Raw genomic sequence first — 56,953 nt, forward strand, 5'->3', positions numbered from 1 at the left:
CTGATGTTGCAACGATGCAGGCACCTTGCAGAAGGTGCCTGTTTTTGTGTCTGGCGCCAGCGGAGTGATCGTGGATCTGCGGCGCATGCCGCACTGCCTGCGCTGCATGCTGATATCGGTTTGCTTCGGTGGTATCGAAGTGGCGCGCAAGCAAGTGATGCCTCCCGCCAATGTCGGCGCGCTACAGAAACACTTCCTGCCTGCGCACACGCGCACGCGCACGCGAAGACGTGCCGGCAATCGCATCCACGGTGGCCTGGGGTTACAGCGGTTCCAGATACGGTGCCATCACCTCTGCAACCCAGTCCATGAACGCACCTACGCGTTGCGGCAGGTGGCGACGCTGCGCGTAGAGCAAGGTGACCGGCATCGGTTCCGGCGCAATGGCGGCCAGCAGCTCGATCAAGGCGCCGCTGTCCAGGTGTGGGCGCAACGGGCTGGCCGGCGCCTGGATGATGCCCAGGCCCGCCAATGCCGCGGCGAGATAGGCATCGCCGTTGTTGACCGTCACCGGGCCCCGCATCGGCAGTAGCTGGTAGGCCGGTCCATCGCGGTACTCGAAGCCGGACGATCGCTGGCCCAGCGTCGGCACGTAGTGCACCAGGTCGTGGTGAGCCAGATCGTCCAGGCGCTGCGGCATGCCCCGTCGTGCGAGGTAGTCGGCACTGGCGCAGTTGATGATGCGAAACACGCCGAGCGGTCGTGCGACCAGGTTGGTGTCTTCGAGCGTGCCCACGCGCAACACGCAATCGAAGCCTTCGCGCACCACATCGACGCGGCGGTCGGTGCCGCTGATTTCCACCTCCAGCTGCGGGTGCTGCGCCAGGAACGTGGGTAGCGCGGGAATCACGAAATTGCGCGCGATGCCGGAGGACATGTCCACCCGCAAGCGTCCGCGCAGCTGGCTGCGTTCGCGCTGAAACATGCTCTGCAACTCGTCCATGTCGTCGAGCAGATCGCGGCTGCGCTGGTAGAACGTGGTGCCGTCGCCGGTAAGTTGCACGCGACGCGTCGTGCGATGCAAAAGCTGCGTCCCAAGCGAGGCTTCGAGCCGCTGCACGGCGGTAGAAACGCTGGCTTTGGGCAGGCCCAGCGTTTCGGCAGCGCGGGTGAAACTGCCGAGCTCGGCGACGCGCAGGAAGGCGCGCAGCGACTCCAGGGTATCCATCGATTGGTCGACGTTCTTGAACGGTGCAATCAGGTTGGACCGATTTATGTGGCGCGGCAAGCGCAATAGTCTTGGCGCGGTCAGACAGCGTCACGCCCGCCCCGCGGTCATGCACCGCCTGTGGTGATCGCCCCAAATCGCCTCTCAACACGCAACGGAGTCCATCCATGTCGATCACCGCACCGATCACTCTGATCACCGGCGGCAGCCGCGGCCTGGGCCGCAATGCCGCGCTTGCGCTCGCTGCAGACGGCAGCGATATCGTGCTGACCTACCGTAGCCAGGCAGATGAGGCCGCTGCGGTGGTCGCCGAGATCCACAAGTTCGGCCGCCGCGCGCAGGCACTGCCGCTGGATGTTGCCGACGCCGAGTCGTTCGCGGCATTCGCTGAGCAGTTGAAGCAGGTGCTGGCCGGTTGGGATCGCACGCAGTTCGATGCGCTGGTCAACAACGCGGGTACCGGGCTGCACGCGGCCATCGCCGACACCACGCCGGCGCAGTTCGACGCCCTGGTCAATATCCATCTCAAGGGGCCGTATTTCCTGACCCAGGCGTTGCTGCCGTTGATCGCCGACGGCGGACGCATCCTCAACGTGTCCAGCGGCCTAGCACGTTTCGCGCTGCCCGGTGCCTCGGCTTACGCGATGATGAAAGGCGGGGTGGAGGTGTTCACGCGCTATCTGGCCAAGGAACTGGGCGCGCGTGGCATTCGTGCCAATACGCTGGCGCCGGGTGCGATCGAGACAGACTTCAACGGCGGCAGCGTGCGCGATAACGCACAGGTCAATGCGATGGTGTCGTCGGTCACGGCGCTGGGGCGCCCAGGGCTGCCGGACGATATCGGGCCGGTGGTCGCTGCGTTACTCGCGCCGGGAACCGGTTGGATCAATGCGCAACGCATCGAGGTATCGGGCGGCATGTTGATCTGAATGCACAGGCCTGCGCATCACGCGCAGGCCTGTGTCTGCATCACCGCCTGGTGCATCACTGCAGGGTCTGGTCGCCATGCAATACGGGATAGGGATTCAAGACCTCTCCCTTCCACCATTGTTTTTCCGGCCCCAGGCGGTGGATCTCGAAGTGCAGATGCGGTGCGGCAGGATCGGCATTGCCGGTGCTGCCGACGTAGCCGATGACCTGGCCACGCTTGATTGCCTGCTTTTCTGCCAGGCCGTCGGCATACCGTTCCAGGTGCGCGTAGTAGTAGCAATACGTGCCGTTTGGATCGAACTGGTAGACGGTCAGGCCACCGCGCTCGCTGTTGAACAGTTTCTCGACCGTGCCGTCTGCAACTGCAATGACCGGTGTGCCGGTCGGAGCAAGAATGTCGATGGCATCGTGCACGCGGCCTTCGCTGCGTGCGTCGGTAAAGGTGTCCTGCAGCTGGCCGCTGCCGATGCCTTGCACCGGAATCAGCAGGCCGCTGCCTGAATTCGCAGCTTCAGGAGCGGCTGCAGACGCAGGCGCGGCTGGCGTGTCTGCAGCGGGCACCATCTCGGTGGATGGCGACGATGCGGCAACGGCTGGAGCGGCAACAGCTGGAGCCGCAGAAGACGTTGCCATTGCCGCCTCTGCCGCGTCGGGCTGCGCTGTCACCGCGGGTGCAGCTGTGGACGCCGGCGCCACCGCCGCCTGTGGTGCCTCGCGTTCCAGCCACCAATAGCCGGCTGCACCGAGCAAGACACCGACCACCAGCATCATCAGCAGTTTCATGCTTACTCCTGCATCACCACCGGCATGGAGGGGCCAACCACGCTGGCCAGATTGACCACGTCCCAGTTGGTCAGGCGCACGCAGCCATGCGATTCGGTCTTGCCGACATGGCCGGGTTCCGGCGTGCCGTGCAGGCCGTAATGCGGCTTGGACAGATCGATCCACACGCGTCCGACCGGATTGTTCGGGCCGGAGGGCAGGGTGGCCTTTTGATCACCCTTCTTCGCGTCCCAGAACAGCTTGGGGTTGTACTTGAACACCGGGTCGCGCGCCACGCCCAACACCTTCCAGCGGCCGATCGGCAGCGGGTCGTGCTTGCTGCCGGAGGACACCGGGAACTGCGCATACACCTTGCCGTCGGCATCGAACAGGCGCAGCGTCGACTCGGACTTGTCGACCACCAGCTTGGCCGGCTTGGCCAATGGCGGGACGCCGTCGATGTTCGGCACCTGGATCACGCCACCGGCCTTGCTCAAATCCACGCCGGGGTTGAGCTGGCGCAGCAGTTCCGGAGCGGCATGGAAACGCTCGCCCAGCGCCTCGTCCACCGAGGTGTAGCCCAGCGACGTCAGTTTGGCCTGTTCGGCCGGCCCTTTTGGAATCGGCAGGAACGGCCCGGCCACATCGGCATCGGTGAGCGTGTACTGCACCAACGCCGGCGTGGTGTCGGCCTGCAAGGCCTGCCAGGTGGCGTCATCGAGCTCACCGGTGACCTTGATCTTGTGCGCTGCCTGAAATCCGGACACCGCACGCTTCTGGTTGGAACCACGCTCGCCGTCGATCTGCCCCGGCGAGAAATGCGCGCGATCCAGCAGCACCTGTGCATGCAGATCCGAACGCGGGCCGGTCGGCACGACCGTCGCAGCGGAAGCTGCTGCAGGTGTAGGCGCAGGTGCCGCGGCAGGCTGCGGCGCTTGCGCCAGTGCGGACAGGGAGGTGCCCAGAGCAAGGGCGAGCAAGCAGGCGCGAGCGTAGATGCGTGGTGGCATGAGCAGGTCCGGAAGAGGCATGCGCGCACCTTGCCCGAGCCGCCTGCGTGGTCTGCGTGAAATGGCTGCACCGGGACTGACTAGGCGCGCAGTCGCGATGCGGGTCAGAAGTGGATACCTGCTATCTCGCCTCCGCACAGCTGCCATAGATGCCGCTGCCTGCCGCTTCTACCCGAGCGGCAGAGAGAGTTGTGCACCACGCCGCAATCGATCGCCTGCATGTCAGTCAGACGATCGATACGGAGTGGTGCAGACCCGGTCCCTGCAGCTGCAGACATTGCGCCGCAGCTGTGCAGGGCTGCCGTCAGTAGGTGTAGCCCAAGGTCAGCATGTACACCCGTCCGGTCTGTACATAGGCGCCGTCGGCGCCAGGGTCGTAGGCCATGTAGCGCTTTGACTTGCCCTGGGTTTCGTAGAACGTGGCGGCATTGAGCAGGTTCTTGGCCGACACACCGATATCGACGTGGTGCGGCAGATGATAGGTCGCGGTGAAGTCCAGTGACTTGACCGGTTGCAGGTAATAGTTGAGCCGGTCGCTGGTCAGCCCCAGCAATTGCAGGCCGGTGTAGTTGTAGCTCAGGTCGGCGCGCAGGTGCGTATCGTCGTAGAACAGATCCAGGTTGTAGATGCGCTCGGGTGCGCGTGGCAGCCAGGTCTTTTCTGGTTGGTCGCTGCGTCTGCTGTCTGCTTCGCTGTGCTGCAGCGTGAGGTTGGCGGTGACGCCGACGTTGCTCCACAGGCCCGGCAACTCCTGCAAGCGTTTGCTCGCTGCCAGCTCCAGTCCATAGAGCTTGGCGGTGCCGCCGTTCTGCGGCATGGTCACCGGCACGCCGTTTTCGAAGGTGGTGCCGGTCGGTACCAGCCCGCCCAGTGTGTTGTCGTTGCTGGTCGCCGATTGCGAGGTGTAGATGAAGCCGGTGATGCGCTTGTAATAGGTCGATGCGCTGAGCACGCCGCCGCTTTGGTCGTAGAACTCGGAGGAGAGATCGGCGTTGTCGGCCTTGCTCGGCTGCAGATCGGGATTGGGCCTGGAGATGCCGACCACTTTCTGGGTATCGTCGATGGTGTACACCGTCTCGCCGGAGATCAGGCCGAACGCCGGCCGGCTGAAACTGCGCCGCAACGAAGCCCGATACACGGTGAGATCATCCGGCCGATAGTTGATGCTGATGCCCGGCAGCACTTGTCCATAGGTGCTTCCGGTGCCGACGAAGCTGCCGGTGCTGCCATCGCCGCTGGATTGCCAGGATTCGGCCGCATAGCGTGTCAACTCGTAGCGCACGCCGGGCAGTACGCTCACTGAGCCGACATGCAGCGCGGCCATTGCATAACCGGAATAGATCGCCTCGGTGCTGGAGGTGGTGTTGGCGTTGTAGTCGTTGGCGGTATAGACGCCTGCGCCGTTGGGATCGTTGACGTATTTGTAGGGCAGCGCCTGCGCAAGCATCCAGTTGCGGTCCAGCAGTTTGAACGGTCCGGCGTAGCGGCCGTCGAAGGCGTTATAGGTGACGCGGCCCGGGATCGCGCTCAGTGGCGGCCCACCTGCAGTGGGGAACGCGTAATTGGGTCCGCCAAAATAAGGCCCGTTGGTGACGAAGTTGCCGTCCTTGTGGAAGAACGGGTGATCGTAGGCGCCACGGTCGGAGTGGTCGGCAGACAGGCCGAGCTTGACGCTGTCCAGCACGTCGCCGTCGACCTGGTAGGTGATATCGGTGTGTGCGTTGATGCGGTTGTCGTGACTGCCGGCGTCGTGCCCCTGCACCTTCCACAGCAACGACGAATCCAGGTTGTAGAAGAAGTCCTGCAGGCCCGGCGTGCTTGGCGCGATGCTGGGATAGCGGGGGTTGCTGAGGTCGAAGGCGAAGCTGCCGGGCGTAAAGCCATACAGGCTTGCCGACACGTAGTCCGGGCGGCTGCGGGTGCCGCGACCGACCGAGCTGCCGTAGTCGAAGCGCAGGCGGCCCAGCGTGGTCTGGCCTCCCAATTGCAGCGTCGCCAGTTTCTCGTCGATATCGTGCGTGTTGAAATAGCCGCCACGCACGGCGGTGGGTTGGTTGCGATAGGTTTCCAGGCGTGCGCTGGACTGGTCCTGTTGCCCGGTGACGCCGTAGCTGCCGTAGATGGCACGCGCGTACAGCGCGCTGTTGTCGCCTTGCCAATCCAGCGAGAGGTTGCCGCCGTAGCGTTCGATCTGGCTGGTATAGAGGCTGTACTTGTAGCGGGTGCTGATCAACGGCCCGACATCACGCAGGTCGGTTGCAGTGGCGAGGGCGGGATCGGCCGGCACGTATTTGCTGTTGGGCGCCGGCGCCTGCGCCATGTTGTTGTTCTTGCCGTAATAAGCCGATGCGTAGAGGCCGAAGGCATGACCATCGCCAAACTTCCAGGCCAGCTCCTGCTGGAAGGTGCCGCCGCTGTCCTTGCCGCCCAGCTTCGAGGCCAGCGCATTGAACTGGCCCTGCGCGGTGCTCTTGGCGTAGACATCCTGTCCGAAGTCGAAGGCATTGGGCGTGCGCATGTCGATCGCGCCGCCGATCGAATCGCCGGGCATGTCGGGCGTTGGCGATTTGGACACCTGCACCGACTGGATGCCGAACGGCGCCAGCATGTTCAACGAGATGGCGCGCGTCGATGAATCGGTTTCCGGCATGCCGAAGCCGTTGAGCGTGTAGGCGTTGTAGCTGGCGTCCATGCCGCGAATGCTGACGTAGGCGTTCTCGCCGGTGGTGGCCTGGCCCAGGTGCATGTCGCTGTATGCGGACAGGCCCGGCATGTGCGACACGACATCGGCGATGCCGCCGGAGGGGATCGCATCGATCTGCTGCTTGCTCATCACGCTGTTGACGCTGCTGGACAGGCGCTGTTCGTTGAGCGATCCCGGTGCGGCGGCGTGCTTGGCCTGCACGTTGACCGAATCCAGCGTGGTGGTGCCGAGTTCCGGTGTCTCGGCAAACGCCGGCGCGGACAGTGCCAGTGCGATGGCGCAGGTCAGGCGATGGGTGGTGCGTGGGGACTGCATGCAATGGCTCGCGTGGTTGGAGAAGGTGGAGTGCCCGGCCCCCGTATCGCGGGTGCGGGTGTGCATCGCCGACGCCTTCCGTTGCGACAGGTCTGTGTGTGGTGCGGAGATTGCGACGACTTCAGTGACCCCGACTCAATGCCCGAGGTCGACGCCCTTGCAGTGCGCCTGCGCCAGCTGCGGATTGCAGCGTGCGACCGCATCGCCTTCGAAGCGCACCACGTAACCGTTGCCGGCCGGCTCATGTGCGGGGAAGTCGGTGCTGAGCAACTGCGCGCCGCTGGCCAGCATGCGGTCGCGGCGGGTGGTGTCGTGTTGCAGTGCTTCCTTCAGGTCGGCGTCGGTACGCGTGCGCACCAGGTAGCCGGCTTTCACCAATTGGGTGATCGTCTCGGCAGGGCCATCGTTGAGTTCGGTGAACGCGGCATCGTCTTGGCCAGGCACGGCATTGGTGAAGCACACGCGTCCGCGCAGCGACGGATGCCCGGGCAGGTAGCTGGCACCGGCCGTGCGTTGGTCGAGCAGGAACACCACCTTGCCGCGTGCCTCGCTCAACGACGGCCAGCCGTGCGCAAGCACTGCGGCGTTGAGCGTGGCTGCGTTGCCACGGACCTGATCGGGGCTGAGGTACTCGCCGGGTCGAAACACCAAGCGCAGTTCGGCATCCAATGCATCCATCGCCGCCGGATCGAACGGCTCCGGCTGCACGGTCGGAAACGCCAGTTGCACCGGCGCCTGCTTGGTTTCCAGCAGGATGAAGATCGGCACATGCCCGGGGTGCTGCTTCGACCACGCACGCACTTCCTGCAGGCACGCGATCAAGGGCTGGCAGGTGCTGCGCTGGTCCACGTCCTGCACGTGCATGACCTTGAAGCCGGGTTTGCTCATCACTCCGGCCGGTGCGCTGGGCGGTGCGGGCGGCAAGCCGGCCCTGGCGATCTGCGCGACGATGGCCGGGTGTGCGTAGCGACCACCGTTGGCGTCGGCGAAGACATCCAGTTCGAGTTGTCTGACGCCATCGTCCAGTTGTTGCCTCAGCGGCGGATGGCGGTAATCCAGTGCCGCGAACAGTTCCGGACTCAGTCGTTGCAGCAGCGTCGCTTCGCTGGGGGCGAAGCCGGCGTGGTAGCTGTTGTGGCTGCCGATGTATTGCAGATCGGTGAGGCGAGGCGCGGCATGCGCGGTCACGCCGGCCAGCATCAGCAGGCCAAGGAATGCAGCGCTACGTGTGTTGCTTCGCCTTGCGCGTGATGGCTTCGCTGTGCGGTCATCGCCTGGATTCACAGCCGAAACAACGAGTAAGCAGCGCATGCAGCCAGGCCGGAAAGAAGGTGGTCGCCATCATCCGGGCCAAATTTGACGCAAGGCTTTCCGCCGTATTGCCGTCGTGCGTCACAGTGCGAAAAACGCGCCATGGCATCGCTTTTCGCGACACGGGCGTTTCAGTGCACTCTGGTCTTCCGCAAGGCATACGCCAGCAGCCGTGCCTGCACGCGTTCGCCGATGCTGCGTGGCGCATCCAGTGCCATCCGTTGCAAAGCGGCGGCATCGTGTGCATCGCCGGCCTTGCCTGACAGCAGTGCGCGCCAGACCGTCACAAGCTTTGCGCTATTGCCGGCGGTTGCGCGTTTGAGCCAGCTCAGGGCGCGCAGCAGGTGTTGCTCGACCTCGCTGAAGTCGCTGCCGAGCGGGTAGTCGGGCAAGCTGCCATCGCGGCGGAACGGCGCCAGCGCCTGTTCCAGTGCCTGCGGCGTGTTGCGTTGCGCACGCGCAGGTAGTGCAGGGTCGCCACGCAGCTTGCGCGATGCCTTGGCGGTTGCCAGCAACGCGTCCTGGAAGCGTGCATCGCAGATGCCGGCCATCGCCAGCACGCAATCCTGATCGGTCTGGTGGCGCAGGTCGGCGATGCCGTACTCGGTGATGTACAGATCGCGCAGATGGCGCGGGATGGTGGTGTGCCCGTAGTTCCAGCGCACATTGCTCGCTGCGTGTGCACCGGCATCGCGCGTGGCCCGCAGCATCAACGCGCTGCGCGCCTGCGGCAGGGCATGCGCCATCGCCACGAAGTTGTACTGGCCGCCGACGCCGGAAACCACACGGCCATCTTCCAGCCCGTCGGACACCGCTGCGCCGAGCGCGGTGGCCATCATGCAGGAGTTGAAGAAGCGCGCATCGCGGCGTTGCAGGCGCTCCAGCGCTTCGTTGCCGCCATACAGCTGATTGATCTCGCTGATGCGACGCATGCCGATGGCATCGCGTGTGTCCGCATTCAGCTCGCGTAGCCACTGGTAGAAATCCGGCGAGCCGAGATAGAACGCCCCATGCAGAAACTCGCCTTCGCGGGCCAGGCGCGCGTGATCGGCCGCATCGGCGCTGCCGTCGGCGATGCGCTGCATCAGCGCCAGATCATCGTGCACCTTGCGGCGGATCACGCCGCTGTCCACCAGTTGCTTGAACCCTTCGTTGAGCATTTCGCTGCAGCCGTACAGGCCGATCTCGAACGGCGCCAGGCCACCGCTGGCGCGCACCGCAGGATGCTGTTCCAGTTGCGGGTCCAGCGCCTGCAGCACGCGCCGGTAGGTGGCGTTGTCGGTATGTCGCAGTACCAGCGCATGGCTCAGCGCATCGGCCAGGGTGCCGATGCCGATCTGCAAGGTGCCGCCATCGCGGACCAGCGCGCTGGCATACAGGCCGATGGCGTAGTCGACGCTGTTTACCGGCTGCCTGGGCAACCCGAACAGGCGCGGCGACGGACCGGGCAGGTCGATCACCAGATCGAAGAACGCCTCCTCCACTGCCGCGGTCCCGCCGATCCACGGCAGCTGCGTGTCCACTTCCGCCACCAGCATGGGGCGCGGCAGGCCGAGCGCCTGCACCGCATCCAGCGTGTCCTGGGTGATGTCGTTGTTGCACGACAACGACAGCCGTGTGCCGCTCGGTTCGCGCGCCACCTTCTGCACGATCAGGTTCGGCGCGCGCTGCGCCACCGCCTCAGCAGCGTGGGTGTAGTTGAGGCTCGTGTAGTCGGCCTGCGCCTGGGTGGAGTGCAGCAGCCCGCCGGACTGCATGTAGAACTCTTCCACCTGTACATGCGCCGGCAGCGCATCGCGCAGCATGTCATCGACATAGGCAAGACGCGGGAAATCCTCGCCGAAATGGCGCGCAATGAACGGCGCCGCAAAGCGTGCCTCCAGTCCCGCGCCGGGCTTGGGCGGGTTGAGCGACAGCGCCGTGTACAGCGCCAGCGGCCGCGCCGGCATGTGCTTGAGCTGCGCATACAACGCGTTCAACAACCGGTGCGGTTTGCCGATGCCCAACGGCGCGCCGACGCGCAGCGGGCCATCGAGACGTTGCAGGATGTGCGCAACCGCGCCGGACAGGTCGGTGAGGTATTCAGTCATCGGTGCAGGGTAGCCGAGGCGCTGGCGGGGCAGGTATCTGGATCGCCGACAAGACCGGGTCGGCGCATACGTTTCCCGCAAGGCAATCGAAAGCGCGCTTGACAGGCGCAAGTTTTACATGCGTAATCGATAAAAATTACGGATGTAATCGCATGTCGATCAGTGACGCCGAAGCGGTGGTGATGCAGGTGCTCTGGGATGCGGCGCCACGCAGCGCCGACGACGTGGTCGCCGCGCTGGCAGGCCACAGCGACTGGGCCGAGCCCACCGTCAAGACCTTGCTCAACCGCCTGCTTGGCAAGGGCGCCATCCGCGCGGTCAAGCAAGGGCGACGCTATCTCTATTCGCCGGTGCTGGCGCGCGAGCAGTGGGTGCAGCAACAGAGCGAGGGATTGCTGCAGCGCCTGTTCGGCGGACGGGTGGCGCCGCTGGTGGCGCACTTCAGCGAGCGCGGAAAACTCAGCGCGTCCGATATCGCGGAACTGAAACAACTGCTCAAGGAGCTGGACGATGAACCCTGAGGCCTGGGTCCTGTTGTCGCGCGCAACGCCGTACACCACCACAGCGCTGCTGGTCTGCCTGCTCCTGCGTCGCCCACTGCGCAAGCGGGCGGGTGCCGGCGCGGCGTATGCGATCTGGTCCTGCGTGCCGCTGGCGCTGGTGGCGGCCTTGTTGCCCGGTCCGTCTCTCGGCATCGCGGTGCCGGGATTGCCGGCGCTGACCGCCATGCCGGCGCTGTCCAGCGTGCATGGCGAAGGTCGTGCGTGGGCAACATGGCTGGCAGCAGCGTGGCTGGGCGGCGCGGTGGTGATGGCGATCGGATTGTGGACGCGGCAACGGCGTTTCATGCGTAGCCTGGGGCCGTTGCACCGGCTCGACGACCGGCTCTGGTCGGCCGCGCGCGATGCCGGTCTTCCTGCATCGTTGGGACTCTGGCGTCCGCGCATCGTGCTGCCGGCGGATTTCAGTGAGCGCTACAACGCCGATGAGCGCGCCCTGATCCTGGCGCACGAGCGCATGCATCTGCGCCGCGGCGACCTGCACGCCAATCTGCTGGCGGCGCTGATGCTCTGCGTCGGCTGGTTCAACCCGCTGATGCATCTGGGCTGGCGTGCGTTCCGGCTGGACCAGGAACTGGCCTGCGATGCGGCCGTGCTGGCGCAACATCCGGGCAAGCGCCGCAGTTACGCCACCGCCATGCTCAAGACTCAGCTTGGAGGCGACTTTACGCCGCTCGCCTGTCATTGGGCCGCATCGCACCCGTTGACGCAACGGATCGCGGCGCTGCGCGGTTTGCCCATCGCTGCCGGACGTGCGCGCTGGCGCGTGGCGATGGTCCTGCTGCTGGCGGCGGGGATCAGCACCGCCGCCTGGGCCCTACAGCCGGCACGCATTGCGTTAGCGGCACAACCGGCGCTGGCGGCCGGCAACGCGGTGGATTTCGCCACGATGCAGCCACCGAGATATCCGGCAGCCGCGTTTGACGGCGGTATCGAGGGCTTTGTCGAACTGCAGATCGACATCGACCCTGGCGGCGTGCCGCAGCACATCGACGTCGTGCAGAGCAGGCCGGCCGGCGTGTTCGATCAAGCGGTGCTGGAGGCAGCGCGCCAGTGGCGGCTGAAACCTGCCTATGTACATGGCAAGCCGATTGCTTCCACGGTGCGCGTTCCGGTGAAGTTCGAAATGGATGCGCCGGAGCAAACGTCTACCGATGCCGGCGCCGCGCGCTCGAAGGCGCCAGCGTCCAACCGCCTTGCCGGTTGTGCTTCAGCGGGCTGCGCAAGGCGGGAGAGGCCGTGATGCAATCCAGCGCAACCAGCAAAACGACTGCACAACTGTCTGGCGGGCGGGGCCGGTGCCCAGGATTGGCATGTACCACTCGTACACCCCGGTTCCTGCGCGCTGGCCACGCCCACCCGACGACTGCTCGCCACGTGTTGTCGGCCGCCCTCGCGCCGACCTGCGCTGCAATCCTGGCGCTGTCGCTTGGCGCATGTGCAACGCAAGGGGTGCAGGAACAGCAGCGCAGCCAGCGCGAAGATTCGGTGGACCAGCGCATGCTGAGCGCGCAATCGGGCGGCGATGGCGGCGGCTCCATCCAGTCTTACACACTGGCGCCGGCGCAGCGCTTCCGCATGCCGCGCGCGCTGCGCAGCGATGCGCCGGTGCTGCCGGCCGATTCGCCACGGCAGAGCTTGCCGCCGACCACCGTGTGCGCGCATGTGATCCTGACCGCCGACGGCGCGGTACAGCGCGTCGACCCCATGTCCGATCGCGACGAATGCGCGGCCGGTCTGCTGCCGGATAACGCCGATCTGGTGCAGTCGGTGCGTACCACGGTGCAGCAATGGCAGTTTGTTCCGGCTGCGCTGTGCACGTTTGCCGCAGGTGTGGCGCAGCCGGCTGCGCTGGACGATTGCAGCGGCGCCATCAGCCAGCAGCCGGTACCGGTGACGCTGTCGTTCGCGTTCACCTTCGAAGTGCGGCAGGGCAAGGTCAGCGTGCGCACCGGCAAGGTGGCGCGTTGAGCGCGCGCATCGCTGCGATCAGAGCATGTCGGGTGCGAACAGGCGCCGCCGCGAGACTTCGTCGCCGGACAGCATGAAGCGGCCATCGCCGCGGTAGTGCACCGTTCTTGGGAGCGCAGGCCGCTTGGCCACTTGCGCGTTCACCACTTCCCAGACAAAGAGCGCGTGGCGGTTGATCTGCCGGCCGTCGTGCAGGCGGCATTCGAAACTGGCGTAGCACTCGGCGATGGCCGGCGCTGCGACCCGTTGGCCGGGCACGGCAGTCAGCCCGAAGTGGTCGAACTTGTCGATCTGTGCACCGCTGCTGTTGCCGATGCCGATCACGGTGTCGAGCAGCTCGGCTGTCGGCAGGTTGATCACGCATTGCCTGCTGCGCCGGACCAGTTCGAAACTGTGGTTACCGGGGGCGATGCAGCACGCGATCAGCGAGGGCGAAAACTCCAGCACCATATGCCAGCCCATGGTCATGATGTCGCGCTGGCCCTTGTGGGCCGAGCTGACCAGCACCACCGGCCCGGGTTCCAGGAAGCGGCGCGCCTGCTCCACCGGGAATGCGTGCTTTCGATACTGTTTCATGGGCACACCAGCTGATTGACTTCGGTGATCGACAGTGCCGATGCGCTCATTCCAGCACATGCACGCTATCGGCGATGCGCTGCACCTCATCGGGATTGTGGCTGACATACAGCATCGGCAGGCGGATCTCGTCGCGCACGCGTTGCAGGTAGGGAATCAGCTCTTCGCGGCGCGCCTGATCCAGTGCCGACAAGGGCTCGTCGAACAACAGGATCGCCGGTTGCGACAACAAGGCGCGGCCGATCGCCACGCGCTGCGCTTCGCCTCCGGACAGATTGCGCGGCCGGCGTTGCAGCAACGGCCCAATCCCCAACAGCGCCACCACATCGTCGAAACCGAATGGCGCCGTGCCACGCGCATGCCGGCCGTAACGCAGATTGCGGCGCACATCCAGATGCGGGAACAGCCGCGCATCCTGGAACACATAGCCGATCCTGCGCTTGTGCGTGGGCAGGTTGATGCCTTGCCGGGCGTCGTACAGGCAGCGCCCGTCGATGCGGATATGCCCGGCCTGCGGCTGCACCAGCCCGGCGATGGCATTGAGCACCGTGGTCTTGCCCGCACCGGAAGGACCGACCAGGGCCACCACCCGCGCCTGGTCCTGGATGTGGAGATGCCGCTGGAAATTGCCGCGCTGCAGCTGCAGGTCGATATCGAGCATCAGCCGTCCTCGCGCGGATGCGGCCTGCGCACCAGCCACTCGGACAGCAGCAGCGCCGCCAGCGAGATCGCCAGCGCAACGCCGGCCAGCCGCCACACGCCCGATTCCATGCCCGGCACCTGCATCAGCCCGTAGATGGCCGACGACAAGGTCTGGGTTTCGCCAGGAATATTGGACACGAAGGTGATGGTGGCGCCGAATTCGCCCAAGGCCTTGGCGAACGCCAGCACCATGCCGGCGACCAGGCCCGGCCAGGCCAGCGGCAAGGTAATGCTGAAGAACACCCGCCATGGGCCAGCACCGAGCGTGGCGGCGGCTGCTTCAAGACGGCGGTCGGTCGCTTCGATGGACAAGCGGATCGCGCGCACCATCAGCGGGAATCCCATCACCGCGCATGCAAGCGCTGCGCCGGTCCAGCGGAACGCGAACTGGACACCGAGGTGTTCCAGCAACCAGCTGCCGACCGGCCCCTGCGTGCCCAGCACCACCAGCAGCGCATAACCGGTCACCACCGGCGGCATCACCAGCGGCAGATGCAGCAGGGCGTCCAGCAGCGCCTTGCCCGGAAAGCGCCGCCGCGCCAGCAGCCAGCCGCAGGCGATGCCCGGCGGCAGGCTGGCGATGGCCGCAACGATGGCGACCTTGAGACTCAGGCCGATCGCGGTCAGCTCCTGCGGGGTGAACATCGACAACGGCGCACCTCAATCCTGCAACGAAAAACCACGGCGAACGAAGATCGCCCTGGCCGGCTTGCTGCCCAGCCATTGCACGAACGCGGCCGTGCCGGCATTGCTGCTGTTCTTCAACGCAGCGACCGGATACACGATGGCATCGTGGCTATCGGCGGGGAAGGTCGCGACTACGCGGACCTTGGGTTCGGCGCGCGCATCCGAGCCGTACACGATGCCCAGCGGCGCTTCGCCGCGCGAGACCAGCATCAATGCGGCGCGCACGCTTTCCGACTCGGCCAGGCGATTGCTCACGCCATCCCACTGACCGAGTTTGCGCAGCGCTGCGGCGGCATACTTGCCGGCCGGCACGCTGTTGGTCTGGCCAACCGCCAACCGACCGCTGTCACCGAGCGCCTTGGCAATCGCGCCGGGCTGGCGCGGATCCACGCGCAGCTTGCTGGTGGCCGGGGCGATCAACACCAGGGTATTGCCGAGCAGGTTGCGGCGCTGCGCCGGCACGACCAGGCCGCGTTGCTGCAGATAGTCCATCCATTCCAGGTCGGCCGAAAAGAACACGTCTGCCGGTGCGCCTTGCTCGATCTGGCGCGCCAGTGCAGAGCTGGCGGCGTAGGAAACGCGCACCGGCGTGCCGGTCGCCTTTTCGTAAGCGGCCGCGGCCTCGTCCATGGATTCCTTCAGGCTTGCTGCGGCGAACACCGTCACCGGCGCGCTCTGCGCAGTGGCCAGGACGGGCAGGGCAAGCATCAGCACGCAGAACGCGCGCTGCCAAAAACCGATCGTGCGCATGGGAAGCTCCAGCAAGGTCAGGCAGCGATCATAGCGGCTGCGCGTCATGCGCCGCGTGGTGGCTACGTTGACCTATCAGTCAACCACGCCGTCGCAGCGGCCAGCCTGCAGATTGGTCTGCAATGCCGGCCGGATCAGCCTGGGCTCGGGCAGCGTGGCATCGCGGGCCTGGCGCTGCGCCACGAATGCATCGATCTTCACGCCGTCGCGCACGTGGATATTGCTGCGCCGCTGCTCGCCGATGCTGGTCTGGTACGCCACCTCACGGCCGCCCGGGCCGTAGTCGTGGCAGACGAACACGCGTGTGTCTTCCGGCAGCGCGTACATGCGCTGGATCGAAGCGAACAGTTGCCGTGCATCGCCGCCGGGGAAATCGCAGCGTGCGGTGCCGGCGTCCGGCATGAACAACGAATCGCCGGGGAACAGCGCATCGCCGATCAGGTACGCGATGCTGTCGCTGGTATGCCCGGGCACCGCGATGACACGTACCTGCAGCGTGCCAAGCTCGAAGCGCTCGTCATCGGCAAACAGGTGATCGAACTGCGAGCCATCGGCACGAAAGTCGTCCGGTAACGTACAACGGGGCGCAAGCGTCTGCTGCACATCCCGAATGCCCTCACCGATGCCGATGCGTGCCTGCGGCCAGTGCTGCTTCAGCCACTGCGCGGCAGACAGATGATCGGCATGCGCATGGGTTTCCAGCAGCCACTGCACCTGCCAGCCGTGTTGGGCGACGGCATCGACGATGGCTTGCGCGGCGCGCGTGCCGGCCTTGCCGGTGTCGGCCGCATAGTCCAGCGCCGGATCGATCACCGCTGCCGCCCCGGTCGCCGCGTCGGCGACCACATAGGTGAAGGTGTTGCTGTCGGCGTGAAAGAACGCAAGCACCTCGGGCTGCATCGGCGTCTCCATCTCAGGGCGCGGCCAGCGCCGCATTGAGCACGGCGGCCAGTCGGTCGCCAGCCTCGCGCAATTGGGTCTCGGCAAGCGGACGATAGGTCGCGATGTAGTCGTCCGGCAACACGTGCTTGCTCGGATAGACGCCGGGCGTGACCGCGATCTTGCAGGAGGCCTGCGCCCATGCCGCGGCCGGCGGTGGCAGCACCGGCGATGTGGCAGCGGTCGCCGGCAACGCCAGCAGGCGTTGCAGATAGGCATCGTCATCGAGATGGCGGTCGTTGAGCATGCCGCTGTCCCACAGCGCATGCAGGTTGCTGCCCTTGCCGGCGACCTGCAGCTGGAATTCATTGCCGCCCTTGTCGTGCGCGTAGCCGGCATGCATCGGCTGATGGATGTCGCCGACAAAATGCACCACGAACTTCAGGGCCTGCCGGCGCACATCCAGCGGCTGGCTACGGTCGGCAAGCAGCGCGGTCTGCCGGTCGAGCGCGGCGATCACGCAGTTGCCGTCCGGGCAGTCGCGCGGCGGCGCATACGTGCAGTCATGCTCGCCAAGATTGACGTAGTGCCAGGGCCCGGAGCGCTTGCCCAGCTCCGGGTCGTGCTCGCGCAGCTCGTCGGCCCAGCTGGCGACACCGGCCAATGTCGGGTTGGCTTCGCCCTTGAGCAATTGCGCCACCTGCGCTTGCGCCTGCGGGCTCAGTTCGGTCTCGGCAATGCGCGCCACCAGACGGTGGCCTTGCGGCCCCCAGGCGAAGGCGCTGATGGGCTGAAGGGCCGCGACCACGGTTGCGGCAAGAACGAGGATGCGAGGAGAGAAGGTCTTCATCCGGCAATTGTACGCATCGGTCCGGGACGGTTTGATGGCCGTCCCTTGTCGAAGCACAGCCGCGGCTCAGCGTGGCGTCTGCGGCATGCTCAGAAGTACACCAGGTACGACACGCCATAGGTCAGCGGATCGATCCGCGCCTTGCCCAGCCGGCTGCCATTGAAGTCGACGTTGCTGCGCGAATTCGTCCAGCGCGCATCCACCCGCAGGCCGCTGCGATCGTTGAAGATGAAGTCCACACCGACATGCGCGGTGGCGCCCACCGAGTCGTCGAAGCTCAGGTCGCCATTGCCAAAGGTTTCATCGACGTCTTCTCCGACAAACGTGGTGTAGTTGATGCCGACGCCCACAAACGGCGACACCGTGCCGTAGCCATTGATGTGGTACTGCAACAGCACGCTCGGCGGCACCGACCAATAGCTGCCCACCTTGCCGACACCCTCAAGCTCCAGATCGTGCTTGCCCGACACCGCGGCATGCACCTCGATGCCGAGGTTGTTGCGCAGGAAGTATTCGTAGGTGAACGACAGCGTCGGTGCACCCTTGATCTCGGCACGCGTGCCGCCGAAGCTGCCGCTGTCGGACTTGGGCGAGACATAGCCGGCGCCGTAGCCAGTGGTCCAGTGGCCGGCCGATTGTGCAAGGGCGGGTGCGGCCGAGGCGGCCAGTGCGATGGCGAGGGCGGTACGGATCAGCATGCTCATGGAATCCCCGGATAGGTCGGACAGGCGGTCGACGTGACCAACCTGTCCGCAACTCCGGCGGTGGATTCACGTCCCTGGACGCCAAGTGTGCCAGAGATGCATCGCGCACGCTGCCGGGCTCAGAACCGGTGCACGTAGGCCACGCCGTAGACCAGCGGGTCGATGTTGACCGTGCCGATGCGGTTGCCGTCGAGGCGCGCTTCGGTGTCGATGTCGATCCAGCGCAGGTTCACCCGCAGCGCGCCGCGGTCGCTGAGCTTGTAGTCCACGCCCGCGTGCAGTGCCAGGCCCCAGGAATCGTCCAGTTCCAGCTCGCTGCCGGCCAGCGCGCCGCGCGTGTCGGTGCTGAAGAAACGGGTGTAGTTGATGCCCGCGCCAACGAACGGCGAGAGCTTGCCCTGGCTGTTGAAGTGGTACTGCAGCGAGATCACCGGCGGCAGATGCTTGGTGCTGCCGACACGCCCCAGGCCACGGAGCGCGATGTCGTGCTCGAACGGCAGCGCAGCCAGTACTTCGATGCCCAGGTTGTCGGCGATGAAGTATTCGGCGGTGAAGGTCGGCTTGATGTCCTTGCCGACGTCCGCCTCCAGCGTGCCGCCGACCAGACGGCCGTTATCGGACTTGGGAGCGACCTGGTGGGCACCGACGGCAACGGTCCAGTCGCCTTTGGATTGAGCCAGTGCGGGGACGCTGGCGAAGCTGGCGGCCAGGCCGGCGAGCAGAAGGGTAGAGCGCATGCGCATGGAAACTCTCGTTGTGTGCAGGGGATGGAAGAAGTCTTGATGGTTTGCGCGCTGGATGCCTTGATCCTGATCAATCCGTCCGTGTAATGACGTTGCGGGTCATGCGCGGACGCGAGCAGGGACCGGCAGCGACAGCAGCGATGTGCGCCATGCCGGTGATCGCACCGGCGCGTCGCGTCCGGTCTGCAACGCGATGCGCCTGCGTGCGCGGTGGAGCAGGCAGCGATCAGGTGGCTGCAGCGCTCGCGCACTTACTTGACCTTGACAAGCGTGGGCGCATCCACTTCCGGCATCGCCGAGCTGTGGTGGTTGATGATCAGCCACTTGTCGTCGCGCTTCTCGTACACGAAGGTGTAGCGCGCCTGCACCTTGCTCTTCTTGCCGTCCTTGTCGGTCAGCGTGAAGGTATAGACGCCGGCATCCACTGCACTGTCGTCATCGAGCACGCGCACGGTGCGGTAGTTGACGACACCTTGCGGCTTCTTGGTCAGGAACATCTCGAAGTACTTTTCGATCTGCGCACGCGAGGCGCGCACTTCGTTGGAGACGGTCGGCAGCAACACGCCGTCCGGCGCGTACAGGTCCGCCACCTTGTGCGGGTTGCCGGTGGCCAGCGCCGCGTTCCAGGTGTCGAACAGCGCAGCGACTTCGCGCGCTTCACCATCGGCGGGCAGCGAGGCCTTTTCGGTGTAGTGCATCACGCCGCCAGCCAGCGCCGGGGTGGCGGCCAGGGCCAGAACCAGAGAGAGAAGGGTGCGACGCATGGGGAATCTCCGTTGTGATGGATGGGTGCCTCAGCAGGCAGGGCCAGTATCGAAATCCACGGAGCGCCGAAATGCTGCTGTTCGGCATATGCGTCGATACGCCTTTCAGCGTATCGGTGTATAACTTAAGTAATTGAATTAGATTGGATATGTCAATGAATAAGGCGTAGTTTCGATTGCCGCGTCCGTGCCGCACCTCAGATCGTCGCGGGCCCTCAAGTCAGGCAGGCGTCAGCCCATACCGCATCGTGCTTGCAGCGCCGAGCTCATCACCTTGTCGATTGACGGCACCCACACAGCGTGCCCACCTTCCGATTCCCGATTCCCGATTCCCCAATCCCCAATCCCCAATCCCCAATCCCCAATCCCCACCACGCATGCACCACGGCACAACGTCCTAGCGCCACATGCTGCAGCGCTGGCCGCAGCACGGCTGCGCGAGTGCGACGCTGCTAGAATGGCGGTCCCTTTCCATCCGCCGCGCCATCGCGGCCGCAGGAGCTAGTGAACATGGCAATCAAGGTTGGCATCAACGGATTCGGTCGCATCGGCCGCAACGTGCTGCGCTCTGCGGTGCAGAACTTCGCCAATGACATCGAGATCGTGGCCATCAATGACCTGCTCGAGCCCGATTACCTCGCCTACATGCTGCAGTACGACTCGGTGCATGGCCGCTTCAAGGCCGATGTGTCGGTCGACGGCAACACGCTGATCGTCAACGGCAACAAGATCCGCCTGACCCAGGAACGCGACCCGGCCAACCTCAAGTGGGATGCAGTCGGCGCCGACGTGGTGATCGAGTCCACCGGCCTGTTCCTGACCAAGGAAACCGCGCAGAAGCACCTCGACGCGGGCGCCAAGAAGGTGATCCTGTCGGCACCGTCCAAGGACGACACGCCGATGTTCGTGTTCGGCGTCAACGACAAAACCTACAAGGGCGAAGCGATCGTTTCCAACGCCTCGTGCACCACCAACTGCCTGGCGCCGTTGGCCAAGGTGATCAACGACAAGTGGGGCATCAAGCGCGGCCTGATGACCACCGTGCACGCGGCCACTGCGACGCAGAAGACCGTGGACGGCCCGTCGAACAAGGATTGGCGCGGTGGGCGCGGCATCCTGGAGAACATCATCCCGTCCTCCACCGGTGCCGCCAAGGCCGTGGGTGTGGTGATCCCCGAGCTCAACAAGAAGCTGACCGGCATGAGCTTCCGCGTGCCGACCTCGGACGTGTCGGTGGTCGACCTCACCGTCGAACTGGAAAAGCCGGCCACCTACGCCGAGATCTGTGCCGAAGTGAAGGCGCAGAGCGAAGGCGCCTTGAAGGGCGTGCTGGGTTACACCGAAGACAAGGTCGTGGCTACCGACTTCCGCGGCGAAACCTGCACCTCGGTGTTCGACGCCGACGCCGGCATCGCGCTGGACTCGACCTTCGTCAAGCTGGTGTCCTGGTACGACAACGAGTGGGGCTATTCCAACAAGTGCCTGGAAATGGTGCGGGTTGTCGCGAAGTAAACCTCGCGCTCAGGCGATGCGTAGAGGCCCCGGCATGCCGGGGCCTTTCGTTTTGTGCCTGTCGAAATGTGATGTGTGCATTTACCGTCGCAGCGTCGTCGTCATTACGAAAAGTGGACTTTGAGAGGCCCACGTGCGCTAATTTGCTGGCACGGCGGTCGTTCCCGTGTCGTGTACGAAGGATCGGGGAACTCCATGGATCGAGAGAACAAAACTCATGAGTAAATTTCTGGCGGGCGTATTGGCGCTCGGTGTGGTGTTTGCGGTGTCGGCGCCGTCGACCAGTTGGGCAGCGAAGAAGCAGACCGGTACGCCGGCCTGGATGAATGCTGATGGTGAGGTGATCAAGTCGGCCGATGTTGAAGCGGGCTATGGCGAAACGGTCAAGGGCATCAACGATTACGAAGGCGAGATCACCGGCAAGCCGGCGCCTGACAGCAAGTTCACCCAGCTGAAGATCGGTATGCCGATGAAGCAGGTCACCGACCTGATTGGTCAGCCGAATGACCAGGGTTCCTACGTGACCGGCAAGGCGTTCATCCCGTTCTTCTTTGGCGGCGACCGTTACCGTTACGAGATGGCCTACAAGGGCCAGGGGCGCCTGGTGTTCGCTGGCAAGTCGATGGACACCGGCGGCAACCTGATCTGGATCATCCATAACAAGAACGACAGCGGCTACCGCGAATAAGTGTCAGACGCCCGGTTCTTCCGGGCGTTTTTTTTGGAGTGCATGTCCGTGCCTGTAGCCAGTGTGGGTAGGTGGCACCGACGGCATCGCGTCGCTGCGCTTCAGCCAGTGATTGGCTGCCCAGACGCGGCCTGAGCCTGTATGGTTCGCGCATTCGGCCGGATGCCGACTCAGGGGTTGTGCGTTGGAAACGATGATTGTGACGGTGGTGCTGTTGCTGCTTGCGGTGCCGGTAGGGCTGGTGATCGCCCTGGTGTGGATCGCCGGGCTGCGGCGGCGCGTGGATGCGCTGGAACAGCGGCTTGCGCAATGGCAGGCCAGCGGCGCAGCAGGTGTGGACGCGGCGGCGGTGCACATCTCAGCGCCAACGCCATCGCCTGCCGGGGCATGGGAGCCGCAAGAGACGTCCGACGTCGGCATGCCTGCGTATGGCGAGCCTGAGCTGCCTCTCGCAGCAGATTTGCAAGCCGCGCCGACGCCGGCGGTTGCACCACTGGCAGTGCCGCCGTCATTGCCGGCAGAAGCTCCCGCATCGTCGGCGGCGCGCAGCGTAGTGCAAGCGCCGCTCCTGATCGCTGCGCCTGCCGAGTTCGAGCCGCAAGCGCACGACGTGCCCTCCGGGCCAGGCCCGCTGGCGCGCGTGGCCGGCGCAGTGAAGCGCTGGTTCACCGAGGGCAATGTGCCGGTCAAGGTCGGCATGCTGGTGCTGCTGGCCGGCGTGGCGTCGCTGTTGAAGTACGCCAGCGACCAAGGCTGGATGCGCATGCCGATCGAGCTGCGGCTGGCCGGCATCAGTGTGCTGGCGCTCGTCGGGCTGGTCTTCGGCTGGAAGCAACGGCTGCAGCGGCCGGGCTTTGCGTTGGCGCTGCAGGGCGGGGCCATCGGCGGCTTGCTGCTTACGGTATTCGCCGCGTTCAAGCTGTACGGGCTGCTCGGCGCGGGTCTTGCAATGGGCATCAGCGTGGTGCTGATTGCCGGCATGTGCGTGCTGGCGGTGGTGCAGGATTCGCGCACGCTGGCGGTGCTGGGTGTGCTGGCCGGCTTCCTTGCGCCGATCTGGCTGTCCACCGGCAGCGGCAATCATGTCGCGCTGTTTTCGTACTACGCGGTGCTCAATGCCGGCATCGTGGCGATCGCCTGGACGCGTCCGTGGCGGGTGCTGAACCTGCTCGGATTCGCCTTCACCTTCGGCATCGGCACGCTGTGGGGTGCGCTGCAATACGCCCCGGCGAAATTCGCCACGACCGAGCCGTTCCTGCTGTTGTTCTTCGCCATGTATGTGGCGATTCCGGTACTGCACGCGCGGCGTGGCGATGGCAGCGCGGGCAAGCTCATCGACGGCAGCCTGTTGTTCGGCACCCCACTGGTGGCCTTCGCGTTGCAGGCGCGCCTGCTGGATGGCGAGCGCCTGCCGTTGGCGCTGTGTGCGCTGGCGGTGGCTGCGCTGTACGCCGGCCTGGCCAGTTGGTTGCTGCGGCGTGCCTCCACGCGGCTGCTGGGCCAAGCGCACGCGATGCTGGCGGTCGGTTTTGCGACCCTGGCGGTGCCGCTGGCCTTGTCGGCGCGTGCCACTGCCAGCGTCTTCGCGCTCGAAGGTGTGGGCTTGTTGTGGCTGGGACTGCGGCAGCAGCGTCGCATCCCGCAGTTCAGCGGGGTGGCGTTGCAGTTGCTGGCGGCGGTCGGGGTCGCCTTCGGTGTGGATGCGTGGCGCTACGACACGGTGGCCGTTGCTAACGCTACCTGCATGAGTACCTTGCTGCTTGCATTGGCCGGCTGGGCCAGTGCCTGGTTCCTGCGCGATGCAGGGCAGCCGCGCCGCGCGCTGGTGGCGTATCTATGGGGGCTGGGCTGGTGGGCGCTGTGCGGTGTGCACGAGATCTTCCGCTTTGCCGGCGATCTGCGCAGCGAGCCGGATCTGCTGCTGGGCTTTGTCGCACTCAGCGTGTGGCTGGCAGCCGAGGTGCATCGGCGTCGCCCGGCAACGGCGCTGGTGTGGACGGCGATGTTCGGGCTGGCGCTGGCCGCGCCGTTGGCGCTGTGGCAGAGCCATGCGCATACGCAACCGTTCGCACATTGGGGGGCGCTGGCCTGGCTGGCGTTCGCCGTGGCCGGCACGCGCGCGCTGTGGTGCCTGCGCAGGCAGCACGGCGCAGGCGCGGTGGCTGCACAGTTCATCTGGTGGCTGCTGTGGCCGTTGGTGGTGTTGTTGGGCGTGGCCTGGCTGGCCGATACGTACATGCTGGCAAATGGCTGGCGTTGCGCCTTGCTGGCCGCGCCCTGGCTGATCGTGGCGGCAGTGGGTCTGTTGCGCTGGCCATGGCTGGCGTGGCCGCAGGGTGCCGGTTTCGATCGGGCACGCAATGCCTTGCTGGGCTGTGTGTTCGCGGTGCTGGGCATCGGCTGGTTGATCGTGCTGCTGGACCCGGTGAGCGCGGCGCCATTGCCGTGGCTGCCCGTGCTCAACCCGGCCGAGCTGGCGCAGCTGGCGGTGCTGGCCTTGCTGGCGCGTTGGGCCTGGTCTGGGCAGGCGCCGTTGGCCGTGCAACGCTGGCGGGTGACTGCGCTGGGCGTGTCGGGCTGGGCCTTGATCACCGGCAGCACCTTGCACAGCGTGCATCACTGGGGTGGCGTGGCGTGGGATGCCGGGTTGATCGGCGCGACCCTGTCGCAGACCAGCCTGACCATCGTCTGGAGCGTGCTGGGCGTGCTGGGCTGGGTGATCGGCTCGCGGCGCGGTCAGCGTGGACTGTGGCTGGGTGGTGCGTTGTTGATGGGTCTGGTGCTGGCCAAGCTGGTGCTGGTCGACCGGCAGCATCTGGGCAATCTGCTCGGCATTGGCTCGTTCATGGCCTATGGCCTGTTGTGCACCGTGGTGGGCTATCTGGCACCGGCGCCGCCGCGCCAGCCGGTCACCGAAGAGCAGGCTGGCGGAGACGATGGCGTGGACAAGGATCAGGCATGAAATCGAGGCAATGGGGATGGCTGCTGCTGGTGCCGCTGCTGGCGCAGGCAGCCGATGTGCGCCAGGACTATCGTCAACAATGGCCGCTGCAGGTGGCCGGCGCGGATGCCGGCATGTATCAGCTGCGCTTGAACGCGGCGATCTATCGCAGCGCCAATGACGCGGGGCTGCGCGATGTCACGGTGATCGATGCGCGTGGCGAGGAGATGCCGGCCGCGCTCTTGCCGGTGGATGCCGCGCCGGCTGCCGCGCCGCGTCGGCAACGCCTGCCCTTGTTCGCGCTGCCGGCTGGTGCAGCGCCTGCCAACGGCGATCTGCAACTGATCGCCGAACGCGATGCCAGTGGCGCGGTGCGGCGGCTGGAAGGCCGCTTCGCCACCGGCACCGCTGCCGCTGCAAGTGCAGGTGGCAGCTGGCTGATCGATGCCAGCGCGTTGCGCGATCGTCCGCGCGCGCTGTGGCTGGACTGGGACGGCAATACGCCGGTGCAGGCCCGGCTGCGCGTGGAAGGCAGCGACGATCTGCGCGACTGGCACCTGCTCGCCGCAGATGCCACCGTGATGGCGCTGGACAACCAGGCGCAGCGTCTGCAGCAGCGCCGCATCGCGTTGGACGCTGGCGCGCGCTATTTGCGCATCGTGCCGGTGTCCGGCGAACTGCCGGCCTTGCGCGTGGTCGATGCGGAACTGGACGGCGTCTCGACGCCGCCGCAATCGCAGTGGCTGGAATTGCCGGGCACTGCGCAGGACAAGGCAGTGGTGTATGCCTTGCCTGGGCGCTTTCCGATCACCCAGGTCGATGTCAGCGGCGGTCAGGCCGAGGCGGTCGAATGGATCGTGGCAAGCCGCGATGCTGATGAGGCGCCGTGGCTGCAACGTGCCGGGCCGTGGTTGGCGTATCGCCTGGGTACTGGCACCGCCGCCGCGTCGCCACCGCAACAGCTGTCGGCCCCGGTGCGCGACCGTCAGTGGCGGTTGCTGGCCGCGCAAGGGCGCAGCACTGCGATGCCGACGCTGCGTGTGGGCTACCAGCCGGAGCGGATGATGTTCCTCGCCCAGGGGCAGCCGCCGTATGCGGTGGTCGCCGGCAGCGCGCGGCAGCAACGTGGCGACGCGCCGCTGGCCTCGATGCTGCAGGCACTGCGCCGCGAACGCGGAGCGCAATGGCAACCGGCGCCGGCCAACGTCGCTGCGCAGGCACAGCCGCTGGCCGGCGATGCCGCGCTGCAGCCGGCCGCCACACCGCGCGACTGGAAGCGCTGGTTGCTATGGGCGCTACTGGTCGGCGGCGCCTTGCTGGTCGGTGGTTTCGCGGTGAGCCTGCTGCGCAACTCGGCGACCGATCGCAGCCCCTGAGGACCCGCGCGCCGCACCGCGGTTTGCCGCTGCGGCGCGAAGGTCCGACAATGGGCATCCCCCGTCGCCAAGGCAGCCGCATTGCCCGTCGTCTTCGACCGAGCATCCCCCGCATCGCCAGCCGTATGGGCAGCGACATGCGCGGCAGGCAAGCTGCAATCTCCGCGACCTGCACGCGGGCGCAACGCCAGCGTGCAACGGCTGCCCCCAAGCCATCCATCCGCGCAGCGCCCAGGCATCGGCGCCATGTGTACCGGCTGCTTTTTCGATTTCCCAATCCCGATTCCCGATTCCCCAGACCTAGCGAGCTGACCCCATGTCCATCGTCCGCATGACCGACCTCGATCTCTCCGGCAAGCGCGTGCTGATCCGCCAGGATCTCAACGTGCCGATCGACAACGGCCAGATCACCTCCGAGCAGCGCATTACCGCGTCGGTGCCCACCATCAAGCTGGCGCTGGAAAAAGGCGCCGCGGTGATGGTCACCTCGCACCTGGGCCGGCCCAAGGAAGGCAGCTGGACCGAAGAAGATTCGCTGGCGCCGGTGGCCGCGCGCCTGACTGCGCTGCTGGGCGTGGACGTGCCGCTGGTGCGCGACTGGGTCGACGGCGTGGACGTGGCGCCGGGCCAGGTGGTGCTGCTGGAGAACTGCCGCATGAATGTCGGCGAGGGCAAGGACGACGAGGCGCTGGCGCGCAAGTACGCGGCGCTGTGCGATGTGTTCGTCATGGACGCCTTCGGCACCGCGCATCGCGCGCAGGCCTCCACCCATGGGGTGATCCGCTTTGCGCCAGTGGCTGCCGGTGGTCCGCTGTTGATGGCCGAACTCGATGCGCTGGCCAAGGCGCTGGACAACCCGGCCAAGCCGCTGCTGGCGATCGTCGCCGGCAGCAAGGTGTCCACCAAGCTGGAGCTGCTGTCGAACCTGGTCAACAAGGTCGACCAGCTGATCGTCGGCGGCGGCATCGCCAACACCTTCATCGCCGCGGCCGGGCATGGCGTCGGCAAGTCCCTGAGCGAGCCGGATCTGATTTCCACCGCCAACCAGATCGTTGCCGATGCGAAGCTGCGCGGTGCGGAGATTCCGTTGCCCACCGATGTGGTCGTTGCCAAGCAGTTCCTGCCCGATGCCGAAGCGACGGTGAAGGCGCTCGACGCCGTGGAGGCCGACGACCTGATCCTGGACATCGGCCCGCAGACCGCCGCGCGCTACGCCGAGCTGATCGCCAGCGCCGGCACCGTGGTGTGGAACGGGCCGGTCGGCGTGTTCGAGTTCGAGACCTTCAGTCACGGCACCGAGACGCTGGCGCGTGCGATCGCCAGCTCCAAGGCGTTCTCGATCGCCGGTGGTGGCGACACCCTGGCGGCCGTGGACAAGTACGACATCGCCAAGGACGTCACCTACATCTCCACCGGCGGCGGCGCCTTCCTGGAATTCCTGGAAGGCAAGACCTTGCCGGCGGTGGCGGCGCTCGAGGCACGCGGCAAGTGAGTGCAGCCACGCTGTTCTTCGATCTGGACGGCACCCTGGTCGATTCGGAGCCGGGCATCGTCGCCAGCATCGTGCATGCCTTCGACGCGGTGGGCCAGCCGCGTCCGTCGCCGCAGACCCTGCGCGCGTGGATCGGCCCGCCGCTGCGCGACAGCTTCACCGACTGCTTTCCCGACGATCCGCAGCTGGTGCAGCGCGCACTGGCAGCGTATCGCGGGCGTTACGACGCGGTCGGCTGGACCGAACTGAGCGTGTTCGACGGTATCGGTGAGGTGGTCGTCGACCTGCACCGCGCCGGCCATCGCCTGGCGGTGGTGACCTCCAAGAACGAGCGCTACGCACGCCGCATCGTCGAGCATCTGCCGTTCGGGGCCTGCTTCGAGAACGTGATCGGGGCCAGCGAAGACGGCGAACGCCGCTTCAAGCCGGACCTGATCGCCGAAGCGCTGCGGCGGCTGGACATCGCCAAGACCGGCTGCGTGATGATCGGCGACCGTCGGATGGATATCGATGGCGCCAACCACCACGGCATCCACAGCATCGGCGTGCTGTGGGGCTTCGGCGACGAAGCCGAGCTGCGTGCCGCCGGTGCCGGTGCGATCGCGCACACGCCCGCCGGGTTGCGCGCCTTGATCCAGTCGTAGGAGTGACAAGCAGAGCAGCTGCGCGCATCGCCAGGCGAGCGCAGCCGGCGCTCGTCGTTGGGTGGCAACACGCGGATGCGGTGAGGGTCTTGCAGCATCCGCGCTGCAACGACCGCTCGCCGTCATCTGACCGCCGCTGTAACCCGTAGGACCTTCACCGCTGCCGCGTTAGGGTGGCAGCCCACAGCAACATCCCGCGCGCGCCAGCGCTGCGGAAAGCGTACGTACTGTCCCGCACTGTCTTTAGGACATGCCGGAATACGAGGGTGGCTATGCCGCAATGCCATCCTCGGTAGGTGACGCGTGTGTTAAGTTTCGCGGCTTTTACAGGGAGGCCATCATGAAAGAACGTCAACGCCGCACCAAGATCCTCGCCACGCTCGGACCGGCGACGGATCCGCCCGGTGTGCTGGAAGCCTTGTTCAAGGCGGGCGTCAACGTGGTGCGCCTCAACTTCAGCCATGGCGACCCGTCCGGCCAGGCCAAGCGCGCGGCCGAAGTGCGCGCCGCGGCCGTGCGCGTCGGTGCCGAAGTCGGCATCCTGGCCGACCTGCCGGGCCCGAAGATCCGCGTCGAGCGCTTTGCCGAAGGCAAGATCAAGCTGACCACCGGCGAGCGTTTCGACCTGGTGGCCGACCCCAATGCGCCTGCGGGCGACCAGCACCAGGTCGGCGTCAGCTACCTCGGCCTGCCGCAGGACGTGGTCGCCGGCGACGTGCTGCTGCTGGACGATGGCCTGGTGCAGCTGCAGGTAACGGAAGTGCAGGGTCAGCGCATCGTCACCACCGTGCTCAACGACGGCGTGCTGTCCGATCGCAAGGGCCTGAACAAGCAGGGCGGCGGCCTGTCGCTGGGCGCGCTGACCGAGCGCGACAAGGAGTTGATCGGCATCGTCGCCAAGATCGGCGTGGACTTCATCGCGGTGTCGTTCTGCCGCAACGCCGAAGACATGAATGACGCGCGCCGCATCGCCCGTCAGCACGGCTGCGACGCCGCGCTGGTGTCCAAGATCGAGCGCACCGAAGCGATCGAGAACCTGGTCGAGATCGTCGAAGCCTCCGACGTGGTGATGGTGGCGCGTGGTGATCTGGGCGTGGAAATCGGCGATGCCGAATTGCCGGGCCTGCAGAAGAAGATCATCCGCGAGTCGCTGGCGCAAAACAAAGTGGTGATCACCGCCACGCAGATGCTGCAGTCGATGGTGGAAAGCCCGATCCCGACCCGCGCCGAAGTGCTGGACGTGGCCAATGCGGTCATCGACGGTACCGACGCGGTGATGCTCTCGGCCGAAACCGCAGCCGGTGCCTACCCGGTGCGTGCGGTGGAAGCGATGGCGCGCATCTGTCTGGGCGCCGAGCGCCAGTTCGAGTTCGACACCGACTTCGAAGCGGCGCAACGCAATCTGCAGCGCGCCGACCAGGCGATCGCGATGGCGACCATGTTCCTGTCCGAGCACATCGGTCTGGCCGGCGTGGTCGCGTTGACCGAGTCCGGCGGCACGCCGCGGTACCTGTCGCGTTTCCGTTCCAACATGCCGATCTACGCCTTCACCCGTCACGATGGCGCACGCCGCCACATGGCGATGATGCGTGGCGTGTTCCCGATCAGCTTCGACAGCCGTGGCCTGACCCCGCGCGAAGCCGCACGTGCGGCGATCCGCCTGCTGGTGGAGAACGAGCGCATGGGACCTGGCGACCGCGTGGTGTTCACCAGCGGCGAGCATATGGAAACCCACGGCGCCACCAATACGCTGCGTCTGCTGGAAGTGGGCGAAGACGGCCGCGCCAGCGGTCTGGGCGAGCTGTAACGCACGGCCTGCGCAGCGCGTGCGTCGTTGGTCGACACACGCGCTGCATCCACATCGTTGCGTACAGACACAGCGGCGGCCTGCGGGTCGCCGTTGTGCTGTGCGGAACATGGTCCGTGGTGCGGGTGCGCCTGCGGAGCGCGCAGTCCGCAGCGCGCATCACGCTGCGAGCCGCGCCACACATCCGCCATGCCGGACACGTGTAATCGGTTGCAGGCATTCCGTGAAGGAATGTCTGCAACTTTCGTCGCTATACTTTCGTTCTCCCCCGCAGCTGCCACAGGAACTACATGAGCATCGAACAGCTTGCCGAAACCGCCCAGGCCATGGTCGCCCCGGGCAAGGGCATCATCGCCATCGACGAATCGACCAGCACGATCGCCAAGCGTTTTGCCAGCGTCGGCATCGAGAACATCGAAGAAAACCGTCGCGCCTACCGCGAACTGCTGCTGACCACGCCCAAGCTGAGCGACTACATTTCCGGCGCGATCCTGTTCGACGAGACCATCCGTCAGAAGACCAAGGACGGCGTGCCGTTCGCCGAATACATGACCGCCCACGGCATCATCCCGGGCATCAAGGTCGACAAGGGTGCGCAGCCGCTGGCCGGCATGCCGGGCGAGCTGGTCACCGAAGGCCTGGACGGTCTGCGCGCGCGTCTGGAGGAGTACTACACGCTGGGCGCACGCTTCGCCAAGTGGCGTGCGGTCATCAACATCGGCGAAGACATCCCGTCCGGCACCTGCATCGAGGCCAACTCGCATGCGCTGGCGCGTTATGCCGCGCTGTGCCAGGAGCAGGGCCTGGTGCCGATGGTCGAGCCGGAAGTGATCATGGACGGCAACCACGACATCGAGACCTGCTACGAGGTCACCGAAGCCACGCTGCGTTCGCTGTTCGGCGCACTGTATGAGCAGAATGTCGTGCTCGAAGGCACCATCCTGAAGGCCTCGATGGTCATCTCCGGCAAGGGCTGCGAAGAGCAGGCCAGCGTCGAGGAAGTGGCCGAATCCACCGTGATGTGCCTGAAGTCGACCGTGCCGGCGATCCTGCCGGGCATCGTGTTCCTGTCCGGCGGCCAGACCGACGAGCAGTCCACCGCGCACCTCAACGAGATGCACCAGCTCGGCAATCTGCCGTGGCCGCTGAGCTTCTCCTACGGCCGCGCAATGCAGCAGGCCGCGCTGAAGCTGTGGGCCAAGGACATGACCGGCAACTTCGCCAAGGCGCAGCAGGTCATCTATGAGCGCGCCAAGGAAAACGGCCTGGCCGCGCTGGGCAAGTGGAAGGGTTGATCGGCATGCCGGCCGCTTCATGGCCGGAGCACACCTAGCGAAAACGCCGGCAGCGATGCCGGCGTTTTTGTTTGTGTGGGTCACCCCGCGCCCGCATAAGTCCCCAAACGCAACGAGCGCCTTGCGGCGCTCGTCATCTTCAACCTCTGCATCACACATGCGTCAGGCGGCAGCGGTTTCCTGCGCAGCCAGCGCCTGCTGGTAGGCCTTGAACGTGGCCTCGTTGTAGGCCACCAACACGATGTGCTTGGGCACCTTGTGCGAGCGCTGCCAGTCGCGGGTTTCGGTCACGGCGATGCGCGCGGCCTGGTATAGCGGATAGCCGTAGATACCGCAGCTGATCGCCGGGAACGCGATCGAATGCAGCATCATCTGCTCGGCCAGCTTCAACGACTGCCAGTAGCAGTTGGCCAGTTGTTCCGGCTCGTTGTGCTTACCGTCGCGCCACACCGGGCCGACGGTATGGAAGACGTGGCGCGCCTTGAGATCGAACCCATCGGTGATGCGGATTTCGCCGGTGGGGCAGCGCACACCAGGACGCATCTGCGGCAATGCCTCGCAGGCCTGCAGCAGGCGCGGGCCTGCGGCGCGATGGATGGCGCCATCCACGCCGCCACCGCCCAGCAATGATTCGTTGGCGGCGTTGACGATGACGTCAACGTCGAGTTCGGTGATGTCGCCTTGCCAGACTTCGATCTTCATAGCGCGATAATTATGGGATTTGCATGAGGAACGCGTGATGGGGCGCGCGTTGCGGAATGGGCACGCTAGCGCCCATTCATCTCATCTGCTGCGATTGCCGGGAACGGCTGTGGCGGTCGTGCTGCGGGAAGCGTGCGAACCCGCAGATGCGATCAATCCGCTCAATCGCTGCTCAGCGATGTCGCCACGATCAGGGGCTTACAACCAGCGCCGCACGCGTGCGCGATAGGCGCTGTATTGGCGGCCGAATTCGTTGCGCAGGCGCGCCTCTTCGAACGGAATCACATACAGCTGCAGGGCCAGCCAGGGCAGCGGCAGCAAGGCGACCGCCCACAGCAGGCCAAGCTGCAGGCACAGACCGACATAGCTGAGCACCAGCGCCAGGTACATCGGGTTGCGGGTGAAGCGATACGGGCCATCGAGCACCAGCCGTGAGGGATGGCCACTGGGCATGATGGTGGTGCGCCGACGCGCGAACAGGATGAAGCAGCTCACTGCCAGCGCCAGGCCGAGACAGGCGATCACGCCGCCGGCCAGCTCGATCCAGGCCAATGGCGTTGGCGCGGGCAACGGCAGCTGCAGTGCGCTTTGGAGCCAGGCGCCCATGCCCAGGGCGAGCGCGAAGTGCGCAGGCAAGGTGATCTTGACCAGCCATGGCGCCCGCCACACGCGGGTGTCGCTGTGTCCATACGGCTGGTTGTTCACGACGGTTCTCCCTGCATCGGCCGCCATCCTAACGTTTCCTTGACATGGACGGGAGTGTGCGCGGGCCGAAGTGCGCGCTGTGCTGCATACGGGGATCCACAACATCGGTCTGTGGTCATCGATGCATGGCCAAGGGTCGAAGGATTCAGGTGGCGCCGGCAAGGTGCGACGCCGGTGTTCTAGGGCGCAGTGCCATCGGACGTCTCCGCGGCCCTACGCGTGTGCACGCGGAGGAGGCCAGCGCGATGACTGGATCGACCACAAACACACAGGCCGCGCTGTGGGCGCGGCCTGTGCGTGCAAACCAACGCTGTGATCGGTCAGGGCAGACCGGCCAGCCAGTCGTCGTCGGAGCCTTCGTTGATGTCGGCAAACAGCGGCGTGGAGAAATAGCGCTCGCCGGTGTCGGGCAGCATCGCCAGCACCACCGCGCCGGGCACCGCGCTTTCGGCCACGCGCAAGGCGGTGGCGACGGTGGCACCGCCGGAGATGCCGGTGAAGATGCCTTCTTCGGCGGCCAGGCGGCGCGCCACGCTGATTGCGTCGGTGTCTTCCACGCTCAGCACTTCGTGGGCAACCTCGCGGTTGAGCACTTCCGGCACGAAGTCCGGGGTCCAGCCCTGGATCTTGTGCGGCTTCCAGTCCTGGCCCTGCAATAGCGCAGCGCCGGCCGGTTCGGTGGCGGTGATGCGCACTTCCGGGCGGGCCACGCGCAGCACTTCACCCACGCCGGTGAGCGTGCCGCCGGTGCCCCAGCCAGTGACGAAATGGTCCAGCCTGTGGCCGGCGAAGTCGCGCAGGATTTCGGCCGCGGTGGTATTGCGGTGGTAGGCCGGATTGGCCGGGTTGGCGAACTGGCTGGCCAGGAACCAGCCATGCTGCTCGGCCAGCTCCCTGGCCTTGCGCACCATGCCGCTGCCGCGCTCGGCGGCCGGGGTCAGGATCACCTTGGCGCCATAGGCGCGCATCAGCTTGCGGCGCTCGATCGAGAAGGTTTCCACCATGGTGGCGACGAACTTGTAGCCGCGTGCGGCGGCCACCATCGCCAGCGCCACGCCGGTATTGCCGGAGGTAGCTTCGACAATGGTGTCGCCGGGCTTGAGCAGGCCGCGCTGTTCGGCATCGAGAATGATCGCCAGTGCCAGGCGGTCCTTGACCGAGCCGCCCGGATTGAACGACTCGACCTTGACGTACAGGGTCACGTGCTCGGGCGCGAGCCGGTTGAGTTTGACCACCGGGGTGCGGCCGATGGTGTCGAGGATGTTGTCGTACAGGGCCATGGGGTCTCCGTCGGAATCAGGCTGCGTGGGCGAGTGTGGGCGCGTCGGGCGTTGCGATGGGTGAGTGCGGGGGCGGCTGCGCGGTCAGCGGCGCTGCGCCGAACCAATGCAGGCTGGCGGCCAGCCCGGCGACCTCGCCCAGGATCAGCAACGCCGGGGCGCGCACGGCGTGCTGCTGCGCGGTGGCGGCCAGGCTGGCAAGGGTGCCGGCGATCACGCGTTGCTGCGGGCGCGAGCCGTTTTCCACCAGCGCGAACGGGGTGGTGGGTGCGCGGCCGGCCTGCAGCAGGCGTTGCTGGATGCCGTCCAGGCCGGCCACGCCCATGTAGAACGCCAGGGTCTGGCGTTCCTGGCCGAGCGCCTGCCAGTCCAGCGTGTCCAGCGAATCCTTGCAGTGCGCGGTGATCAACCGCAGCGACTGCGCATGGTCGCGGTGGGTGAGCGGAATGCCGGCGTATGCGGCGCAGGCGATCGCGGCGGTGATGCCGGGAATGACCTGGAAGCCGATGCCGTGCGCGCGCAGGAATTCCAGCTCTTCGCCGCCGCGGCCGAACACGAACGGGTCGCCGCCCTTGAGCCGCACCACGCGGCGCCCGGCACGCGCGTGCTCGCGCATCAGGGCGTGGATCTGCTCCTGGCGCGTACTGTGGCCCTGGGCGGCCTTGCCGACTTCCACGCGCAACGCGTTGCGCCGGGTCAGTTGCAGGATCTGCGGGCTGACCAGGCGATCGTAGAGCAGCACATCGGCCTGCCGTAGCGCGCGCACGGCATGCCGGGTGAGCAGGCCGGGGTCGCCGGGGCCGGCACCGACCAGGGTCACGCTGCCGGGGGAGAGCCGGCCGACCGCAGGGCGCGGCACGGGGGGCCGTGCGGGCGGCGCTGCCGACGCGGCGGGCGTGGCGTCGTGGGTAAGCAGGCGGCGCGCGCTGGCCGCGGTGCGCAAGGCATCGTTGAGGTCCGGCGCGGTGCTGGCGGCGATGGTGAGCCAGACCGGTTGGTCGGGCAGCTCCAGCCATGCCGGCTCGAACCGTCCCACCAGCCAACGCAGCCGCCCGGCCTGCGCCCAGTCGCGCAGTTGCGGGCTGAGTTCCGGCGCGCCCACCAATGGCACGGCGCCTGCCTGCAGCAGCGCGGCGGTGGCGTGCTCGGCCTCGGCGCCGCCGCCGATCACCAGGACGGCACGGCCACGCAGGTCGGCAAGAAGCGGGAACACAGAGGGCACGGCCAGCGCATCGAGAGGGGAGGGCCAGACCGTAACGCCGGCATATAGCGGTCGGAAATGACTTCATACACCCTGAAAATAGCGTTCGGTTATAAGCTGGCCCGCAGAACTCCTCTACAGTCGAGTCCTTCGTGGCGCCTCGCGCTTTTTTGGATATAAGCCCATGACGCTGACTCAACTTCGCTATCTGGTCGCCATCGCCGATGCCGAGCTCAACATCACGCTCGCCGCCGCGCGTGTGCATGCGACCCAGCCCGGTCTGTCCAAGCAGCTCAAGCAGCTGGAGGACGAACTGGGCTTTCTGCTGTTCGTGCGCAAGGGGCGCAGCCTGGATGCAGTGACGCCGGCCGGCGTGGAAGTGATCGAGCGCGCGCGCTCGGTGCTGTCGGAAGCCAACAACATCCGCACCTACGCGGCCAACCAGCGCCGCGAGAGCCAGGGCCAGCTGACCCTGACCACCACCCACACCCAGGCGCGTTTCGTGCTGCCGCCGGCGGTGGCGCAGATCAAGCACGCCTATCCGCAGGTCAGCGTGCACCTGCAGCAGGCCGCCGAGAGTGCGGCGTTGGATCTGCTCAGCCAGGGCGATGCGGATATCGCAGTGGTCAGCACCGCCGGCGGCGAACCGAGCGCCGGCATCGCAGTGCCGCTGTATCGCTGGCGGCGGCTGGTGATCGTGCCGCGCGGCCATGCGCTGGATCAGGCACGCACCGCGCCGGACATGCAGGCCTTGTCGCAGCACCCGTTGATCAGCTACGAATCCTCCACGCGGCCGGGCTCGTCGCTGCAGCGCGCATTCGCCCAAGTCGGGCTGGAGCCCAGCATCGCGCTGACCGCGCTGGATGCAGACCTGATCAAGACCTATGTGCGTGCCGGGCTGGGCGTCGGGCTGGTGGCGGAGATGGCGGTCAGCGCCAGCGACGAGGACCTGCGCGCCTGGCCGGCACCGGCGCCGATCGCCGAGTGCATCGCCTGGGCAGTGCTGCCGCGCGACCGCGTGCTGCGCGACTACGCCCTGGACCTGGTGCACGTGCTGGCACCGCAGATCGACAAGCGCGACCTGCGCCGCGTGCTGGACGGCAACCAGACCCCGGCCTGGCCGCTGCCGCCGACCTGGGAATCGCTGACCCAGACCATTACCAGCTGAGCTGCCTGCCGAAGATTGCAGCGCGCCTCGAGCACGCTTGCTCACGAGGTCTGCTGTGTCGGGGGGAATGCTTCGGTCTGCTGCGGGCGCTTGCACGCATACCGGCATGGGACACGCCGCAAGTACGTCCGTGTAGGCTCTTATGCGGCATCCATGCCGCATAAGGTCCCAGGCCGGCACGCGTGCAAGCACCATCGGTTGGTGTCGGCGTCTGCTGGAAAAGCGAAGGCATTGCCTGCCGATCTGCGGCCGCGCATCGTCCAAACGTAATCATGACGTCTGCTGTGTCTGGGGGAATGCTTCGGTCTGCTGCGGGCGCTTGCACGCATACCGGCATGGGACACGCCGCAAGTACGTCCGTGTAGGCTCTTATGCGGCATCCATGCCGCATAAGGTCCCAGGCCGGTACGCGCGCAAGCACCACCGAGTGGTGCCGGTGTCTGCAGGAAAAGCGAAGGCGTGGCCTGCGAATCAGTTGCGGTGAAGAGCGGATGCGGCACCCCGCATCGATCGACCCGCAGAAGATGTCTGCCGGTTTCGGCTGCGGGCGCTTGCGCGCGTGCCTGCATAGGTCACGCCGCAACTACGTCACCTAGTAATTGTGCAGCTGCGTCATGCCGGCGGGCAGTGTGCGGAATCGATGGCGACTGTTCGTACACTGCGACCTGTGCGCCCGGCGTACCGATTCCGCTTGGCTGCGCGCGATCCCTGTTCGCCACTGTGAGGCACTGCAACCGATGATCGAGCCACTGCGTCCACCACTGAGCAGGCTGTGGTCGCCCGACCAGGACGGCGGCATGGCCCTCCAGCTGTCGGCAAGCGTCGAGGGCCGCGAGCATGCGGTACTGACGGTGCTGGCCGATTCCCGGGACGAGTCGCTGTGGGTGGAACTGCAGGCCGATGGCACCCAGGTGCAGATTCCGCTGGCCGTGCTGCGCCAACTGCTGGAGGTTGCGGCGGAAGAGGTGCATTCGGCGGACTGGTTCGCGCGGCAGGATGCGGACGATTCCGGGCTCTGAGACAGCCTGCGAACGCACATCGGAATGCTGCGCTGCAGCGTCCGCTTTCTTGAAAACCCTTCTTCTAGCAATCACTTGTGAAGCCGCGCGCGCTGACCGGAAGGCGCGCTGTCGGTGATTCCCCCTACAGCTGTCAGGGCCGTGGCGGCGGGGTGGGGTGGCCGCATCAAGTTGCGCGCTGCGCTGTCGTAAATCCTTATAGCAACCATCACGCGACACTCTCGGACGTCTAGGGGGGGGGACGGCGCAGGACCGGCGATGCGGCACATCGCATCTCCGGTTTGTTTGTCGGTGTCGCCAAGCGGTTGCTAGCGCTGTCGCATCACGTTTGCGCGAGGCTGCACAATGGAGCGACTGGCGCACCCGGGTCCCTGGGGAGAGACCTGGCGTGCTTGGCGGCGGATCCGGGTCGGGAGCCCGGGTCCGCCTTTTTTTGCGTGGCATCGGCTGCATGGCATTGCCGGCAAGCAGCGCCCACCTGCTGCGCTGACTCGGTCTGGCCCGGCGCTACCGAGCGGTGGTCAGGCCAGCGGAATGCGTACCGAAAAGCAGGTGCCGCCGCCCGGGCGTGGGCGTACATCCACTTCGCAGCCCAGGGTCTCGGCGGTGCGGTGCACGATCCACAGGCCGATGCCCAACCCGTCGCTGCGTGGGTCGGCCTGGCGGAAGGCCTGGAACACCTGTTCGGGGTGGTCCAGGTTCAGGCCGATGCCGCTGTCGATGATTTCCACCACCGCATGGCCGGGGCGACGCCGGACGCCGACCAGCACGCGCCCGCGTTCGGTGTACTTGACCGCGTTGCCGATCAGATTGCCGAGCAAGGTGGTCAGCAGCGTGGGGTGGCTGCGCACGCGTAGCGAGGTGGGCACGTGGCGCAAGGCCAGGCACTTGTCGATCGCCGGTTGCCGCCACACACCCAGCACCGAATGCAGTACATCTTCCAACGCCAGCGGCTGCAGGTCCGGTGTGGCGGTCTCGCTGGCGGCCGCCAGGGTGGCCAGCTCGTCGAGGTTGCGCGCCACCAGATTGATCGCATCGCGCGCGGTGACCAGGGTCGGCACCGAATCGACATTGGCATGCCGGCGCATCTTGTCGATGGCGTAGGCGGCGGTGCGCAGCGGGGTCTTCAGGTCGTGCCCGGCGATGGCCATCAGACGACTGCGGTAGCGGTCGGATTCTTCGGCCACCTGCAGCGCGCGGCGCAGTTCCAGCTGTGCCATGGTCTGGCGCGCGAGTGCGCGCAGCGCATCGACCTGTTCGGCACTGAGCTGGCGCGGCTGGCGGTCGAGCACGCAAACCGTGCCCAGCGGCAGACCTTCGCTGGTCTTGAGCACGGCACCGGCATAGAAATGCAACGGCGCCTCGCCGGTCACCAGCGGATTGCGCGCGAAGCGGATGTCCTCGCGGGTGTCCGGCACCACCAGCACGTCGCTGTCGAGCAGTGCGTGTGCGCACATCGACTTGAATAGCGGCGTTTCGCGCTCGCCCATGCCGAGTTCGCTCTTGAACCACTGCCGCTCGGCATCCACCAGGCTGATCAGCGCGATCGGCGTCTGGCAGATGATCGAGGCCAGCCTGGTGATGTCTTCGAAGGCGGCCTCGCGCGGCGTGTCGAGAATGCCGTAACTGCGCAGCGCCTGAAGGCGCAATGCCTCGCTCGGCGGCTTGGCAGCGCAGGGAAGGGGCTCGGCCGCTGGGTCGGACAGGACGGTGCTCATGCGCGCGCAGATGGATGGGGTGACGTACAAGCATAGGGCATGCCAGGGCCTGCCATGTGCGCGCTGTCACGTCCACAGCTGGAACTGTGACTACCGACCTCGACAACGGCGGTGCAGCGATACTTCAGGGTTGTACCTGTGCGTCGGCGACTTTCGCGATCAGGCCGGCAGATGTCGCCCGACCAGAACGCGCGTCACTGGGCATTCTGTCCGGCAGGTCGACCGCTGCTGACGGGTGCGACATGCGGTCGCGCACCGGCCGCCACCATCGCCCCTGCGGCATGCGGCGGCTTACACTCGCGCAATGCCTTCGCTCCGCCGCCGCCCTTGCCTGCATCTGCTTGCCTGTCTGGCGGTGCTGCTGATGCTGGTGGCGCCGCTAATCAGCCGTTGGAGCCAGGCGCAGTCGCTCGAGCCGATGTGCATGAGCGGGCCGGCGCTGGACGCCGGTGGGTCGCTGCATGCGGACCATCAGGCCGTGCCGGCGCAGACGGCCGCGCACCATCACGCCGCCGCTGCATCGCCCGCCAAGCCGCACACCGGCGACCACGCAGGCGCGCATGGTGAAGCCTGCGATTACTGCGTGCTGGCCGCGCGTCTGCTGCCGTGGCTGGCCTTGCTGGTGCTATGCCTGCTACAAGCGCGGCCGGCGCCGGCGCCGGCGCATAGGCAGGTGCGCGCAGCATCGATGCTGCGTTGGGCCGCACTCGGGGCACGTGGGCCGCCGCTGCACGCGTGAGTCTGGCCCCATCGCGGGCGTCCGTTGCGTTGTAGCGATTGCGTGCCCGATCTTCGGGCGCGCCTGCATGCAGTTGCATGGACGACCCGCTCTCCTGAAGTGATGCCTGTGCCCGCTGTGTTGCCGCGGCGCACGGCGGTGTTGCCGTGCCGGCACGGCGAAGGGTTGGTCATGTGGTTGCGATTATTGAAAACGCTGTGGTACGCGCCATCGTTGGCGCTGGTGTGGGGGCCTGCCTGCACTGTGCAGGCGCAGGATGCGGCATTGACCCTGGGCAAGGTGCAGGTGAGCGCGCAACCCCAGCGCAGCCCGAGCACGGCACGCGTGCTGAGTTCGGTGGATGTGATCGGTGGCGAGCTGCTGCACGATCAACACGTGGACTACAGCTGGGAGCTGTTGATGCGTGCGCCGGGCGTGCAGGTCGCCCAGTTCCGCATGGGCACCGATGCGGGGCGGTTCTCGTTCCGTGGTTTCAACGGCGAGGGGCGCATCAATGCGGTGAAGCTGCTGATCGACGGCATCCCCAGCAACGACAATGCCGGCGGCGTGCCGTATCTGGATGCGGTCTTTGCGCAGGACATCAGCGCGATCGAGATCGTGCGCGGCACCAACGATGCACGCTACGGTCTGCATGCGATCGCCGGCAGCGTGGATGTGCTGACCCGTACCGGCGGCAACGATGGCCGTCTGAGCGTGACGGCGGGCAGTTTCGGTGCGCGCGAGGTGCAGTTGGGCAAGGGCTTCGAACATGGCGCATGGAGCCAGAACTATGTGCTGGCCTGGCGCGATTCCGATGGTTATCGCGAACACGTCGACGCGCGCAAACGCAGCGTGGCCGGCAAGTGGTTCTATACCGACCCCGATGGCGGCTTCCGTGCCGGGCTCACCACGCGTTACTACGACAATCACGCACTGGAAGCCGGCTATCTGGATGCGGCCAGCGCACGCGCGGCGCCACGCAGTTCTCCGGCGTATGCGCAGGACGATCGCAGCGAACGCCAGCTGCGGCAGACCGCGTTGCACGCGGACGGCACGCTGGGCGCCGCTGCGCAGTGGAGCGCCAAGGCCTACCAGAACGATTACCGCAATCGGCGCTGGGTGCGCTTTTCCGCAGCCGGCCTGCAGCAGGAGCGCGATACCGACGAGACCCACCGCGGCCTGCTGTTGCGCGGCAATTGGCAGCCGGATTGGGGCGCGCTGGCGGCCAATCTGGAAGCCGGCGTGGATGCGCAGTGGCAGGACAATCAGTCGCAGCGCTACCGCACCGTGGCCCGGGCGCGCGGCGCGCAATTGCGCGATTGGGATTACGACCTGCGCACGCGCGGGGCCTACGTACAGGCGGTGCTGACCCCGGTCGAGCGGCTGCAGTTGGTGCCGGGCTATCGCATCGACCGTGTCGATGGGCAACTGCACGATGTGCGTGCCGGCATTTACGCACCGACGTACGACTACGGCACCATCAAGCAGCCCAAGTTCAGTGCCAGCTATCGGCTGGCCGGGCAAAGCAGCGTGTACGCGAACTGGGGGCGCAGCTTCCAGATCGGCAGCGGCGATGGCGCGTATCGGCGCCAGCCGGCAAATCTCGGCCCGTCGATCAACGACGGCTGGGAGGCCGGTTTCAAGTTCGCGCCATCGGCGGTGATGGACGGCCGCCTGGCGTATTGGGAGCAACGCGCTTCCGGCGAAGTCGCCACCATCTTGGGCGTCAATGGCGTGGCCGGTGTCGGCGATGTGGCCAATGTCGGGCGCACGCTGCGACGCGGCTGGGATGCGCAACTGAACCTGCAGCCGGCCGAACACTGGCGGGCCTGGATGTCGTATTCGCGGCAAAAGGCCAGCATCGCCACGCCGGACCCGAGTGCGCCGGCCACGCGCGGCAAGGAGATCGAAAACGTGCCGCACTGGCTGGCCACCGCCGGGCTGGAATGGCAGCTCACCGCGGCCGTGCAGCTGAGCGCCTGGGGCAATGCGCAAGGCGATTATTATCTGGAGCGCAGCAATACGCTGGGGCGCACCGGTGGTTACGCCCTGCTCAATCTGGGCGCACGCTGGAACCTTGACGCACGCAACGCGCTCAGCCTGCAGCTGCGCAATGTCACCGATCGCGCGTACGTGTATGCGTGGTACGACACCGGTAGTTCCGGCTATTCGCCGGGCGATGGACGTGCGTTGTCGCTGTCCTGGGACTGGAGCTTCTGATGCGCGCAATCATGGGCGATGGCCGCGTCACCGATCCGCCCCGGGATGGCCGCTGGCGTTTCTATCGCGCGGTGTGGCGCTGGCACTTCTACGCCGGTTTGCTGGTGCTGCCCTTCATCGTCTGGCTGGCGCTGACCGGTGCGGCATTCCTGTACCAGGATGCGATCGACCGCAGCGTGCACCATGGCTTGAAGGTCGTGCCGGTGGGCGAGCGGCGGGTGTCTGCGCAACGCCTCGTCGATGCGGCGCAGCGCAGGTATGGCGGCAGCTTGTTTCGCTACACCACGCCCGCACGCGCCGATGCCAGTACCGAGATCGGGTTGGTGGACACGCACGCGGTGCGGCAGGTGGTGTATGTCGACCCGTATCGCGCACGCGTGCTCGGTGCGCTGCCCGAGCACGGCACCCTGGCCTGGACAATCCGCCGGCTGCACAGTCTCGAGTTGATCGGGCCGCTTGCGCGCGGCTTGATCGAAATGGCGGCGGGCTGGGCGATCGTGCTGGTGCTGACCGGTGTGTATCTGTGGTGGCCGCGCGGGCGCCGCGGCGGCGTGGTCAGCGTGCGCGGCACGCCGGGGCAGCGGCTGTTCTGGCGCGATCTGCATGCGGTCACCGGTGCCAGCGTCGGTGCGATATTGCTGTTCCTGGCGCTCACCGGGATGCCGTGGTCGTGGCTGTGGGGCGCGCAGGTCAATCGCTGGGTCAATGGGCAGGATTTCGGGTATCCGGCCGGTGTGCGGGTGCAGCAGCCGATGTCGCAACAGCGTTTGTCCGAGACGACCGATCCGGCGTGGTCTTTGCGGCAGGCGCGTGTGCCGGAGTCTGTGGTGCCTGGCCGTGGAGCCGCGGGGGTGGATGAGGGTCTGCATGACGGGCGGGTGGGTGTGACGCTGTCGGGTGCGGAACATTCAGAACATTCGGAACACGCGGAACAGCCAAGCCCGTCAGAACATGCAATGCAGTCGGAACATGCCGCGCACGGCGGCACCGGCAATGTCGCTGCGCCCGGTCACGGCGCCATCGGGCTGGATGCGGCGATGGCGCGGTTCGATGCGCTCGGCATCGTGCCGGGCTACAGCGTCTCGCCACCGCGTGGCGCCACCGGGGTGTATACCGCCTCGGTCTATCCGGCCGACCTGCAGCGCCAGCGCGTGATCCATCTGGATCAGTACAGCGGCGCGGTGCTGCTGGACATGCGCTATCGCGATTACGGGCCAGTGGGACGCGCGCTGGAGTGGGGCATCAATGTGCATCTGGGCCAGCAATACGGCACTGCCAATCAGGTGATCCTGTTGCTGGCCTGCGCGGCGATCGTGCTGCTGTGCGTGAGCGCGGCGGTGATGTGGTGGAAGCGTCGCCCGGTCGGCGGCCTGGGCGTGCCGCCGTTGCCGGCCGATCCGCGCACGCTGCGCGGTCTGCTGGTGCTGCTGATGATCTGCGGGCTGATCTTCCCGCTGGTCGGGGTGTCGTTATTGCTGATGTGGCTGTCCGACCGCTACTGGATGCAGCGCAATCAGGCACGTGTTCCCGCACCATGAGCACGTGCGCGTCACCTCAATGCGCTGCGGACGCGCCGAGTCAGGGATGCGCTTCGCGGTGTGCCCACCGGCAAACTCGACGCGTAGTGGTGCAGGCCTGCTTCGTAGCGAGCGCGCGCTGCGCCGCGCTCAGATGTCCTCGTGGATGCCGCATTCGCGCTTCAACCCGAAGAAGCGCGTGTCCTCCTCGCGCATGCCCGGTTCCCAGCGGCGTGTGGTGTGGAAGTCGCCGATGGACACGTAGCCTTGTTCCCATAGCGGGTGATAGGGCAGGTCGTGCGCCTGCAGGTATTGCCACACGTCACGGTCGGTCCAGTCGGCGATCGGGCTGACCTTGTAGCGCTCACCGCGCTTTTGCACGATCGACGTCTGTGCGCGGCCACCGGACTGGCTGCGGCGCAGGCCGGTGAACCAGGTGCCTACGTTGAGCTCGTCCAACGCGCGGCGCATCGGTTCGACCTTGCGCAGGTTGTTGTACTGGTCGATGCCGACCATGCCCTGTTCCCACAGGCGGCCGTGGCGCGCTTCCATCCAGGCACGGCTGACCAGCGGGCGGTACACCTTGAGGTTGAGCTTGAGCCGGTCGGCCAGCGCGTCGGCAAACCGGTAGGTTTCCGGGAACAGGTAGCCGGTATCGATCAGGATCACCGGAATGTCCGGGCGCTGTTGGGTGAGCAGATGCAGCGTGACCGCCGACTGCGCGCCGAAGCTGGACGACAGTGCCGCCTCCTGCGGGCCGTGTTGCAGTGCCCAGGCCACGCGCTCGTCGGCGCGCAGACCTTCCAGTTGCGCGTTGAGCGCGTCCAGGTCGTCCAGCGCGGACGCAGTGATCGATGCAGCGGGCAGCGCGGTCATGCGAGCAATTCCAGGTCGAGGTGACGGTGTGTGGGGTAGGGCGGCAGCGCGATCAGGCCGCTGCGATGCAGGAAATCGCCGAAGCCTTCGTCTCCGGCCTGATCGCGTTCGGCCGCATAGCGCGCCAGCAGCGGTTCCAGTGCGGCGAGAATGTCCGCTTCGGTGATGTTTTCGCGGTACAGCGTGTTCAGGCGCTGGCCGCGGCGGTCGCCGCCCAGCATCAGGTTGTAGCGGCCGGGTGCCTTGCCCACCAACGCGATCTCGGCCAGATACGGGCGCGAGCAGCCATTCGGGCAGCCGGACAGGCGCAGCACGATCGGGGTGTCGGCCAGTCCGTGTTGCTCCAGCACCGGCTGCAGGGCCGCGCTGAAATCGGGCAGGTAGCGTTCGGCCTCGGCCATCGCCAGGCCGCAGGTCGGCAGCGACACGCAGGCCATTGCGCCGCGTGCCAGCGCGGTGGGCGCGCGATTGCCGGCATCCAGGCTGTATTGCGCGACCAGGGCATCGACGCGCGCACGCTCGCTGGCCAGCACGCCGGCGATGACCAGGTTCTGGTTGGGCGTCATGCGGAACTGGCCGACGTTCAATTGCGCAATCGCCCGCAGGCCGCTCAGGTGCGCAGCGGTGTCGGTATCGGCAATGCGCCCGGCAGGCAGGGCCAGGGTCAGATGCGACAGACCATCGTCGCCCTCGACCCAGCCGTAGCGGTCGCCGTTGTGCTCGAACGCGAACTGCCTGGCGGGTTGCAACGCAAAGCCAGCACGACGTTCGATCTCAGCCACGATGGTGTCCAGGCCGTGATCGTCGATGGTGTACTTGAAGCGCGCGCGCTTGCGCACCGCACGGTTGCCGAAGTCGCGCTGGGTGGTGACCACGGCGGTGGCCACCTCCAGCAACTGATCGCGGGTGACAAACCCGACGACATTGGCCACGCGCGGCCAGGTTTCCGCATCGCCATGGCTGGCGCCCATGCCGCCGCCGATGCTGACGTTGTAGCCGAGCAACTCGCCGTTGTGCAGGATCGCGATGAAGCCCAGGTCGTTGGCGAACACGTCCACATCGTTGAGCGGCGGTGCGGCGAAACCGATCTTGAACTTGCGCGGCAGGTAACGGTCGCCGTAGATCGGCTCTTCTTCGTTGCCGGAGCCTGACACGCGCTCTTCGTCCAGCCAGATCTCGTAATACGCACGGGTGTTGGGCAACAGATGCTCGGACACCCGCGCGGCATCGGCATACAGCGTGGCATGCGCCTGCGACAGCAGCGGATTGGCCGCGACCTGCACATTGCGATTGACATCGCCACAGGCGGCCAGCGTATCGATCAAGGTGGCGTTGATCGCCTGCATGGTCGCCTTGAGTTCGCGCTTGATCACGCCATGGAACTGGAACGCCTGGCGCGTGGTGATGCGCAGCGAATGATTGGCGTACCGCGTGGCGATGCCATCCAGCGCCAGCCACTGCGTGGGCGAGATCACTCCACCCGGCGTACGGGTGCGGATCATGAACTGGTACGCCGGTTCGAGCTTCTGCCGACGCCGCTCATCGCGGATGTCGCGATCGTCCTGCTGATAGCTGCCGTGGTACTTGATCAGGGTCTGATCGTCCTCGCGCAACGCACCGGTCACCGCATCGGCCAGGCTCTGTTCCAGCGACCCGCGCAGACGGCGACTTTCGGATTTGATGTCTTCGACGGAGTGAGTCATGGGAATCGGGAGTCGGGAATGGGGAATCGAAAAAAGCGGCTTGGTCTGCCAGGAAAGGTCAGTTGCGGGCTGTTCCGATTCCCGATTCCCCCATCCCGATTCCCAGCACTAATAGACATCACGCGCATACCGCCCCTCCACCTGCAACTGGGTGAGATACGCCGCGGCGGCTTCTGCATCCACGGCGCCGTGGGTGGCGACGATGTCGAGCAGGGCGGCGTGCACGTCCTTGCCCATGCCGATCGCCCCGCACACGTACAGATGCGCACCGCCTTGCAGCCAGGCGTAGACCTCGGCGCCGCGCGCGCGCAGGCGATGCTGCACGTAGATCTTTTCGGCCTGGTCGCGCGAGAACGCGACTTCCAGCGCGTGCAGTTCGCCGCGCTGCAAGGCCTGCTGCCACTCGGCCTGATACAGGAAATCGGTATTGAAATGCTGGGCGCCGAAGAACAGCCAGTTGCGGCCCTTGGCGCCGGTTTCGGCGCGCTCCTGCACAAAGCCGCGGAACGGCGCCACGCCGGTGCCCGGGCCGATCATCAGGATGTCGCGATCGGTATCGGCCGGCAGCCGGAAGCGCGCGTTCGGCTCGATGTAGACCGGTGCGGTGTCGCCTTCGCGCAATGCGGCCAGAAAGCCGCTGGCCGAGCCCAGGTGCGCATGCCCGTGCGCCTGGTAGGTGAGTTCGTGCACCACCAGGTGCACTTCCTCGCCTACGCGCTTGCGGCTGGAGGCGATCGAGTACAGGCGTGGGGTGAGCGGACGCAGCGCGGCCAGCAGGCCGGCATGGTCCCAATCCGCCGGCCAGCGTCGCAGCACGTCGATCAGCTGGTGATCGGCAAGCAATGACGCCAGGCCGGCGGTCTGGGTCGGGGTGAGCAGCGCTTGCAGCTCGTCGGCGCGCGCACGCTCGGCATGGGCGGCCAGCAGCGGCCGCGACAGCTTGGTCAGTTCGCGCCGGGTGGCCAGCCACTCGTGCAGGGCCAGAGTCTCTTCGCCGACGGTGACCGCGGCATGACCATCCAGGCGCAGCGTTTCGAGCACCGCATCCACCAGCGCAGGCGGATTGCGATGGCGGATGCCCAGCGCATCGCCGGGCTCGTAGCTCAGCCCGCTGCCTTCCAGCGAAAATTCCAGATGGCGCACGCGCTTGCTCGGCAGGGCGTAGACGCGGAACTGCGGGCCCTTGAAGTCGCGCCCGCTGACGATCTGGTTGGCCAGCAATTCGGCAGGGAAGGGCTGCTGATGCGACCAGGCCGGTGCGGCTGCACTGCTGCGCAACGGCGTGATGGTGGCCGATGGCGGGCCGCTCCTGAGCTGCTCGCGTGCATGCTTGAGCGCCTGCGTGCGCCAGGGCGCAGCGACGCTGTCGATATCCAGGTCGGCTTCGCCACGCGGCTGTACGCGGCTGCCGCCAAGTTCGGTCAGACGGTCGTCGATGCGGCGTGCGATGCCGCAGAAATCCGCGTAACTGGAGTCGCCCAGGCCGAGCACCGCGTATTTGAGCTCGGGCAGCTTGGGCGCGCGGCGGCTGGCCAGGAATTCCACCAGCCCGATCGCGTCGTCCGGCGGGTCGCCTTCGCCCTGGGTGCTGATGACCACGTAGAGCAGTCGCTCGCTGGCCAGCTCGCGGGTGGGGTACTGATCGGCACGCAGCAGACGCACGCTCAGGCCGGCGGCCTCGGCCTCGGCTGCCAGCTGCTCGGCCTCCCGGCGTGCATTGCCGGTCTGGCTGCCGTACAGCACGGTCAGGCGCTGGGCTTCCTGTGCCGGCGCGTGCGGCTGGCCGCCCGGCAACACCGCCAGCGAGCGCGGCGGCTGGCCTTGTGCCAGCCCGGCGGTGTAGCCGGACAGCCACCACAGCGATGCGGCATCCAGGCCGTCGACCAACCGTTCCAGCAGCGCCTTGCGCTCGTCGGGCAAGGGGCTGGGCGGTAGCGCGGAACTGGCGGCGGTCATTCGGATCCAGGGCGGTTGATGAGACCAGTGATGTTAGGGAAGCGTTGCCGCGGCCAGAAAGGATGAGCCGTTATCGCGTTATGCCGGCCGCTTATTTGGGTGCGGGCGGCCCGCGCTACACACTGCGGCGCCTTGCCCTACCATCGGCTGGTCTGCCCGCCGACGCCCACGACACCCTGATGACTCTGCTGCCCCTGTCACACCTGGATCGGCTCGAGGCCGAAAGCATCCACATCCTGCGCGAGGTCGCCGCCGAATTCCGGGCCCCGGTGATGCTGTATTCGGTGGGCAAGGACAGCTCGGTGCTGCTGCATCTGCTGCTCAAGGCGTTCGCGCCGTCGCCGCCACCGGTCCCGCTGCTGCATGTGGACACGCGCTGGAAGTTCGGCGAGATGATCGCCTTCCGCAACCGCCGCGCGGCCGAGACCGGCGTGGACCTGCGCGTGCACATCAACCCCGACGGCATCGCCCAGGACGTCGGCCCGATCAGCCACGGCGCGGCGGTGCATACCGACATCATGAAGACCCAGGGCCTGAAGCAGGCGCTGGAGCAGGGCGGCTTCGACGCGGCGATCGGCGGGGCGCGCCGCGACGAGGAGAAATCGCGGGCCAAGGAGCGCGTGTTCTCGTTCCGTAACGCGCGTCATCGCTGGGACCCCAAGAACCAGCGCCCGGAGTTGTGGAATCTGTACAACGCGCGCACCAAACCCGGCGAAAGCGTACGCGTGTTTCCGCTGTCCAACTGGACCGAGCTGGATATCTGGCTGTACATCTACCGCGAGCGGATACCGGTGGTGCCGCTGTATTTCGCTGCGCCGCGCCCGGTGGTGGAGCGCGACGGCGCCTGGATCATGGTCGACGACGACCGCCTGCCATTAAACGACGGCGAGACACCGCAACTGCGCTCGGTGCGCTTCCGCACGCTGGGCTGCTATCCGCTCACCGGCGCGATCGAATCGACCGCAGACACGCTGGAAGCGGTGATCGCCGAAATGCTGGTCAGCACCAGCTCCGAACGCCAGGGCCGCATGATCGATCATGCGCCGGGTGCGTCGATGGAGCAGAAGAAGCTTGAGGGGTATTTTTGATGGGCAGGGAATCGGGATTCGGGATTGGGGATTCGCAACAGCAGTTTGCTGCAGACGTTACGACGGAGGAGGGCGCCTTTGCGATTCCCGATTCCCCACTCCCGATTCCCAGCGCGATCAGCGCCTACCTGCATCAACACGAAGCCAAGCCGCTGCTGCGCTTCATCACCTGCGGCAGCGTGGACGATGGCAAGAGCACCTTGATCGGGCGCTTGCTGTACGACAGCAAGCGCCTGTTCGACGATCAGCTTGCCGCGCTGGAGAGCGATAGCCGGCGGCATGGCACGCAGGGCGAGGGTATCGACTATGCGTTGTTGATGGATGGGCTGGCCGCCGAGCGCGAGCAGGGCATCACCATCGATGTGGCGTACCGCTATTTCGATACCGACCAGCGCAAGTTCATCGTCGCCGACTGCCCCGGGCATGAGCAGTACACGCGCAACATGGCCACCGGCGCTTCCACTGCCGATGTTGCGGTGGTACTGGTGGATGCGCGCAAGGGCTTGCTGGCGCAGACGCGCCGGCACAGTTACATCGTGTCGCTGCTGGGCATCGGCCATGTGGTGCTGGCGGTCAACAAGATGGACCTGGTGGACTACGACGCGCAGGTCTTCGCCGACATCGCCGAGGGCTACCGCGCGCTGGCCGCGCAGCTGGGCATCGCCGATGTGCAGTGCATTCCGCTGTCGGCACTGGCTGGCGAAAATCTGTCCAGCCCATCGGCACGGATGCCGTGGTACCGCGGCCCGCATCTGCTGCAGCATCTCGACACCGTGCACGTGGAGACGCCGGAAGCCGGCAGCGGCTTCCGCTTGCCGGTGCAGTGGGTCAATCGCCCCCATCAGCACTTCCGTGGCTACGCCGGCACCATCGCCGCCGGGCAGGTGCGGGTGGGCGATGCCGTGGTGGTGGTGCCGTCCGGGCGCCGCACGCAGGTGGCATCGGTGCTGGATGCCAACGGCGAGGTGGACAGCGCACGCGCCGGCCAGGCGGTCACGCTGACCTTGCGCGAGGAGATCGATATCAGCCGCGGCGACATCATTGCCGCCGTCGACGACCCGCCGGAAGTGGCCGACCAGTTCGCCGCGCATCTGCTGTGGATGGACGATGCCGCCTTGCTGCCGGGGCGCCCGTACTGGCTCAAGATCGGTACGCGCACGGTCACTGCGAGCATCAGCGAGATCAAGCACAAGGTCGATGTGAACACGCAGGAGCGGCTGGCTGCCAAGCGGCTGGAGCTCAATGAGGTGGGCTACTGCAATCTGGCGCTGGACGAGCCGATCGCGTTCTCGCCGTACGCGCGCAACCGCGTGCTGGGTGGCTTCATCCTGATCGACCGGCAGAGCAATGCGACCGTGGCCGCCGGCACGCTGGAGTTTGCGCTACGCCGCGCCGGCAACGTGCACTGGCAGCATCTGGACGTGGACCGCGCCGCCCGCGCGCGCATCAAGGGCCAGACCCCGCGCGTGCTGTGGTTCACCGGCCTGTCGGGCGCGGGCAAGTCCACGGTCGCCAACCTGGTCGACAAGCGCCTGCATGCGCTGGGCTATCACACCTTCATCCTGGACGGCGACAACGTGCGCCACGGGCTCAACCGCGATCTGGGCTTCACCGACGAAGACCGCGTGGAGAACATTCGCCGCGTGGCCGAGGTGGCGCGGCTGATGGCCGATGCCGGCCTGATCGTGCTGGTGAGCTTCATCTCGCCGTTTCGCGCAGAGCGGCAACTGGCGCGCGAGCGTTTCGACGCCGGGGAATTCGTCGAGGTGTTCGTGGACGTGCCGCTGGCGGTCGCCGAGGCGCGCGATGTGAAGGGGCTGTACCGCAAGGCGCGGGCTGGGCAGATTCCCAACTTCACCGGCATCGATTCGCCCTACGAGGCGCCGGAGGCGCCGGAGGTCCATCTTCACGCCGATGGTGAGAACGTAGAGGCGCTGGCGCGTCATGTGCTCGAGTTTCTCGGGCTGGAACGCTGAGCGGGGCTGACAGGACATAGCGGCAGGCGTCAGGTGGGTGTGGGCAACGCGAAGCCGTCATGCATGAATGCGTGCATGCAGCGGCCGAGCGGTGGCCGCGTCCGTCCGGCAGCCACGCCGCCGTGTCGGTGGCTGCGCTGGCCAGTGCATCGCGCCGACGACAGCAAGGGTCTTTGGTCATGGTGCAAAGCACGCCCTTTCTGTCAACTCCATGGCGGCTAGGTCGTTAAACTTTCGACGTACCCTGCCAGGATGTTCCGATGCTTGTTCGACCCAGCGCGCGTTTCAGCGCAGTGCTCATGTTGGCCGTCGCGCTGGCCGGCTGCAGCCGTCAGGCCGCCGCGCCGGCCGCCGCCAAGCCCATCCCGGTCTCTGTGCAGGCGGTGACCACCCAGCCCTGGAACTCGACCGTGCAGTCGATCGCTACCGTGCGCGCGCGCGAATCGGTGGCACTGACTGCGGCGGTGAGCGATGTGGTGGAGCAGGTCAATTTCGACAGTGGCGACGAGGTCAAGGCCGGGCAACTGCTGCTGCGGCTGCGCGGCAATTCGCAGCAGGCGGCGCTGACGGCCGCCCAGGCCACCTTCGAGGAAACCGACCAGTTGTATCGACGCCAGTTGAGTCTGGTTGGCCAGCAGCTGGTCGCCAAATCCACCGTCGATACGCAACGCGCCTTGCGCGATGCGGCGCAGGCGCGCGTGCAGCAGATGCGCGCGGAGATCACCGACCGCGAGGTGCGTGCGCCGTTTTCCGGCGTACTCGGCATCCGCCAGATCAGCCCGGGCTCGTTGATCACCTCCAGCACGGTGATCGCCACGCTGGACGATGTGGCGCGCATGTACGTGGACTTCCAGGTACCGGAGTCGCAGTTCGGCCTGGTACAGCTCGGCAATACCGTCAATGGCAGCGCAGCGGCGTATCCGGGCGAACAGTTCGAAGGCGTGGTGGCGGCGATCGATTCGCGCATCGACGAGACCACCCGCTCGGTGACGGTGCGGGCGGATTTCCCCAACGGCGATCGCCGGCTGCGCCCGGGCATGTTGCTGGAAGTGCGGCTGTTCCAGCCGGCGCGACAGGCGGTGGTGATCCCGGAGATTGCGGTGGTGCAGGTGGGGCGCGAATCCTACGTGTTCCGGGTCAAGCCCGACAGCAGCGTGGAGCGCGCCGATGTGCGCCTGGGCGAGCGCCGCGACGGCAGGGTGGAAATTCTCGAGGGAGTCAAGGCCGGTGAGCGCATCGTGGTGGACGGCACCGGCAAGTTGCGTCCGGGCCTGACGGTGGTCGATCAGGCCGCGTCTGCATCTGCCGCGCGCCCGCAGGCAGCACGATGAAACTCTCCGACCTGTCCATTACCCGCCCGGTGATGGCGGTGGTGATGAGCCTGCTGCTGATCGTGCTGGGGGTGATGTCGTTCACCCGGCTCACGCTGCGCGAGTTGCCGGCGATCGATCCGCCGATCGTCTCGGTGGATGTGGAATACACCGGCGCGTCGGCGGCGGTGGTGGAAAGCCGCATCACCCAGGTGCTGGAAGACGCACTGGCCGGTATCGAAGGGATCGAGACCATCGAGGCGCGCAGCCGCAATGGCTCTTCCGATATCAGTATCGAATTCGTGCAGTCGCGCGATGTGGAGGCGGCCGCCAACGATGTGCGCGATGCGGTCAGCCGCGTCTCCGATCGCATGCCGGACCAGGCGCGCCCGCCGGAGATCTCCAAGGTCGAGGCCGACGCCGACCCCATCCTGTGGCTCAACATGAGCTCCAGCACGATGGACACGTTACAGCTGTCCGACTACGCCGAGCGCTACGTGGTCGACCGCTTCTCCAGCCTGGACGGCGTGGCGCAGGTGCGTATCGGCGGACGTCAGCGCTATGCGATGCGCATCTGGCTGGACCGCGATCAGCTGGCCGCGCGCGAACTCACCGTGGCCGATGTGGAAGCGGCGCTGCAGAACGAGAACGTGGAGCTGCCGGCCGGCAGCATCGAATCAGCGCAGCGCGATTTCACCTTGCGCGTGGAGCGCAGTTATCTCAAGCCCGAGGACTTCGCCAAGCTGCCGCTCAGCAAGGGCGAGGGCGGCTATGTGGTGCGCCTGGGCGACGTGGCCAGGGTCGAGCTGACCTCGGCCGAGCGCCGCGCCTATTTCCAGAGCAACGGCGTACCCAACGTGGGCCTTGGCATCGTGCGCAACTCCACCGCCAATGCGCTGGACGTTGCTCGTGAGGCGCGCGCGCAGGCCGAGGAGGTGCAGAAGTCGCTGCCGCAGGGCACCAACATCTTCGTCGCCTTCGACACCACGACGTTTATCGATGCGGCGGTGGAGCGCGTGTACCACACGCTGATCGAAGCGGTGGTGCTGGTGCTGGTGGTGATCTGGGTGTTTCTGGGCAGCGCACGTGCGGCGCTGATTCCTGCGGTGACGGTGCCGGTGTGCCTGATCGCTGCGTTCATCGCGCTGTACGCGTTCGATTTTTCGATCAACCTGCTGACCCTGCTCGCGCTGGTGCTGTGTATCGGTCTGGTGGTGGACGATGCCATCGTGGTGGTGGAGAACATCCAGCGCCGCATCGACCTGGGCGAGCCGCCACTGGTGGCCGCCAAGCGCGGCACCGGCCAGGTCGCCTTCGCGGTGATCGCCACCACCGCGGTGCTGGTGGCGGTGTTCCTGCCGGTGGGCTTTCTGGAAGGCAATACCGGGCGCCTGTTCCGCGAGCTGGCGGTGGCATTGGCCGCGGCGGTGGCGATCTCGGCCTTCGTGGCGCTGACGCTGACGCCGATGATGTCGTCCAAGCTGTTGCGCTCGCACGGGCAGGCCAGGCCCAATCGCTTCCATCGCTGGTTCGATGGCCGCATGCAGGCGGTGTCCGCTGCGTACGGGCGCTCGCTGGAGCGGCATGTGCATCGCACCTGGATCTTCGCGCTGCTGATGCTGTTGGCACTTGGAGCCAGCGCGTGGTTGATGGGCCGGATTCCCTCCGAGCTGGCGCCGGCCGAGGACCGCGGCAATTTCCAGATCATGATCGACGGACCCGAAGGCGCCGGCTTCGATTACACCGTGGGGCAGATGCATCAGGTCGAGGCGATCCTCGGCCCCTACGTGGGCCCGGACAAGCCCATCGTGCGGGCCAACCCGCGCGTGCCCGGCGGCTTCGGCAGCAGCGAGGAAATGCATACAGGCCGGGTCAGCGTGTTCCTGCAGGACTGGGAAAAACGCACGCGCCCGACCACCGAGGTGGCCGACGAACTGCAGCAGAAGCTCAATGTGCTCAGCGGCGTGCGCGCACGCACGCAGGTGAGCGGCGGCCTGGTGCGCAGCCGCGGCCAGCCGTTCCAACTGGTGCTGGGCGGGCCGGATTATGCGGAGATCGCACAGTGGCGCGATCGCATCCTGCAGCGCATGGAAGCCAATCCCGGCCTGGTCGGCCCGGACTCGGACTACAAGGAAACCCGCCCGCAGATGCGCGTCAACATCGACCGCCTGCGTGCGGCCGATCTGGGCGTGCCGGTGACCGCGATCGGTGGCGCGCTGGAGGCGATGATGGGCTCGCGCCGTGTGACCACGTTCGTGGACAACGGGGAGGAATACGACGTGATGCTGCAGGCCGGCCGCGAAGGCCGCATGGCGCCGGAAGACCTCACTGCCATCCGCGTGCGTTCCACGCGTGGCGAGCTGATTCCGCTGTCCAACCTGGTCACGCTCAGCGAAGTGGCCGAGGCCGGCACCTTGAATCGCTTCAACCGCCTGCGTGCGATCACCATCAGTGCCGGCCTGGCACCGGGCTACCCGCTCGGCGATGCGATCGCCTGGGCGCAGCAGACCGCACGCGAGGAATTGCCCGAGTACGCGCAGGTGGACTGGAAGGGCGAATCGCGCGAGTACCAGCAGTCCGGCAGCGCGGTGCTGCTGACCTTCGGCATGGCCTTGCTGGTGGTGTACCTGGTGCTGGCCGCGCAGTTCGAAAGCTTCGCCCATCCGCTGGTGATCATGCTGACGGTGCCGTTGGCGGTGCTGGGTGCGCTGGTCGGGTTGTGGGTCACCGGCGGCACGCTCAACCTGTTCAGTCAGATCGGCATCGTGATGCTGGTGGGGCTGGCGGCCAAGAACGGCATCCTGATCGTGGAGTTCGCCAATCAGTTGCGCGACGAAGGCCGCAGCGTGCATGAGGCGATCGTGGAATCGGCATCGGTGCGCCTGCGTCCGATCCTGATGACCTCGATCGCCACCGTGGTCGGCGCGATTCCGCTGGTGGTGGCTGGCGGGCCCGGCTCGGCCAGCCGCGCCACGATCGGTGTGGTGGTGATCTTCGGCGTGTCGCTGTCCACCTTGCTGTCGCTGTACGTGGTGCCTGCGTTCTACAGCCTGATTGCGCCATTCACCAAGTCGCCCGAAGCGGTGGCACGCGAGCTGGAAACCCTGGAGGCGCAGACGCCGTCGGTAGGCGGTCACGCCTGAGTGATACCGGCAGCGGTGCGCTGCTGCCGGTGGTCGACGACGCGGGGATGCTGCTGCATCGGCGTCGATCGCTGCGTTTGCATTTGACTGCATCGCAAACAAAACCCAAACATCGGGGTGCAGGCTGTGTCTATCGAACGTGACAGCGCCAGGCCGCGTCATCGATGCAGTGACGCGGCGCAGCCCGGTGTCTTCTTGCCGGGAGCGTCTTCGCCACCGCCTGCAGCACTGCCGCGTGATCGAACCGGACGCCGCAATCCAGCCCAGGAGTGCATGCGATGCAGACGCTGCCTTTCGTCAATGACGACCCATCCACGCTGCGGTTTGCGCAGGGGCAGGCTGCGCAGATGCAGTGCCCGCATTGCGGTGCATCGCGCGTGGGCGATGTCGCTGCGCTCTGGGCACGCGCTGCGACACCGGGAACAGGGCAACCGCCCGACGCCACTGCAGTAGCGTCCGTGCAGACGGCCACGCACCGGCAACGCTCGGTCGAACCGGCACGCCGCATCGCGCCACTGCAGTGCCCGATCCTGCGCGCAGCCCTGCTCGGCAGCATTGCGCTGGTGCTGCTGGTGGTGGACATGTTCGTGCTGTGGCCGCTGCCGTGATGCGCGCTGGCGGGCGGCTGCGCCGAGGCGGGCGGGGCGTCTGCGCCCCACGCATTGGCCACGCAATGACTAAGGTCACATGACAGTCATGGCCTGCTGTGGTCGACTTCGGCGGTTACCCTGCCCGGAATCGCCAATGCGTCGTCTTGCCTGCCTGCTTGCTCCCTCCCTCCTTGCGCTGTGCTGCGGCACCGCGCTGGCGCAGTCCTCCGGCGAGCCGGTGCCCAATGGCCGCCTGCCGACCTGGGCGGTGCCCGAGCGCTACAGCCTGTCGTTCAAGATCGATCCGGACCAGAGCGAGTTCAGCGGCCGCACCAGCATCCGCGTGCAGCTCAAGCAGGCCTCCGATCACCTCTGGCTGCACGGCAAGGAACTGAAGGTCAGCAAGGTCACGGTCAAGCCCGTCAAGGGCAAGGCGCTGACCGCACGCTACGTGCAAGCCGATGCGCAGGCCGGTGTGGTGCGCCTGGATTTCGGCCGCACGCTGCAGCCGCAGACGCTCACCGTCGACATCGTCTACAGCGCGCCGCTCAATCAGCAGCTGCAGGGCCTGTATCAGGTGAAGTACCAGGGCCAGGCCTATGCGATGACGCAGATGGAGCCGATCAGCGCGCGCTACGCGTTCCCCGGTTTCGACGAACCCGCATTCAAGACTCCGTTCGACCTCAGCCTGACCGTGCCCACCGACGACCAGGCGCTGGCCAACACCATCGCCACCTCGACCAAGCCGGCCGGCAAGGGCTGGAAGACGGTGACCTTCGCTCCGACCGTGCCGCTGCCGACCTATCTGGTCGCCTACGCCGCCGGCCCATGG

Annotated in this window: 46 protein-coding genes and 1 other RNA gene (1 of these 47 cut by a window edge); 24 read left to right on the top strand and 23 right to left on the bottom strand. The window is 66.6% G+C overall.

The window, feature by feature from the left end:
- Positions 1-262 precede the first annotated feature (262 nt).
- Entirely contained in the window at positions 263-1,234 is a 972-nt protein-coding gene (locus XARJCFBP2528_RS11565) for a LysR family transcriptional regulator (RefSeq protein WP_047124729.1), read from the bottom strand.
- A gap of 101 nt (positions 1,235-1,335) precedes the next feature.
- Between XARJCFBP2528_RS11565 and XARJCFBP2528_RS11570 the strand changes: the two genes are divergently transcribed.
- Complete coding sequence (locus XARJCFBP2528_RS11570; protein ID WP_016902252.1) at positions 1,336-2,097, top strand: SDR family NAD(P)-dependent oxidoreductase; 762 nt, start codon at positions 1,336-1,338, stop codon at positions 2,095-2,097.
- A gap of 55 nt (positions 2,098-2,152) precedes the next feature.
- Here XARJCFBP2528_RS11570 and XARJCFBP2528_RS11575 read toward each other — a convergent pair whose 3' ends face one another.
- The 5 genes from XARJCFBP2528_RS11575 to XARJCFBP2528_RS11595 all read right to left on the bottom strand — a co-directional run bounded on the left by XARJCFBP2528_RS11575 (position 2,153) and on the right by XARJCFBP2528_RS11595 (position 10,290).
- Positions 2,153-2,881, bottom strand: coding sequence for a M23 family metallopeptidase (locus XARJCFBP2528_RS11575; protein WP_026064259.1), 729 nt, complete (start codon positions 2,879-2,881; stop codon positions 2,153-2,155).
- A gap of 2 nt (positions 2,882-2,883) precedes the next feature.
- Positions 2,884-3,813: a L,D-transpeptidase family protein gene (locus tag XARJCFBP2528_RS11580; protein ID WP_026064260.1), complete on the bottom strand. Its 930-nt coding sequence runs from the start codon at positions 3,811-3,813 to the stop codon at positions 2,884-2,886.
- 361 nt (positions 3,814-4,174) lie between these two features.
- Complete coding sequence (locus XARJCFBP2528_RS11585) at positions 4,175-6,889, bottom strand: TonB-dependent receptor (RefSeq protein ID WP_047124731.1); 2,715 nt, start codon at positions 6,887-6,889, stop codon at positions 4,175-4,177.
- Between the two features lie 135 nt (positions 6,890-7,024).
- Positions 7,025-8,200 carry a phosphatidylinositol-specific phospholipase C1-like protein gene (locus XARJCFBP2528_RS11590; RefSeq protein WP_026064261.1) on the bottom strand — a complete coding sequence of 392 codons (1,176 nt, stop codon included), beginning with the start codon at positions 8,198-8,200 and terminating at the stop codon, positions 7,025-7,027.
- 131 nt (positions 8,201-8,331) lie between these two features.
- Positions 8,332-10,290, bottom strand: a complete 1,959-nt coding sequence (locus XARJCFBP2528_RS11595; protein ID WP_016902257.1) for an acetyl-CoA hydrolase/transferase C-terminal domain-containing protein — start codon at positions 10,288-10,290, stop codon at positions 8,332-8,334.
- A gap of 152 nt (positions 10,291-10,442) precedes the next feature.
- Between XARJCFBP2528_RS11595 and XARJCFBP2528_RS11600 the strand changes: the two genes are divergently transcribed.
- From XARJCFBP2528_RS11600 to XARJCFBP2528_RS11610, 4 genes are all read left to right on the top strand, one after another.
- Positions 10,443-10,811: a BlaI/MecI/CopY family transcriptional regulator gene (locus XARJCFBP2528_RS11600; RefSeq protein ID WP_016902258.1), complete on the top strand. Its 369-nt coding sequence runs from the start codon at positions 10,443-10,445 to the stop codon at positions 10,809-10,811.
- Entirely contained in the window at positions 10,801-12,093 is a 1,293-nt protein-coding gene (locus XARJCFBP2528_RS11605; RefSeq protein WP_016902259.1) for a TonB family protein, read from the top strand. The genes XARJCFBP2528_RS11600 and XARJCFBP2528_RS11605 overlap by 11 nt, the downstream gene beginning before the upstream one ends.
- Before the next feature lie 70 nt (positions 12,094-12,163).
- Positions 12,164-12,239, top strand: a non-coding RNA gene (locus XARJCFBP2528_RS22465) — sX9 sRNA.
- Positions 12,228-12,821 carry a hypothetical protein gene (locus XARJCFBP2528_RS11610; protein WP_016902260.1) on the top strand — a complete coding sequence of 198 codons (594 nt, stop codon included), beginning with the start codon at positions 12,228-12,230 and terminating at the stop codon, positions 12,819-12,821. The genes XARJCFBP2528_RS22465 and XARJCFBP2528_RS11610 overlap by 12 nt, the downstream gene beginning before the upstream one ends.
- An 18-nt stretch (positions 12,822-12,839) precedes the next feature.
- Here XARJCFBP2528_RS11610 and XARJCFBP2528_RS11615 read toward each other — a convergent pair whose 3' ends face one another.
- From XARJCFBP2528_RS11615 to XARJCFBP2528_RS11655, 9 genes are all read right to left on the bottom strand, one after another.
- A complete protein-coding gene (locus tag XARJCFBP2528_RS11615; protein ID WP_016902261.1) occupies positions 12,840-13,397 on the bottom strand; it encodes a flavin reductase family protein in 558 nt (185 codons plus the stop codon).
- A 46-nt stretch (positions 13,398-13,443) separates the two neighbouring features.
- Positions 13,444-14,058, bottom strand: coding sequence for a molybdenum ABC transporter ATP-binding protein (modC, locus tag XARJCFBP2528_RS11620; RefSeq protein WP_016902262.1), 615 nt, complete (start codon positions 14,056-14,058; stop codon positions 13,444-13,446).
- Complete coding sequence (gene modB, locus XARJCFBP2528_RS11625; protein ID WP_016902263.1) at positions 14,058-14,744, bottom strand: molybdate ABC transporter permease subunit; 687 nt, start codon at positions 14,742-14,744, stop codon at positions 14,058-14,060. Before modB ends, modC begins: the two co-directional genes overlap by 1 nt.
- A 15-nt stretch (positions 14,745-14,759) precedes the next feature.
- Positions 14,760-15,536 (bottom strand): molybdate ABC transporter substrate-binding protein, encoded by a 777-nt coding sequence (gene modA / locus XARJCFBP2528_RS11630; RefSeq protein WP_026064263.1) that lies wholly within the window; start codon positions 15,534-15,536, stop codon positions 14,760-14,762.
- A 75-nt stretch (positions 15,537-15,611) separates the two neighbouring features.
- Positions 15,612-16,436 (bottom strand): MBL fold metallo-hydrolase, encoded by an 825-nt coding sequence (locus tag XARJCFBP2528_RS11635; protein ID WP_026064264.1) that lies wholly within the window; start codon positions 16,434-16,436, stop codon positions 15,612-15,614.
- 13 nt (positions 16,437-16,449) lie between these two features.
- Positions 16,450-17,265: a S1/P1 nuclease gene (locus tag XARJCFBP2528_RS11640; RefSeq protein WP_026064265.1), complete on the bottom strand. Its 816-nt coding sequence runs from the start codon at positions 17,263-17,265 to the stop codon at positions 16,450-16,452.
- Positions 17,266-17,354: 89 nt separating this feature from the next.
- A complete protein-coding gene (locus XARJCFBP2528_RS11645) occupies positions 17,355-17,969 on the bottom strand; it encodes an OmpW/AlkL family protein (protein WP_016902267.1) in 615 nt (204 codons plus the stop codon).
- Positions 17,970-18,088: 119 nt separating this feature from the next.
- Positions 18,089-18,712 (bottom strand): OmpW/AlkL family protein, encoded by a 624-nt coding sequence (locus tag XARJCFBP2528_RS11650; RefSeq protein ID WP_016902268.1) that lies wholly within the window; start codon positions 18,710-18,712, stop codon positions 18,089-18,091.
- Positions 18,713-18,963: 251 nt separating this feature from the next.
- Positions 18,964-19,476, bottom strand: coding sequence for an SgcJ/EcaC family oxidoreductase (locus XARJCFBP2528_RS11655; protein ID WP_016902269.1), 513 nt, complete (start codon positions 19,474-19,476; stop codon positions 18,964-18,966).
- A gap of 510 nt (positions 19,477-19,986) precedes the next feature.
- Here XARJCFBP2528_RS11655 and gap point away from each other — a divergent pair.
- The 8 genes from gap to XARJCFBP2528_RS11695 all read left to right on the top strand — a co-directional run bounded on the left by gap (position 19,987) and on the right by XARJCFBP2528_RS11695 (position 31,231).
- Positions 19,987-20,988 (top strand): type I glyceraldehyde-3-phosphate dehydrogenase, encoded by a 1,002-nt coding sequence (gene gap, locus XARJCFBP2528_RS11660; RefSeq protein ID WP_016902270.1) that lies wholly within the window; start codon positions 19,987-19,989, stop codon positions 20,986-20,988.
- Between the two features lie 217 nt (positions 20,989-21,205).
- On the top strand, positions 21,206-21,676 hold the full coding sequence (locus XARJCFBP2528_RS11665; RefSeq protein WP_039512378.1) for a hypothetical protein: 471 nt from the start codon (positions 21,206-21,208) through the stop codon (positions 21,674-21,676).
- Between the two features lie 193 nt (positions 21,677-21,869).
- The gene (locus XARJCFBP2528_RS11670; protein WP_016902272.1) at positions 21,870-24,638 is read left to right on the top strand and encodes a DUF2339 domain-containing protein; all 2,769 of its coding nucleotides are present in this window, start codon (positions 21,870-21,872) and stop codon (positions 24,636-24,638) included.
- Complete coding sequence (locus XARJCFBP2528_RS11675) at positions 24,635-25,993, top strand: DUF3999 domain-containing protein (protein WP_016902273.1); 1,359 nt, start codon at positions 24,635-24,637, stop codon at positions 25,991-25,993. The genes XARJCFBP2528_RS11670 and XARJCFBP2528_RS11675 overlap by 4 nt, the downstream gene beginning before the upstream one ends.
- A gap of 316 nt (positions 25,994-26,309) precedes the next feature.
- A complete protein-coding gene (locus XARJCFBP2528_RS11680; protein ID WP_016902274.1) occupies positions 26,310-27,485 on the top strand; it encodes a phosphoglycerate kinase in 1,176 nt (391 codons plus the stop codon).
- The gene (locus XARJCFBP2528_RS11685; RefSeq protein ID WP_016902275.1) at positions 27,482-28,129 is read left to right on the top strand and encodes an HAD family hydrolase; all 648 of its coding nucleotides are present in this window, start codon (positions 27,482-27,484) and stop codon (positions 28,127-28,129) included. The genes XARJCFBP2528_RS11680 and XARJCFBP2528_RS11685 overlap by 4 nt, the downstream gene beginning before the upstream one ends.
- 340 nt (positions 28,130-28,469) lie before the next feature.
- The gene (gene pyk / locus XARJCFBP2528_RS11690) at positions 28,470-29,936 is read left to right on the top strand and encodes a pyruvate kinase (RefSeq protein ID WP_016902276.1); all 1,467 of its coding nucleotides are present in this window, start codon (positions 28,470-28,472) and stop codon (positions 29,934-29,936) included.
- Positions 29,937-30,226: 290 nt separating this feature from the next.
- Entirely contained in the window at positions 30,227-31,231 is a 1,005-nt protein-coding gene (locus tag XARJCFBP2528_RS11695) for a class I fructose-bisphosphate aldolase (RefSeq protein WP_016902277.1), read from the top strand.
- 162 nt (positions 31,232-31,393) lie between these two features.
- Here the strand turns inward: XARJCFBP2528_RS11695 and XARJCFBP2528_RS11700 are convergent, their stop codons facing one another.
- From XARJCFBP2528_RS11700 to cobA, 4 genes are all read right to left on the bottom strand, one after another.
- Positions 31,394-31,933 (bottom strand): O-acetyl-ADP-ribose deacetylase, encoded by a 540-nt coding sequence (locus XARJCFBP2528_RS11700; protein WP_016902278.1) that lies wholly within the window; start codon positions 31,931-31,933, stop codon positions 31,394-31,396.
- 198 nt (positions 31,934-32,131) lie between these two features.
- Complete coding sequence (locus tag XARJCFBP2528_RS11705) at positions 32,132-32,638, bottom strand: methyltransferase family protein (protein WP_016902279.1); 507 nt, start codon at positions 32,636-32,638, stop codon at positions 32,132-32,134.
- A gap of 320 nt (positions 32,639-32,958) precedes the next feature.
- Positions 32,959-33,918, bottom strand: coding sequence for a cysteine synthase A (cysK, locus tag XARJCFBP2528_RS11710; protein WP_016902280.1), 960 nt, complete (start codon positions 33,916-33,918; stop codon positions 32,959-32,961).
- 16 nt (positions 33,919-33,934) lie between these two features.
- Positions 33,935-35,140, bottom strand: coding sequence for a uroporphyrinogen-III C-methyltransferase (gene cobA, locus XARJCFBP2528_RS11715; protein WP_080591325.1), 1,206 nt, complete (start codon positions 35,138-35,140; stop codon positions 33,935-33,937).
- A gap of 163 nt (positions 35,141-35,303) precedes the next feature.
- Between cobA and XARJCFBP2528_RS11720 the strand changes: the two genes are divergently transcribed.
- Both XARJCFBP2528_RS11720 and XARJCFBP2528_RS11725 read left to right on the top strand, forming a co-directional pair.
- On the top strand, positions 35,304-36,287 hold the full coding sequence (locus XARJCFBP2528_RS11720) for a LysR family transcriptional regulator (protein WP_047124732.1): 984 nt from the start codon (positions 35,304-35,306) through the stop codon (positions 36,285-36,287).
- Positions 36,288-37,024: 737 nt separating this feature from the next.
- A complete protein-coding gene (locus XARJCFBP2528_RS11725) occupies positions 37,025-37,306 on the top strand; it encodes a hypothetical protein (protein ID WP_016903589.1) in 282 nt (93 codons plus the stop codon).
- A 521-nt stretch (positions 37,307-37,827) separates the two neighbouring features.
- On the opposite strand, the gene XARJCFBP2528_RS11730 is transcribed toward XARJCFBP2528_RS11725, so the two are convergent.
- Positions 37,828-39,024, bottom strand: coding sequence for a sensor histidine kinase (locus tag XARJCFBP2528_RS11730; RefSeq protein ID WP_016903590.1), 1,197 nt, complete (start codon positions 39,022-39,024; stop codon positions 37,828-37,830).
- Between the two features lie 304 nt (positions 39,025-39,328).
- On the opposite strand from XARJCFBP2528_RS11730, the gene XARJCFBP2528_RS11735 reads away from it, so the two are divergent.
- The 3 genes from XARJCFBP2528_RS11735 to XARJCFBP2528_RS11745 all read left to right on the top strand — a co-directional run bounded on the left by XARJCFBP2528_RS11735 (position 39,329) and on the right by XARJCFBP2528_RS11745 (position 43,500).
- A complete protein-coding gene (locus tag XARJCFBP2528_RS11735) occupies positions 39,329-39,763 on the top strand; it encodes a DUF2946 family protein (RefSeq protein ID WP_016903591.1) in 435 nt (144 codons plus the stop codon).
- A gap of 195 nt (positions 39,764-39,958) precedes the next feature.
- Entirely contained in the window at positions 39,959-41,962 is a 2,004-nt protein-coding gene (locus XARJCFBP2528_RS11740) for a TonB-dependent receptor (protein WP_026064599.1), read from the top strand.
- A complete protein-coding gene (locus XARJCFBP2528_RS11745; RefSeq protein WP_016903593.1) occupies positions 41,962-43,500 on the top strand; it encodes a PepSY-associated TM helix domain-containing protein in 1,539 nt (512 codons plus the stop codon). Before XARJCFBP2528_RS11740 ends, XARJCFBP2528_RS11745 begins: the two co-directional genes overlap by 1 nt.
- Before the next feature lie 129 nt (positions 43,501-43,629).
- Here XARJCFBP2528_RS11745 and XARJCFBP2528_RS11750 read toward each other — a convergent pair whose 3' ends face one another.
- The 3 genes from XARJCFBP2528_RS11750 to XARJCFBP2528_RS11760 form a co-directional block, all read right to left on the bottom strand.
- The gene (locus XARJCFBP2528_RS11750) at positions 43,630-44,355 is read right to left on the bottom strand and encodes a phosphoadenylyl-sulfate reductase (protein WP_016903594.1); all 726 of its coding nucleotides are present in this window, start codon (positions 44,353-44,355) and stop codon (positions 43,630-43,632) included.
- A complete protein-coding gene (gene cysI, locus XARJCFBP2528_RS11755) occupies positions 44,352-46,058 on the bottom strand; it encodes an assimilatory sulfite reductase (NADPH) hemoprotein subunit (protein ID WP_016903595.1) in 1,707 nt (568 codons plus the stop codon). Before cysI ends, XARJCFBP2528_RS11750 begins: the two co-directional genes overlap by 4 nt.
- A 108-nt stretch (positions 46,059-46,166) precedes the next feature.
- Positions 46,167-48,014 carry an assimilatory sulfite reductase (NADPH) flavoprotein subunit gene (locus tag XARJCFBP2528_RS11760; RefSeq protein ID WP_016903596.1) on the bottom strand — a complete coding sequence of 616 codons (1,848 nt, stop codon included), beginning with the start codon at positions 48,012-48,014 and terminating at the stop codon, positions 46,167-46,169.
- A 179-nt stretch (positions 48,015-48,193) separates the two neighbouring features.
- Between XARJCFBP2528_RS11760 and cysD the strand changes: the two genes are divergently transcribed.
- The 6 genes from cysD to XARJCFBP2528_RS11790 all read left to right on the top strand — a co-directional run.
- Positions 48,194-49,102, top strand: coding sequence for a sulfate adenylyltransferase subunit CysD (gene cysD / locus XARJCFBP2528_RS11765; protein WP_026064600.1), 909 nt, complete (start codon positions 48,194-48,196; stop codon positions 49,100-49,102).
- Positions 49,102-51,078, top strand: coding sequence for a sulfate adenylyltransferase subunit CysN (cysN, locus tag XARJCFBP2528_RS11770; protein WP_016903598.1), 1,977 nt, complete (start codon positions 49,102-49,104; stop codon positions 51,076-51,078). The genes cysD and cysN overlap by 1 nt, the downstream gene beginning before the upstream one ends.
- A 260-nt stretch (positions 51,079-51,338) precedes the next feature.
- Entirely contained in the window at positions 51,339-52,409 is a 1,071-nt protein-coding gene (locus tag XARJCFBP2528_RS11775) for an efflux RND transporter periplasmic adaptor subunit (RefSeq protein ID WP_026064601.1), read from the top strand.
- Positions 52,406-55,531, top strand: coding sequence for an efflux RND transporter permease subunit (locus tag XARJCFBP2528_RS11780; RefSeq protein WP_016903600.1), 3,126 nt, complete (start codon positions 52,406-52,408; stop codon positions 55,529-55,531). The genes XARJCFBP2528_RS11775 and XARJCFBP2528_RS11780 overlap by 4 nt, the downstream gene beginning before the upstream one ends.
- A gap of 278 nt (positions 55,532-55,809) precedes the next feature.
- Positions 55,810-56,139 carry a hypothetical protein gene (locus tag XARJCFBP2528_RS11785; protein WP_016903601.1) on the top strand — a complete coding sequence of 110 codons (330 nt, stop codon included), beginning with the start codon at positions 55,810-55,812 and terminating at the stop codon, positions 56,137-56,139.
- A gap of 136 nt (positions 56,140-56,275) precedes the next feature.
- Positions 56,276-56,953: the 5' end (the start) of a M1 family metallopeptidase gene (locus tag XARJCFBP2528_RS11790; RefSeq protein WP_016904163.1), read on the top strand. 1,998 nt of this gene lie beyond the right edge of the window; only the first 678 of its 2,676 coding nucleotides appear in the window; the start codon lies at positions 56,276-56,278; its stop codon lies off the right edge, out of view.

The organism is Xanthomonas arboricola pv. juglandis, from assembly GCF_001013475.1.
Lineage (GTDB): Bacteria > Pseudomonadota > Gammaproteobacteria > Xanthomonadales > Xanthomonadaceae > Xanthomonas > Xanthomonas arboricola.

Excerpts from the sequence above, each read along its gene's own strand:
- XARJCFBP2528_RS11650 (WP_016902268.1), bottom strand. The coding sequence starts at position 18,712 with ATGCGCATGCGCTCTACCCTTCTGCTCGCCGGCCTGGCCGCCAGCTTC.
- XARJCFBP2528_RS11725 (WP_016903589.1), top strand. The coding sequence starts at position 37,025 with ATGATCGAGCCACTGCGTCCACCACTGAGCAGGCTGTGGTCGCCCGAC.
- XARJCFBP2528_RS11730 (WP_016903590.1), bottom strand. The coding sequence starts at position 39,024 with ATGAGCACCGTCCTGTCCGACCCAGCGGCCGAGCCCCTTCCCTGCGCT.
- XARJCFBP2528_RS11600 (WP_016902258.1), top strand. The coding sequence starts at position 10,443 with ATGTCGATCAGTGACGCCGAAGCGGTGGTGATGCAGGTGCTCTGGGAT.
- XARJCFBP2528_RS11605 (WP_016902259.1), top strand. The coding sequence starts at position 10,801 with ATGAACCCTGAGGCCTGGGTCCTGTTGTCGCGCGCAACGCCGTACACC.
- XARJCFBP2528_RS11700 (WP_016902278.1), bottom strand. The coding sequence starts at position 31,933 with ATGAAGATCGAAGTCTGGCAAGGCGACATCACCGAACTCGACGTTGAC.
- XARJCFBP2528_RS11780 (WP_016903600.1), top strand. The coding sequence starts at position 52,406 with ATGAAACTCTCCGACCTGTCCATTACCCGCCCGGTGATGGCGGTGGTG.
- XARJCFBP2528_RS11575 (WP_026064259.1), bottom strand. The coding sequence starts at position 2,881 with ATGAAACTGCTGATGATGCTGGTGGTCGGTGTCTTGCTCGGTGCAGCC.
- XARJCFBP2528_RS11670 (WP_016902272.1), top strand. The coding sequence starts at position 21,870 with ATGATTGTGACGGTGGTGCTGTTGCTGCTTGCGGTGCCGGTAGGGCTG.
- XARJCFBP2528_RS11720 (WP_047124732.1), top strand. The coding sequence starts at position 35,304 with ATGACGCTGACTCAACTTCGCTATCTGGTCGCCATCGCCGATGCCGAG.
- XARJCFBP2528_RS11680 (WP_016902274.1), top strand. The coding sequence starts at position 26,310 with ATGTCCATCGTCCGCATGACCGACCTCGATCTCTCCGGCAAGCGCGTG.
- modC (WP_016902262.1), bottom strand. The coding sequence starts at position 14,058 with ATGCTCGATATCGACCTGCAGCTGCAGCGCGGCAATTTCCAGCGGCAT.
- XARJCFBP2528_RS11760 (WP_016903596.1), bottom strand. The coding sequence starts at position 48,014 with ATGACCGCCGCCAGTTCCGCGCTACCGCCCAGCCCCTTGCCCGACGAG.
- XARJCFBP2528_RS11615 (WP_016902261.1), bottom strand. The coding sequence starts at position 13,397 with ATGAAACAGTATCGAAAGCACGCATTCCCGGTGGAGCAGGCGCGCCGC.
- XARJCFBP2528_RS11645 (WP_016902267.1), bottom strand. The coding sequence starts at position 17,969 with ATGAGCATGCTGATCCGTACCGCCCTCGCCATCGCACTGGCCGCCTCG.
- cysI (WP_016903595.1), bottom strand. The coding sequence starts at position 46,058 with ATGACTCACTCCGTCGAAGACATCAAATCCGAAAGTCGCCGTCTGCGC.
- XARJCFBP2528_RS11775 (WP_026064601.1), top strand. The coding sequence starts at position 51,339 with ATGCTTGTTCGACCCAGCGCGCGTTTCAGCGCAGTGCTCATGTTGGCC.
- XARJCFBP2528_RS11585 (WP_047124731.1), bottom strand. The coding sequence starts at position 6,889 with ATGCAGTCCCCACGCACCACCCATCGCCTGACCTGCGCCATCGCACTG.
- XARJCFBP2528_RS11735 (WP_016903591.1), top strand. The coding sequence starts at position 39,329 with ATGCCTTCGCTCCGCCGCCGCCCTTGCCTGCATCTGCTTGCCTGTCTG.
- XARJCFBP2528_RS11640 (WP_026064265.1), bottom strand. The coding sequence starts at position 17,265 with ATGAAGACCTTCTCTCCTCGCATCCTCGTTCTTGCCGCAACCGTGGTC.
- XARJCFBP2528_RS11695 (WP_016902277.1), top strand. The coding sequence starts at position 30,227 with ATGAGCATCGAACAGCTTGCCGAAACCGCCCAGGCCATGGTCGCCCCG.
- cysD (WP_026064600.1), top strand. The coding sequence starts at position 48,194 with ATGACTCTGCTGCCCCTGTCACACCTGGATCGGCTCGAGGCCGAAAGC.
- XARJCFBP2528_RS11745 (WP_016903593.1), top strand. The coding sequence starts at position 41,962 with ATGCGCGCAATCATGGGCGATGGCCGCGTCACCGATCCGCCCCGGGAT.
- gap (WP_016902270.1), top strand. The coding sequence starts at position 19,987 with ATGGCAATCAAGGTTGGCATCAACGGATTCGGTCGCATCGGCCGCAAC.
- pyk (WP_016902276.1), top strand. The coding sequence starts at position 28,470 with ATGAAAGAACGTCAACGCCGCACCAAGATCCTCGCCACGCTCGGACCG.
- XARJCFBP2528_RS11570 (WP_016902252.1), top strand. The coding sequence starts at position 1,336 with ATGTCGATCACCGCACCGATCACTCTGATCACCGGCGGCAGCCGCGGC.
- modA (WP_026064263.1), bottom strand. The coding sequence starts at position 15,536 with ATGCGCACGATCGGTTTTTGGCAGCGCGCGTTCTGCGTGCTGATGCTT.
- XARJCFBP2528_RS11785 (WP_016903601.1), top strand. The coding sequence starts at position 55,810 with ATGCAGACGCTGCCTTTCGTCAATGACGACCCATCCACGCTGCGGTTT.
- modB (WP_016902263.1), bottom strand. The coding sequence starts at position 14,744 with ATGTTCACCCCGCAGGAGCTGACCGCGATCGGCCTGAGTCTCAAGGTC.
- XARJCFBP2528_RS11655 (WP_016902269.1), bottom strand. The coding sequence starts at position 19,476 with ATGCGTCGCACCCTTCTCTCTCTGGTTCTGGCCCTGGCCGCCACCCCG.
- XARJCFBP2528_RS11675 (WP_016902273.1), top strand. The coding sequence starts at position 24,635 with ATGAAATCGAGGCAATGGGGATGGCTGCTGCTGGTGCCGCTGCTGGCG.
- cysN (WP_016903598.1), top strand. The coding sequence starts at position 49,102 with ATGGGCAGGGAATCGGGATTCGGGATTGGGGATTCGCAACAGCAGTTT.
- cysK (WP_016902280.1), bottom strand. The coding sequence starts at position 33,918 with ATGGCCCTGTACGACAACATCCTCGACACCATCGGCCGCACCCCGGTG.
- XARJCFBP2528_RS11750 (WP_016903594.1), bottom strand. The coding sequence starts at position 44,355 with ATGACCGCGCTGCCCGCTGCATCGATCACTGCGTCCGCGCTGGACGAC.
- XARJCFBP2528_RS11635 (WP_026064264.1), bottom strand. The coding sequence starts at position 16,436 with ATGCAGCCCGAGGTGCTTGCGTTCTTTCACGCCGACAGCAACACCTTC.
- XARJCFBP2528_RS11665 (WP_039512378.1), top strand. The coding sequence starts at position 21,206 with ATGAGTAAATTTCTGGCGGGCGTATTGGCGCTCGGTGTGGTGTTTGCG.
- XARJCFBP2528_RS11595 (WP_016902257.1), bottom strand. The coding sequence starts at position 10,290 with ATGACTGAATACCTCACCGACCTGTCCGGCGCGGTTGCGCACATCCTG.
- XARJCFBP2528_RS11590 (WP_026064261.1), bottom strand. The coding sequence starts at position 8,200 with ATGCGCTGCTTACTCGTTGTTTCGGCTGTGAATCCAGGCGATGACCGC.